At 41.6% G+C, this 57,671-nt stretch carries 38 protein-coding genes and 1 tRNA gene (2 of these 39 cut by a window edge); 33 read left to right on the top strand and 6 right to left on the bottom strand.

Annotated elements, in window-relative coordinates:
* The 12 genes from BGP15_RS09280 to BGP15_RS09225 all read left to right on the top strand — a co-directional run.
* Positions 1–432, top strand: partial view of an alpha-L-fucosidase gene (locus tag BGP15_RS09280; RefSeq protein WP_286769315.1) — the end only. Its footprint begins 1,407 nt before the window's first position; 432 of the gene's 1,839 nt are visible here — the last part of the coding sequence; the start codon falls outside the window, past its left edge; it ends in the stop codon at positions 430–432.
* A 109-nt stretch (positions 433–541) separates the two neighbouring features.
* Entirely contained in the window at positions 542–1,825 is a 1,284-nt protein-coding gene (locus BGP15_RS09275; RefSeq protein WP_112374277.1) for a Gfo/Idh/MocA family protein, read from the top strand.
* A gap of 201 nt (positions 1,826–2,026) precedes the next feature.
* Positions 2,027–3,037 carry a LacI family DNA-binding transcriptional regulator gene (locus tag BGP15_RS09270; protein ID WP_286769314.1) on the top strand — a complete coding sequence of 337 codons (1,011 nt, stop codon included), beginning with the start codon at positions 2,027–2,029 and terminating at the stop codon, positions 3,035–3,037.
* Positions 3,038–3,232: 195 nt separating this feature from the next.
* Positions 3,233–5,818 (top strand): alpha-amylase family glycosyl hydrolase, encoded by a 2,586-nt coding sequence (locus BGP15_RS09265; RefSeq protein WP_286769313.1) that lies wholly within the window; start codon positions 3,233–3,235, stop codon positions 5,816–5,818.
* Between the two features lie 11 nt (positions 5,819–5,829).
* Entirely contained in the window at positions 5,830–6,378 is a 549-nt protein-coding gene (locus BGP15_RS09260; RefSeq protein WP_286769312.1) for a carboxypeptidase-like regulatory domain-containing protein, read from the top strand.
* Positions 6,311–8,800 carry a SusC/RagA family TonB-linked outer membrane protein gene (locus tag BGP15_RS09255; RefSeq protein WP_286769311.1) on the top strand — a complete coding sequence of 830 codons (2,490 nt, stop codon included), beginning with the start codon at positions 6,311–6,313 and terminating at the stop codon, positions 8,798–8,800. The genes BGP15_RS09260 and BGP15_RS09255 overlap by 68 nt, the downstream gene beginning before the upstream one ends.
* A gap of 11 nt (positions 8,801–8,811) precedes the next feature.
* Entirely contained in the window at positions 8,812–10,407 is a 1,596-nt protein-coding gene (locus tag BGP15_RS09250; RefSeq protein ID WP_046674246.1) for a RagB/SusD family nutrient uptake outer membrane protein, read from the top strand.
* 212 nt (positions 10,408–10,619) lie between these two features.
* On the top strand, positions 10,620–11,639 hold the full coding sequence (locus BGP15_RS09245) for a SusE domain-containing protein (RefSeq protein WP_286769310.1): 1,020 nt from the start codon (positions 10,620–10,622) through the stop codon (positions 11,637–11,639).
* Positions 11,640–11,642: 3 nt separating this feature from the next.
* On the top strand, positions 11,643–13,505 hold the full coding sequence (locus tag BGP15_RS09240) for a glycoside hydrolase family 13 protein (protein WP_286769309.1): 1,863 nt from the start codon (positions 11,643–11,645) through the stop codon (positions 13,503–13,505).
* A gap of 33 nt (positions 13,506–13,538) precedes the next feature.
* Positions 13,539–14,186 (top strand): beta-phosphoglucomutase, encoded by a 648-nt coding sequence (gene pgmB, locus BGP15_RS09235; protein WP_286769308.1) that lies wholly within the window; start codon positions 13,539–13,541, stop codon positions 14,184–14,186.
* Between the two features lie 107 nt (positions 14,187–14,293).
* A complete protein-coding gene (locus BGP15_RS09230) occupies positions 14,294–16,603 on the top strand; it encodes a family 65 glycosyl hydrolase domain-containing protein (protein WP_286769307.1) in 2,310 nt (769 codons plus the stop codon).
* Positions 16,604–16,703: 100 nt separating this feature from the next.
* Complete coding sequence (locus BGP15_RS09225) at positions 16,704–18,029, top strand: MFS transporter (RefSeq protein ID WP_286769306.1); 1,326 nt, start codon at positions 16,704–16,706, stop codon at positions 18,027–18,029.
* Between the two features lie 223 nt (positions 18,030–18,252).
* On the opposite strand, the gene BGP15_RS09220 is transcribed toward BGP15_RS09225, so the two are convergent.
* The gene (locus tag BGP15_RS09220) at positions 18,253–22,209 is read right to left on the bottom strand and encodes a hybrid sensor histidine kinase/response regulator transcription factor (protein ID WP_286769305.1); all 3,957 of its coding nucleotides are present in this window, start codon (positions 22,207–22,209) and stop codon (positions 18,253–18,255) included.
* A 433-nt stretch (positions 22,210–22,642) separates the two neighbouring features.
* Here BGP15_RS09220 and BGP15_RS09215 point away from each other — a divergent pair, with 433 nt between their 5' ends.
* The 10 genes from BGP15_RS09215 (at position 22,643) to BGP15_RS09170 (ending at position 42,258) form a co-directional block, all read left to right on the top strand.
* A complete protein-coding gene (locus tag BGP15_RS09215) occupies positions 22,643–25,627 on the top strand; it encodes a SusC/RagA family TonB-linked outer membrane protein (RefSeq protein WP_286769304.1) in 2,985 nt (994 codons plus the stop codon).
* A 180-nt stretch (positions 25,628–25,807) separates the two neighbouring features.
* Positions 25,808–27,379: a RagB/SusD family nutrient uptake outer membrane protein gene (locus tag BGP15_RS09210; RefSeq protein WP_286769303.1), complete on the top strand. Its 1,572-nt coding sequence runs from the start codon at positions 25,808–25,810 to the stop codon at positions 27,377–27,379.
* A gap of 566 nt (positions 27,380–27,945) precedes the next feature.
* The gene (locus BGP15_RS09205; RefSeq protein ID WP_286769302.1) at positions 27,946–28,473 is read left to right on the top strand and encodes an RNA polymerase sigma factor; all 528 of its coding nucleotides are present in this window, start codon (positions 27,946–27,948) and stop codon (positions 28,471–28,473) included.
* Positions 28,474–28,539: 66 nt separating this feature from the next.
* Complete coding sequence (locus BGP15_RS09200; protein WP_286769301.1) at positions 28,540–29,577, top strand: FecR family protein; 1,038 nt, start codon at positions 28,540–28,542, stop codon at positions 29,575–29,577.
* 4 nt (positions 29,578–29,581) lie between these two features.
* The gene (locus BGP15_RS09195; RefSeq protein ID WP_286769300.1) at positions 29,582–32,680 is read left to right on the top strand and encodes a SusC/RagA family TonB-linked outer membrane protein; all 3,099 of its coding nucleotides are present in this window, start codon (positions 29,582–29,584) and stop codon (positions 32,678–32,680) included.
* 25 nt (positions 32,681–32,705) lie between these two features.
* On the top strand, positions 32,706–34,274 hold the full coding sequence (locus tag BGP15_RS09190; protein ID WP_286769299.1) for a RagB/SusD family nutrient uptake outer membrane protein: 1,569 nt from the start codon (positions 32,706–32,708) through the stop codon (positions 34,272–34,274).
* Between the two features lie 85 nt (positions 34,275–34,359).
* Entirely contained in the window at positions 34,360–35,868 is a 1,509-nt protein-coding gene (locus tag BGP15_RS09185; protein WP_286769298.1) for an aryl-sulfate sulfotransferase, read from the top strand.
* A 136-nt stretch (positions 35,869–36,004) separates the two neighbouring features.
* Positions 36,005–39,010 (top strand): glycoside hydrolase domain-containing protein, encoded by a 3,006-nt coding sequence (locus BGP15_RS09180; protein ID WP_286769297.1) that lies wholly within the window; start codon positions 36,005–36,007, stop codon positions 39,008–39,010.
* Positions 39,011–39,203: 193 nt separating this feature from the next.
* Complete coding sequence (locus tag BGP15_RS09175; RefSeq protein ID WP_286769296.1) at positions 39,204–41,753, top strand: DUF5107 domain-containing protein; 2,550 nt, start codon at positions 39,204–39,206, stop codon at positions 41,751–41,753.
* Positions 41,743–42,258 (top strand): hypothetical protein, encoded by a 516-nt coding sequence (locus BGP15_RS09170; RefSeq protein ID WP_286769295.1) that lies wholly within the window; start codon positions 41,743–41,745, stop codon positions 42,256–42,258. The genes BGP15_RS09175 and BGP15_RS09170 overlap by 11 nt, the downstream gene beginning before the upstream one ends.
* Positions 42,259–42,305: 47 nt before the next feature.
* On the opposite strand, the gene BGP15_RS09165 is transcribed toward BGP15_RS09170, so the two are convergent.
* Together BGP15_RS09165 and BGP15_RS09160 are read right to left on the bottom strand one after the other, a co-directional pair.
* Positions 42,306–42,379: transfer RNA gene (locus BGP15_RS09165), tRNA-Pro, on the bottom strand.
* 155 nt (positions 42,380–42,534) lie between these two features.
* Positions 42,535–43,098: a porin family protein gene (locus tag BGP15_RS09160; RefSeq protein ID WP_046674238.1), complete on the bottom strand. Its 564-nt coding sequence runs from the start codon at positions 43,096–43,098 to the stop codon at positions 42,535–42,537.
* Positions 43,099–43,447: 349 nt separating this feature from the next.
* On the opposite strand from BGP15_RS09160, the gene BGP15_RS09155 reads away from it, so the two are divergent.
* From BGP15_RS09155 to BGP15_RS09145, 3 genes are read left to right on the top strand one after another with little or no spacing between them, the layout of a single operon-like run.
* Positions 43,448–43,981, top strand: coding sequence for an RNA polymerase sigma-70 factor (locus BGP15_RS09155; protein ID WP_115047582.1), 534 nt, complete (start codon positions 43,448–43,450; stop codon positions 43,979–43,981).
* A complete protein-coding gene (locus BGP15_RS09150; RefSeq protein WP_286769294.1) occupies positions 43,978–44,946 on the top strand; it encodes a FecR family protein in 969 nt (322 codons plus the stop codon). Before BGP15_RS09155 ends, BGP15_RS09150 begins: the two co-directional genes overlap by 4 nt.
* A gap of 48 nt (positions 44,947–44,994) precedes the next feature.
* Positions 44,995–46,785, top strand: coding sequence for a peptidase associated/transthyretin-like domain-containing protein (locus BGP15_RS09145; protein ID WP_286769293.1), 1,791 nt, complete (start codon positions 44,995–44,997; stop codon positions 46,783–46,785).
* A gap of 128 nt (positions 46,786–46,913) precedes the next feature.
* Here the strand turns inward: BGP15_RS09145 and BGP15_RS09140 are convergent, their stop codons facing one another.
* From BGP15_RS09140 to BGP15_RS09130, 3 genes are all read right to left on the bottom strand, one after another.
* Positions 46,914–47,363 (bottom strand): KTSC domain-containing protein, encoded by a 450-nt coding sequence (locus BGP15_RS09140; protein WP_070567345.1) that lies wholly within the window; start codon positions 47,361–47,363, stop codon positions 46,914–46,916.
* A gap of 55 nt (positions 47,364–47,418) precedes the next feature.
* Positions 47,419–47,640: a VF530 family protein gene (locus tag BGP15_RS09135; protein WP_046674232.1), complete on the bottom strand. Its 222-nt coding sequence runs from the start codon at positions 47,638–47,640 to the stop codon at positions 47,419–47,421.
* An 82-nt stretch (positions 47,641–47,722) separates the two neighbouring features.
* Complete coding sequence (locus BGP15_RS09130; RefSeq protein WP_070567343.1) at positions 47,723–48,241, bottom strand: NADPH-dependent FMN reductase; 519 nt, start codon at positions 48,239–48,241, stop codon at positions 47,723–47,725.
* A 215-nt stretch (positions 48,242–48,456) separates the two neighbouring features.
* On the opposite strand from BGP15_RS09130, the gene BGP15_RS09125 reads away from it, so the two are divergent.
* The 8 genes from BGP15_RS09125 to BGP15_RS09090 all read left to right on the top strand — a co-directional run.
* A complete protein-coding gene (locus BGP15_RS09125) occupies positions 48,457–49,014 on the top strand; it encodes an RNA polymerase sigma factor (RefSeq protein WP_286769292.1) in 558 nt (185 codons plus the stop codon).
* A gap of 189 nt (positions 49,015–49,203) precedes the next feature.
* Entirely contained in the window at positions 49,204–50,304 is a 1,101-nt protein-coding gene (locus BGP15_RS09120; protein ID WP_115047588.1) for a FecR family protein, read from the top strand.
* Positions 50,305–50,407: 103 nt separating this feature from the next.
* Positions 50,408–53,749 carry a SusC/RagA family TonB-linked outer membrane protein gene (locus BGP15_RS09115; RefSeq protein ID WP_286769291.1) on the top strand — a complete coding sequence of 1,114 codons (3,342 nt, stop codon included), beginning with the start codon at positions 50,408–50,410 and terminating at the stop codon, positions 53,747–53,749.
* Between the two features lie 12 nt (positions 53,750–53,761).
* Complete coding sequence (locus tag BGP15_RS09110) at positions 53,762–55,357, top strand: SusD/RagB family nutrient-binding outer membrane lipoprotein (protein WP_159332819.1); 1,596 nt, start codon at positions 53,762–53,764, stop codon at positions 55,355–55,357.
* A gap of 68 nt (positions 55,358–55,425) precedes the next feature.
* Positions 55,426–55,908: a hypothetical protein gene (locus BGP15_RS09105; RefSeq protein WP_286752911.1), complete on the top strand. Its 483-nt coding sequence runs from the start codon at positions 55,426–55,428 to the stop codon at positions 55,906–55,908.
* A gap of 228 nt (positions 55,909–56,136) precedes the next feature.
* On the top strand, positions 56,137–56,694 hold the full coding sequence (locus tag BGP15_RS09100; RefSeq protein ID WP_046674226.1) for an RNA polymerase sigma factor: 558 nt from the start codon (positions 56,137–56,139) through the stop codon (positions 56,692–56,694).
* A complete protein-coding gene (locus BGP15_RS09095) occupies positions 56,684–57,505 on the top strand; it encodes a hypothetical protein (RefSeq protein WP_286769290.1) in 822 nt (273 codons plus the stop codon). Before BGP15_RS09100 ends, BGP15_RS09095 begins: the two co-directional genes overlap by 11 nt.
* Before the next feature lie 97 nt (positions 57,506–57,602).
* Positions 57,603–57,671: the beginning of a DUF4097 family beta strand repeat-containing protein gene (locus tag BGP15_RS09090; RefSeq protein WP_070567332.1), read on the top strand. It continues 864 nt past the right edge of the window; 69 of the gene's 933 nt are visible here — the first part of the coding sequence; the start codon lies at positions 57,603–57,605; its stop codon lies off the right edge, out of view.

Raw genomic sequence — 57,671 nt, 5'->3', positions numbered from 1 at the left:
CAGGCGGATGGTCGCATCGTGATGAACGCAAATAATGCAAAACTGCAGGAAGGAAAGGGACTGAAAATTATTGGCGCACATACCCATGATCCAAATCGCCCGAATGCCATAGGTCAATGGAAGGATCTTGCCGATCAAGTAATTTGGGATATTAAAATTCAGAAACCGGGTAAATACCGAGTACTCATCAATTATCTACCTAATCCTAAACATCAGGGCAAAATTTTGCTAACCGCTCTTGGACAAAAGATTCCTTTCGCCTTTATAAATGAAAATGGAACTGCATTTAAGGAAGCGGTCATGGGAACAATAGAAGTATCACAGCAAGTGATCGGAGAGCCAAGTACAAAAGTGCTGCTGCAGGCTACGGCAATTGATGGCGATGCATTACCTGAGATTGCGTCAATTACACTGGTTCCGGTTCAAGAATAAACTATTTTTGAGAAAACCTAGACAAATCATCCATACATAAACCATTTTGCCGCCGAGGACCGAATAAGTGTCTATAAAGACGAGCAGAAAAATAAACTATCAGTAAAAAATGAAAAGAAGAGAATTTATAGCCAAGGGGATTGTATCCTCTTTGGCTTTCACAATTGTCCCGCGCGTTGTGTTAGGCGGAAATGGATTTCTTGCACCAAGTGATCGTATCAATCTTGGATTTATCGGTGTCGGAAAACAATCCTATACTTTGATGAACGGTCTAAATCGCTGCAAGGAAATCGCAAGTCTGGCGGCCTGCGATGTGGACCGTAAGAAGTTGGCCGCATTTATTGCTGCGACAGGGAAAAAGCAAACGGAATTGTCAAAAGCACAGACTGAGATCAAGGCCTACCACCATTATCGCGAACTATTGGATCGGAAAGATATTGATGCTGTTGTTATTGCAACACCAGATCACTGGCATGCGCAGGTTGCTGTTGATGCAGCTAAAGCCGGCAAAGATATTTATTGTGAGAAACCCCTGGCGCTTACCATTGCCGAGGGGAGAGCAATGGTTGATGCAACCCGCAAATATAAGCGTGTCTTTCAGACGGGTAGCATGCAGCGTTCTTCCTATAATTTTAGACAAGCCGCAGAACTGGTTCTCAATGGCTATATCGGCAAAATAAAAGAAATTAATGTATCTGTGGGCGAACCGGTCAAACAATGCGACCTACCAGCTATGCCAGCACCGGATTATCTGGATTGGGATATGTGGGTAGGACCTTCACCTTACCGCGGTTATAACCCGATTTTAAGCCCACCGCTTGAGGATGATAAATGGGCTTGGTGGCGTGGTTACCGTGATTTCGGCGGTGGTTATATTACCGATTGGGGAGCACATATGTTTGATATTGTGCAATGGGCATTGGGCATGGACGAATCTGGCCCGGTGCAATTCAATCCACCTAAAGCAGCAAATAGCAATAGCGGGCTTTCCTTTAACTATGCCAATGGAGTTCGGGTAAACCATGTGCAATGGGGCGTACATAATGCGATTCAATTTATTGGTGAAAAAGGTAAGATTGAGGTAAGCCGCGAATTTATCCGTTCGAATCCCGAGAATTTGGCCAATCTTAAATTGAGCTCCACAGATCGTCGCCTGTATTACAGTGATAACCACTATCAGGATTGGGTAGACGCGATCAAAAAAAGAAGTAAGCCGATCTGTGATGTTGAAATAGGGCATCGGACGAGCTCTGTTTGCAATGCCATCAACATAGCGTATGAACTTCAAAAGGATTTAAAATGGAATCCACAAAAGGAACAGTTCGACAATGATTATGCTAACCTCATGCGTAGCCGCCCTTATCGCGGAGAATGGGATTTTAGAAAGTTCTAATCAAGAAAATGGTCGACTAATGATAAAAACAGGCTTAGCATATTTGCTAAGCCTGTTTTGTTTATAGATCAATATTTCTACAACAATGTAGACTTGTATTTAAAATAAAGAGGACAAAAAGAAAATTTGCTATTCTGGATAGATAATTGCTTTATTTGTATCCAACAATTATTACATTCGAACAGCGAAGGGAATCTTGATATGTCGCAATTAACAATAGTAGATCTGGCCAAAAAACTCGGCTTGTCAAAATCGACCGTTTCCCGTGCATTTCGGGATAACGAGGATATTAATCCGGCGACAAAAGCCCGTATTTTGGCCATGGCCGAAGAAATCGGTTTTTCGCCGAATGTCTATGCGAGTAGTCTGAAAGCGAATAAAAGTCTGACGATTGCGATTATTATTCCCGAATTTGGTAATAAATTTTTCTCGCAGGCCATCAAAGGAATCGAGGCAGTGGCACGCTCTAAGGGCTATCATACCTTGATTTACGTGACGGATCATCAGGTACAAAATGAAGCTTCCATCGTGCGCTCGCTGGCTAATGGACGAGTGGATGGCGTGATCATTTCGGCTTCGGGTGAGGGAAAAGACCATTCGCATTTGCAGCTGTTGGCGGAAAGGGGAATACCGGTCATGTTCTTTGACCGTGCATACGACGATTGGAAGGGGGGATATATTACGGGGAATGACTTTGATTCGGCTTACCAGGCTACGAAGCACTTGATTGATAATGCCTGTCAACGGATTGCTTATCTCGCCATCAATCCTCATGTTTCGATTGGTAAGGTGCGTAAAGACGGGTATGAAAAAGCTTTGCGGGAGGCGGGAATACCGATTAGGCCCGAGCTTATTTTGGATACCGTCAATGATGCCGATCAGAATATGAAAGATATCGCCAGCTTGATCGAAAAGGAAAAACCCGATGCCATTTTTGCTTCAGTAGAACGTCTCGCTATTTCGAGTATACGGGTCGCCAAGCAGCTCGCAATTCGTATTCCTGAAGACCTCAAAATCATTTGTTTTTCTTGTTTGGATATCGCCGATCTGATCGACCCAGCACTGAGCGTAGTGAAACAACCTGCCTACGAAATGGGCCAATTGGTAACAAAATACCTGTTAGATAAAATGGATGATCCAACAAATGATAAGTTTGCTAATTCGGTTTACCTTGATTCCCAGCTTATTTTTCAAAAATCTAGCCTCAAATAAGAAAAAAAATATTTGTTTTTTGTAATCCCATTATTTAGCTTTGATTACTTTCGGGAACATTCCCGAAAATATTTAAATAATCAATTTGTATAAAATATTGGATAGGGAAATCCAGCAAATCGCAACAGGCGATTTCTTTTTACCTTGATTTCGGGAACGTTCCCAATATCAGATTCCAAGTAAAGCTAATTATCGATGGAGAAGCATATCTCTCGTTTAATAGGGTATCTCTGGGTGATTGTCCTATTATCATCATGTGCAAATAAGAAAGATATCGTGGATGTCGAGCAACCACCTGTTATTGAACAGCAGGGGACTGGTTTGGTGAATCTTTCTGCTCCATTTATCTTTTGGGATAAGGAAATCACGTTGCAATTTGATCTTTCGAAAGGAAATGCAGCGTTAAAAGGTAGCACCGCCGACCTGTATCTACACGCGGGGTTGATCCCTGTCCATGGGGGGAGCTGGCAGCATGTAGCGACAGACTGGTCAAAGAATGACAACGCTTATAAACTTAAATTTGTTTCTGCTGGTTTATATACATTTACATTTACGCCTTCCACATTCTTTAATCTGTCAAATGCTTTGGAATTTGGTCAGTTGGCACTTTTAGTGCGCAATGGTGATGGATCGCTCGTCCAACGAAATAAAAATAATTCAGATTTATTTTTGCCTTTCGTGGCGAGTAACATGCAAGCGATTCGTTTTGTGTCGCCTACGCTGCAACCTACAGATCCAATGACCACTGAGCAAATGTACACCGTTGGCGATAACCTGAAGCTAAAATTACAGGCAACGCAGTCCGGAAAAATCAGTGTCTGGGACAATGGTATATTGCTGGCTGAATCTTCTGCTGCACTGTCTTTAGAAAAATCTGTTAGTCTACAAAGCAATGGCCTGCATGAGCTCGAAGCCCGCTTGGAAGCTGATGGCAAGGTATATTCCAGTAAAGTGGAGCTATTTGTAGAATCAAAACCTACCATTGCTGCCCTCCCGATAGGTATCAATCCAAACGGAACAACCATAAACAGGGAAAAAGGGGAGGTCAGTTTTGCGCTCACAGCACCACTGAAAAAAAGTGTATATCTGTTAGGTGGTTTTAACAACTATAAAGCATTACCAGCCTATGCGATGAGCCAGACTCCAGATGGCAAAACCTGGTGGGTAACGGTGTCGAATCTGGATTTCTCCAAAAAACAGACTTATCAGTTTTTGGTGGATGGCCAATTGGCTATCGCTGATCCCTATGCTGAGCTGATTCTTGATCCGCAGAATGATGCTGCACTTGGGCTTACAGCAGCGGCTGTACCCGCTTATCCCGCAGCTGCGCATGGTATTGTCGGCGTATTGGATCTTTCCACAAAGGCTTATACCTGGAAAACAACTGCTTTTAATAGACCTGCTCAAGGTGATTTGGTGATCTATGAACTGTTGGTTCGCGATTTTGTCAGACAGCATCAATATACTACACTCAAGGATTCTTTGTCTTATTTAAAAAGGCTGGGTGTAAATGCCGTTGAGCTAATGCCTGTACAGGAATCGGAAGGGAATTCGACTTGGGGATACAATCCTTCATTCCACCGGGCATTGGATAAATATTACGGCTTGAAAAATGACCTGAAAGCCTATGTCGATGCCTGTCACGAAAATGGTATTGCCGTGATTTTGGACGTTGTTTTTAATCACGCATTTGGTCAGTCGCCGCTTGTACAGCTTTATATGGAGCAGGGCAACGTCGCTGGCAATAGTCCTTGGTTCAATACGGTTGCCAAGCATCCGTTTAATGTTGGATTCGACTTTAACCACGAAAGTAGTTATACGCAGACTTTCGTTAAAGATGTCTTGACCTATTGGATGCAAGAATACAAGATCGATGGCTTCCGCTTTGACTTGTCTAAAGGTTTTACCCAGAAAAATTCAGGCACTTCAGAAAGTGATTTAAGCGCTTGGAATCCCTATGATGCTTCCCGTGTGGCGATCTTAAAGCAATACCAGCAGCATATTCGGAGTATAGATCCTTCTTGTTATATCATTCTCGAGCATCTTGGCGGTGATCAGGAAGAAATGGAGCTGGCGCAATCGGGTATGTTGCTCTGGAATAATATGAATCATGTCTTCAACGAAGCGGCGATGGGATGGAATGCCAATAATGGCTCGGATCTCGGTCGTTTGTTTGCCTCAAATCATGGGATGGTGCAACCTTCTTTTGTGTCCTATATGGAAAGTCACGACGAACAGAGACTCTTGTTCAAATGCCTCAATTATGGAAATTCATCCGGTAACTATAATATCAAGAATCTCGGTACAGCATTAAAACGCTTGGAACAAGCGGCGGTATTTTTATTGGCTTCGCCTGGACCTAAGATGATCTGGCAGTTTGGTGAATATGGCTATGATGTGTCTATCGATGAAAATGGACGGACAGGTGAAAAACCATTATTATGGAGTTATCTGCAGCAAGATGATCGCAAAAAACTTTTTGAGACCTATGCGAAACTCACCCGTTTCAAAACCAAAAATAGCATTTTCCAAAACGGGACGATTGTTACATCGGCTATGAAAGATGCCGTTAAATATTTCGTGCTGGAAAAGGATGGACAACAAGTAGGGGTACTTGGCAATTTTGGAGTAGAAAGTGTGGAATTTACATTGCCACAAGCACTGCAGGGACAGTGGGTGGACAATTTTACGGGAAAAGAGCTCAACTGGCTCAGTCAGTCAAAATTGAGCCTTTTGCCTGGACAATACCAATTGATAAGCAAAACAAAACTAAATAAATAAACAGTTATTTTATGAACAAACAGCTATCACGTCCATTTTGGGCTCTGAGCATGCTACTCGGCGTAAGTGCTTCGGCATTTGCCCAACAGGCAACGCTAAAGGGGCGAGTAATGGACCAGAAGGGGAGTTCCTTGGTCGGTGCTACACTGCGCTTCGAGGATATTCAAAAATCACTGTCTACCAATGCGAATGGGGATTTTAGCTTGGATAGACTACAAACGGGGAAATTACGCCTGCGAGTCAGCATGGTCGGATACGCGAGCCTGGACACCTTAATCCAAATCAGTGATGGGCAGAATCCGTTAAACCTCTACCTTAAATCCAATACGAGCGCGCTGGATGAGGTTGTTGTGATTGGTTATGGTACACAAAAGAAAAGTGACCTGACGGGGTCAATCAGCACGGTGAGTTCTAAGGATTTTCAAAAAGGACAGATCTCCTCTCCCGAGCAACTCATTATGGGGAAAGTTCCGGGCGTACAGATTACAACAAGTGGGGGGGCAGCCAGGCGCAGGAAGTACAATCCGGATCCGTTCCGGCGCTTCACTGAATGCCAGTAACGATCCATTGATCGTCGTGGATGGGATTCCTTTGGCTGGTGGCTCGGTATCCGGCGTAGCGAATCCATTAAGTTTGATTAACCCAAATGATATCGAGACATTTACCATCTTGAAAGATGCCAATGCAACGGCAATTTATGGATCGCGTGCATCGAATGGTGTCATCTTAATCACCACCAAAAAAGGCAGCCGCTCAGGAACACAGATCAACTTCTCTACACAGAACTCCTTGGCGACTGTGGCCAATAAAGTAAAACTGCTTAACGCGGATCAAATCCGCGATTATGTCAATGCCAATGGCAGTGATGCCATGAAAAAATTGTTGGGAACAGCAAATACCGATTGGCAGGATGTGATTTATGGCAATGCCTTTACTACGGACAATAATGTTAACATTGCTTCCAGAGCTGGCAATATGCCTTACCGTATTTCTGCTGGTTATATGAATCAGGACGGTGTGCTGAAAAATGATAACTTAAAACGGACCACCGCGGCATTGGCCTTGACACCGAAATTTCTGGACAATCACCTTTCGCTGGATGTGAATGTACGTGGTACCTGGTCGAAATCGAAATTTGCTACGCAAGATGCGATCGGGTCAGCGATTCAGTTCGATCCCACCCAACCTGTTTATGTCGATGATAAGGATAGTTTTGGCGGATATTATGAGTGGGTTCAGGGCGGGAAACCCAATCCAAATGCACCTCGAAATCCTTTGGCCTTATTGGATCTGCGCAAAGATAATGGCGATGTTTTCAGAAGCATTGGAAATGCAAAAGTGGATTATAGTTTCCATTTCCTTCCCGAGTTACACGCCAACTTAAACGTCGGCTACGATCTGGCGCGTTCAAAAGGGAATACATTTACGCCGGCTATTGCTGCACGTAATTTCAATGAAGGTGGTGAAAGAACGCAATATAAAACCGATATCAACAATAAAACACTCGAGTTTTATCTAAAGTATGATAAAGAATTACCTACGATCAAAAGTACGATAGACGCGACACTAGGCTATGGTTACTATAAAAATAGTAGTAAAGTATACAATTTTAACCGTACAAATGCCGAAGGTGATAAGATCTTAAATGAACCAACGCGACCTTTTGATAAACCCGAAAACCTGTTGATTTCCTATTACGGACGTTTGATCTATACCTACGACAACCGTTATGTCCTTTCTGGAACCTTGCGGACAGATGGTTCTTCCCGTTTTAGCCCGGATAACCGCTGGGGATATTTCCCTTCTGTCGGTTTTACCTGGCGCGCGAAAAATGAAGGCTTTTTAAAAGAAATAGCTGCGGTTTCGGAGTTGAAACTTCGTTTAAGTTATGGAAAGACCGGTCAGCAAGACGGTATTGCCAACTATTCTTATTTGCCTAATTACACCATCAGTGGTAATGAATCCATGTATCGATTTGGTAATGAGTATTATTACCTGAATTCGCCGGTCGCCTACGATCAAGATATCCGCTGGGAGAGTACAACGACCTACAATGCTGGAGTTGATTTTGGTTTCGCTAACAATCTATTCTATGGTAGCATAGACTACTATTCGAAGAAGACCAAGGACCTGCTCAGTACCATTCCAGTTCCTGTAGGATCAAACTTTAGCAACTTTTTGTTGACGAATGTCGGTAATATGGAGAATCAGGGTCTGGAGTTTAACCTGCATTACGTTCCGGTAAAAACAGAAAATTCGTCGTTGGATCTTGGTTTCAATGTGACTTATAATAGAAGCAAAGTGACCAACCTGACGCAGAGCGATGATCCAAACTTTATCGTGGAGACCGGTAGTATTCGTGGTGGAACAGGGGGGAATATCCAGGCACATAAGGTGAATTTCATGCCCAATAGTTTCAATGTGTTCCAGCAGGTATATGATGAACAGGGGCATCCTGTAGAAGGGGTCTATGTTGACCGCAATGGCGACGGCGTGATCAGCGATAACGACCGTTACCTATACAAATCACCTTTACCGAAATACCTTTTGGGTTTTACGGCGGCATACAGTTACAAAAAATGGTCGGCAAGCACCGTATTGCGCGCAAGTTTGGATAATTATGTGTACGACAATGTTTCATCCAACCTAGGCAGTGGCGCGAACATCAACGATCAGGCGGTTTTGGTGATCAACAATGCCCCGGTGGATTTTTTGAATACCAATTTTCTACTCAAGCAGTTACGAAGTGATTATTACATCAAAAATGCGTCATTCTTGAAAATGGATAATGTTAATCTGAGTTATAACCTCGGAAAATTTATTCGGAACAGCAAAGCTTCGATGTCTATTTCTGCCACTGTACAAAATGTATTTACCATCACCAAGTACAAAGGAGTTGATCCAGAAATATCCAATGGTATAGACGACCGTTTCTATCCAAGACCAAGAACTTATGTATTGGGTGTAAATGTGAGTTTTTAAATGATATAACAATGAAAAAATTAAATAAATATATAGGCGCTTGCCTGCTCGCCATCGCATTGAGCAGCTGCCACAAGGATTTGGATTTAAAGCCGACTAATGATGTCACCGCAGATATTGCTTATAAAGATTTTAAAGGTTATACCTCATCATTTGCAAGGTTGTATGGATCATTGACTTTAACGAGCACATCGGGGCCGAATAATACAGACTTAGGTGGTTTAGATGCCGGAACATCGGATTTTTTACGTCTTTTTTGGAATGCGCAAGAACTTACTACCGATGAAGCTGCTTGCGCCTGGCTTAATGACCCGGGAATTAGTGGTTTGGATTACCTCAATTTTGACGATAGCAATCCCATGCTCCGCGGTCTTTACACGCGTTGTGTCTACAGTGCTACCCTTGTCAATGAATTTTTAAGAGAGAGCACGGATGCTAAATTGGCCGAACGCGGTATTTCAGATGCCGACAAAAAAGAGATCGCTTATTATCGTGCCGAAGCAAGATTCTTACGTGCTTACAACTATTGGGTTCTACTTGATCTATTCGGAAATCCACCTTTTGTAACCGAAGAAACTTCAGTAGGCAAAGTATCACCGCCACAGATCAAACGACCTGAGCTTTTCGCGTATGTGGAGAAAGAACTGCTGGAGGTTGCTGGTCAGCTCAAAGGTGCCAAACAGAATGTTTATGGTCGTGTGGACCAAGTAGCGGCATGGGGGCTATTGGCTCGTTTATACCTCAACGCTGAAGTCTACCTGGGGGCCGGTAATAAGAAATATACCGAAGCCATCACGTATTCAGAAAAGGTATTGAACTCGGGCTATAGCTTGGGGACAAATTACCGGGAGCTCTTCTATGCAGATAATGATGTGAACAACCCCGAATTTATTTTTTATCTGCCTTACGATGGAACCAAAACACAGAGCAAGGGGGGAACGACTTATCTGATCAATGCAGCTATCGACGCGACCATGAATCCCACTTCTTTTGGTGTGCCTGGCGGCGGTTGGGCCGGAAATCGGACGCGTGACAATATCGCAACCATTTTCGGTGACTACTCCGGAGCAACGGACAAAAGGGCAATGTTTCACTTAAATACAAGCGTAAAAATAGAAGATATCGCTGTCTATAAGCAGGGCTTGGCAGTTACTAAATTCCGGAATGTGAACAAAGACGGAAAAACTGCTCCTCCAGCAGCTGAAGGTTTTGTAGCATCGGTGGACTTTCCATTAATTCGATTGGCAGAGATGAACCTGATTTACGCCGAAGCAACTTTACGAGGTGGCTCCGGTGGTAACGTGGCTAAAGCATTGGATTACGTCAACAAGTTGCGTGTGCGTGCCTATGGCAACAACAGTGGGAATTTGGCAAACCTCTCGCTGGACGATGTACTCAACGAGCGTGTGAAAGAGCTGTATTGGGAAGGGTTTAGACGTTCAGATTTAATTCGTTATGGCAAATTTACGGGCGATAATTACCTCTGGCCTTTTAAAGGAGGTGTGCTAGCCGGTCAAGCTGTGCCAGCCTATAGAACACTGTTCCCGCTTCCGGCTTCAGATATAATCGCGAACTCCAATCTTGTACAGAATCCCGGCTATAATTAATCAGCATCGGAAAAGGAGAATTTATTCCAATGAAAGACGAATCTACAACTCCTGATTGAGTTTGGATGCGGTAAGCTTCTTCTGATCGATGTGGCATACCTGTACTAAGAAAATTGTTGACAGATGAAACCGAGCAATGCATATTGGTCGGCGCACAGGACGGTGAATATTTGCCTGAGCTTTCATCAGCTATTGAAAACAAAATTAAACAGATGAAAACTAGACACTATATCGGAATCATGCTGCTGTTTATAGCGCTATTCCAAAGTTGTAAAAAAGACGAAACGCGGGCCATATTGGCTAGTGATGAAGGTATAAAGCCAGCGACTTTAAGCCTTGATAAAAATAATGTAACTCTGTCTAAAGATAATGCAAAGGACACGGTACTGCACTTAACTATGATTCAGCCTGACTTTGGTTTTCAGGCGGCAGTAACCAACGTACTCCAGTTTGGACTTAAGGGAGACAATTTTAAAACAGTAAAAGAAGTTGTTATTCCGAGTGGTAGGACAACAGTTGGTTTTACAGGTTATGAATTGAATAGCTACTTACTTTCTCTTGGTGTTCCGACAGGAACGGCTTCTGACTTTGATATACGTCTGAAGTCAAGTATCAATGCTAAAATTACGGTCGTGTTTTCGGCTTTGGCAAGCCTGAAAGCAGTTCCCTTTGCTTCAACCAGCTATCTGTATGTTCCAGGCGCTTATCAGGGATGGGATCCAGCCACAGCTGAGTCGTTAGTTTCCCCAACAAGTAACGGTATCTATACAGGCATTATCTTATTTCCGGAAGTGAATTCAGAATTTAAGATTACAACTGAACGCAATTGGGCGAATTCTTATGGACAAACTGCAGATGGTAAAATCGCATTTAATGGCGGTGGAAATATAAAAGCACCGCGTGCAGGTAATCTGGAAATCGAGGTCAACACAACTGCCAATACCATTTCATTTAAAGATCACAACTGGGGCATTATTGGTAGTGCCACGCCGAAGGGTTGGGATGCCGATACAGATATGAAGTTTGACAATGCCAACCAGGTATGGAAGCTCACAGTGAGCTTGACGGCAGGAGAGATCAAATTCCGTAAAAATCACGATTGGGGAACCAATTTTGGCGGGGCAAATGGAACTTTAGCGGCTGGCGGTGCCAATATCGCGGTCGCCAGTGCCGGTACCTATGCTATTGTCGTGGATTTCAATGCAAATACCTATACGCTGACAAAGAAATAGCAAATGATGTTTAAAATAAATAAAAATATTACCACAGTAATCGTGGCGCTAACAGTGCTTGGATGGAGCCCCTTATTGGGGCAATCCATTCAACGTGTAGAACCTTTAAACTGGTGGGTAGGAATGGAAAATCCAACCTTGCAGCTCGTTGTCTATGGACCCCAGATCGGGAAAAGTGAGGTGCAAGTGGAGGATAAAGGAATAGAATTGGTAAAAATCAATCGGGTGGAAAATCCCAATTACCTGTTTTTGGATGTCAAGGTGGCTGCTTCGGCCCAACCGGGATGGTCAACTTTTACCTTTCGTCAAGGAAAGAAAAAACTGACTTATCGTTATGAGTTGAAGCAAAGAGATCAAAAAGTAAAAGCGCAAGGAGTAAACAGTGCCGATTTGATCTATCTGATTATGCCTGATCGTTTTGCCAATGGAAATAAGGCAAATGATCAAGTGAAAGGTATGTTGGATATGAGCTTGAACCGGGATTCAATGTACTTGCGTCATGGTGGTGATTTGGAAGGTATTATCGGGAAACTGGATTACCTGCAAGATCTTGGTGTTACATCCTTGTGGCTGACTCCCGTGTTGACCAATGACATGCCACAGGCCTCGTACCATGGTTATGCCAATACCGAAACATATCATATAGACCCTCGCTTTGGTAGCAATGACACTTATGTGCAATTAGGCGAACAGCTCCACCGGCGTCAGATGAAATTGATTTTTGATGTGGTGCCCAACCATATTGGAAGTTATCATTGGACGGTGAAAGACAAACCGATGGCAGACTGGCTCAATGAATGGCCTTCCTATACGCAGACATCCTATAAAGATCAGGCTGTTTTTGATCCTTATGCCTCGGCAGATGACAAAAAGAAAATGGTCAAAGGTTGGTTTGTTCCCACCATGCCCGATATGAACCAACAGAATCCATACGTTCAAAATTACCTGACCCAAAGCCATATCTGGTGGATAGAGACCGCAGCAATAGACGGATTCCGAATAGATACCTATCCGTACAATGATCTGGATTTTATGGCTAAATGGACCGATCGCATTTTGCAGGAGTATCCAAAGTTTACCTTTTTTGGGGAGACATGGGTACACGGGGTTGCCAATCAGGCTTATTTTCTGGGCGGAAAACGAGTTGGTCAGGACGTGGATTCCAAGCTGATGGGCGTAACCGATTTTCAGCTTAATTATGCCATAGGTGATGCGCTCAACCAAAAGACAGAATGGACTGCCGGAGCCAATAAATTATATTCGACCCTGGCCTCAGATTTTCTATATCCACATCCAGCGCAAAATGTGCTTTTTTTGGATAACCACGATAAGGATCGTTTTTTCTCCGTTGTAGGCGAAAACGTGCAGAAATATAAATCAGCAATGGCTTGGCTTATGACAACAAGGGGTATCCCACAGTTGTACTATGGAGCTGAAATTCTGATGAAGAATTTCTCTAATCCCGACGGCTTGCTAAGGGAAGACTTTCAGGGTGGTTTTATAGGTGACAAATCGAATAAATTTACAGCTGACGGAAGAACGAAAGCCGAGCAGGATATGTGGAACTATGTGCAGACCTTAGCCAATTATCGAAAACAACATACCGTTCTGCAAACAGGTAAAACGATGCAATATGTGCCCGAAGATGGCGTATATGTTTATTTCCGTTACAACGAAAAGCAAACTGTTATGGTCGTGATGAATTGCAATGATGTCGCGAAGGAACTTAAACTCGATCGCTTTAGGGAACGAAATAACCAGGTGAAGTCCTATTTCGATATTATTCAAAAGCAAGAGACCAATCCAGTTGACCATAGCTTGAAGTTGGACGCTTACGAGACTAAAGTGTTCGAGCTTAAGTTTTAACACAATTTAAAATTCTATAGAATTCATTTTTCGATGATTAATTATAAAACTGTAAAAGCCGTAATATTTGATTTGGACGGTGTGTTGGTGGATACGGCGGTCTACCATTTTCAAGCCTGGCATAGATTGGCAGAAGGCTTGGGTTATTCGTTTTCTCTTGTTGATAACGAACAGCTGAAAGGGGTCAGTCGCATTGAATCCCTCGAGCTTATTTTAAAATGGGCGGGGACGAAAATATCCGATGCTGAAAAAGCGGATTTGCTGTCACTTAAAAACAAATGGTACTTGGAGCTGATTGAACAACTCAGCCCTGACCACTTGCTTTCAGGTAGTTTAGATCTATTAGAAAAACTCCGGAAAAAGGGGATTAAGATTGCATTGGGGTCAGCCAGCAAGAACGCGATGGGTATCCTTGAAAAAACGGGGATTATCAGCTATTTCGACGCATTGATTGATGGAAATGTGGTTCAACTGTCTAAACCTAATCCAGCAGTTTTCCTGAAGGGAGCTGAGGCTTTGGGAATTGAACCGGCATGCTGTCTCGTGCTGGAAGATGCCCAAGCCGGAATAGATGCGGCAAGGGCAGCCGGCATGCAGGTGATAGGGATTGGGCGGGCTGAACATCTTAACGGAGCAGATTTAGTGGTAGCCGATTTAAGAGCCTTAGTCGATAAATTTTAAATTTTAGGAGCAATTCAAGTGATGGAGGCAAGGCGTAGATCATATTGGCAAAGAAGACCAGAATGATTGAGGCAGAGTATCCGTCGCGCATTGAAAAAAATATAAAGATGAAAACATATATCAAACATAACCCTTGGCAAATTATCGAAGACACCTTTCGTCCCGAACATAATGAATTTTCGGAAAGTATCTTCGCTATTGGTAATGGTCGGATGGGGCAGAGGGCTAATTTTGAAGAAGAATTCAGCGGGAAATCGTTACAGGGATCGTACCTAGCGGGTATTTATTATCCTGACAAAACACGCGTGGGCTGGTGGAAAAATGGGTATCCCGAATATTTTGCCAAGGTCATCAATTCCATCGATTGGATAGGCCTGCATATTCTAGTGAATGGGCAGGTTCTCGACCTAAACAAAGTTGCGGTCAAATCTTTTGAACGTCGCCTGGATATGCAAAATGGGGTTTTATACCGCAGTTTTATCGTGGAAATGCTTGATGGGGCACAGTTGAAGGTTGAAGCAAGCCGGATGTATCATCTGTTTGCTTCGGAAACAGCTTCATTACAGTACAACATACAGGCACTTTCCGGTCCGATTGCTTTGGAGGTCCGTTCGCATTTAAATGCTGAAGTTGTCAATCGAGACAGTAACTACGACGAGCAATTTTGGGAAAGCACAGCGCAGGGAAGAGATGGTGAAAATACCTTTGTGGCGGCGCGTACCAAGAAAACTGGCTTTGAGGTGTACGCGCTGCTTACAACTACCGTGACAGGACCTACAGCCGTTGTCGAAGTGCAAGACACGGTGACAAGTCGAGGCTGTATGGCAGAAATTTATAAGACCGAGCTAAGCGAATCTCAAATTTGTCGCGTTGAAAAGCGAGTTTCCATTGTTACATCACAGAACCATGTGTCGGCAGAGCTAGAAGTGGCTGCTTCGGTCAATTTACATAAGCTAGATGCACTGAGCTATGAGCAACTAAAGGAGAAACAAGCAGCAGCTTGGCAAGCGATCTGGGCAGAAAGTGACATTGAAATCAGTGGTGATGTTGCTGCGCAGCAGGCTATACGCTATAATATATTTCAGCTCAACCAGACCTATACCGGCGAAGATGAGCGACTCAATATTGGTCCGAAAGGTTTTACCGGAGAAAAATATGGCGGTGTCACCTATTGGGATACTGAAGCTTATTGTATTCCTTTTTACCTCGCAACACAATCTCCAAATATTGCGCGTAACTTGTTGATTTATCGTCATCAGCAATTGGATAAAGCCATTGAAAATGCCGCTAAGCTTGGCTTTACCAATGGAGCTGCACTTTATCCCATGGTGACGATTAATGGTGAGGAATGCCATAATGAATGGGAAATTACGTTTGAGGAAATTCATCGCAATGGAGCTATTGCATTCGCGATTTATAACTATGTCCGTTACACCGGTGATCAGGACTACATCTGGTCACACGGCTTGGAAGTCTTGATTGCGATAAGCCGATTCTGGGCACAGCGCGTTAATTGGAGCGCTGAGCGCCAGCAATATGTCATGTTGGGGGTGACGGGACCAAACGAGTATGAAAACAACGTGAACAACAACTGGTATACCAATCGGATTGCTTCCTGGTGCCTAGAATATACACTGGACTGTTTAAACAAGCTGGCGCAGCTGAACTCCGACATTGCTGACGCATTAAAAACGAAGTTAGCCATAGGAGCGGAGGAACAGGAAAAATGGCAGCATATTATCGATAACATGTATTATCCTTTTGATGCGCAGCGCGGGGTGTTTCTGCAACAGGATGGTTTCCTCGACAAAGAGTTAATTCCTGTGGCCGAACTTGATCCGGCTCAACGACCGATCAACCAGCGTTGGAGCTGGGATAGGATTCTACGTTCCTGTTACATCAAACAGGCCGATGTGCTGCAGGGCTTTTACTTTCTCGAAGACCAGTTTGATCTTGAAGCCTTAAGGCGACATTATGAATTCTATGAGCCGTTTACGGTACATGAAAGCTCGCTTTCTCCTTGTGTCCATGCGATATTGGCTGCTAAGTTGAATAAACCAGAAAAAGCCTATGAATTCTATCTGCGGACCTCTCGTTTGGATCTGGATGATTATAATAACGATACCGAAGACGGTTTACATATCACTTCCATGGCGGGTACCTGGATGACAATCGTAGAGGGCTTTGCAGGAATGCGGATTAAGGACGGAAAACTGTATTTAAATCCAATGTTGCCTAAAGAGTGGGAAGGGTATAAATTCCGTGTCTTATTTCGCGGTGCGACCTTGTTGATTGCGGTACGGTCGGATGGATTTACGATCGAAAATGACAGTGACACTGCGGCCCATATCCAGACGGAGGCAGAAGCTTTCATTCTGGCTGCACAAAGCAAAAAGCAGGTGTTTCAGGTTCGGTAAGCCCCTGTTTTCAGCAGCGTAAGAACCAATCTTATGCTGCTGAAAATAGGGATTAAGTGATAATTAAATTGTATTTTGTCTTAAATTTTGATAGCCTATTATGGGAAATAAACCTGAATTAAGCATTAGCCAGGTCATCAATATGAGTTTTGGGTTTTTGGGCATACAAATGGGGTTTGCCTTACAAAACGGCAATGCTTCCCGTATTCTACAGACATTTGGTGCTGATGTAGAACACCTGTCGCTGTTTTGGCTTGCGGCTCCGATTACGGGGATGATTGTGCAGCCAATTATCGGGCATTATAGCGATCGAACCTGGAATAAATTGGGGCGTCGTCGGCCTTATATTTTGGTGGGTGCACTGTTGACCACCATAACCCTGTTTTTGATGCCGAATGCAGCGGTATTTACCACATTGCTAGCACCACTTTGGGTAGGAGCAGGACTATTAATGTTTATGGATGCTTCTATCAATGTGACAATGGAGCCCTTTAGAGCCTTAATTGGCGATAATCTACCGAGCAACCAACGTAGTCTTGGATTCTCTGTACAAACCTTTCTGATCGGTATTGGAGCCGTATTGGGATCGTTACTTCCCTTTATACTGACAAAATATTTTCATGTACAGGGAACTTCCGAAGCCGGTCAGGTGCCAAACAATGTGATATATTCTTTTTACTTTGGTGGTTTTGTACTGCTTCTAACGGTGTTGTGGTCGGTGTTTAAAACGAAGGAATATACGCCACAGGAATTACGGTCATTTTCCGATACCCTGGTGGTTGAACAGGAGACAGCGCCAAAATTTGGTTTGCGCGCTATCGTCAGCGATATTGGTAAGATGCCATTGATCATGCGCAAACTCGGTTGGGTTCAATTCTTTTCCTGGTTTGCCCTTTTTATGATGTGGGTATATACAACTCCTGCGATTGCAGATTCGGTTTTTTACCTGCGGGAAGGAAATCGGCAGGATCTTTATATGGAGGCGGCCAATTGGGTGGGCGTGCTTTTTGGTATTTACAATGGGGTATCGGCTCTATATGCTTTGTTTATTCCGCGGATAGCCAAACAGCTCGGGCGTGGAAAAACGCATGCGCTTGGGCTTTCCATTGGAGGACTCTCGTTGATTTCACTGTTTCTGATTAAAGATGCTAATCTGCTGATTCTTCCCATGATCGGTATTGGTATTGCTTGGGGAAGTATTTTAGCGATGCCTTATGCCATTTTGAGCGATCACCTGCCTGCAGGGAAAATGGGGGTTTATATGGGTCTTTTCAATTTCTTCATTACCTTACCACAGATTGTATGTGGATTTTTTGGAGGAATGATTATCAAATATTTTTTTCATAGCCAATCCATTTATGGCTTGTTGTTGGCCGGTGTATTTATGCTGCTGGCTGCATTCTTTGTTCCCAAGAGTAAACGCTAAGATCATTATCGTAGACGTAGTAAATAGAGGAGCTTACGTCTACGATTTTCTGCTCACTTGGCCAAGCTCCTGCAATTGGATTTTCATCATCCCCTTAAGTATACTAATTTGCTTTAGTTAGCACGGCTCGCTTTTACACAGCGGGATAATTTCGTTCGATTTACTAAAACTTGTGCGTATCATCTGCTGAAAAATGCGCCATCATTGGCTGAACACGTACATGTTATTTACTGTTTTCAAGAATATAGTTGCTCGGCGACATACCATAATGTTTATGGAAGTCCCTGGAAAAATTGGATTGCACGGTGTAACCGACCATCGTTGATACTTGGGTAATGTTGTATTCTTTCTTGGTAAGCAGTTCTGCCGCTTTTTTTAATCGTGAAATATTGATCAATTCATTGGGTGTTAGGTCGGAGAGTCCTTTGATTTTACGGTAAAGGGTCGGACGACTCATATGCATCAGTTTGGCCAGTTCATCCACATTAAGGTCTATCGCTGAAATATTCTCATAAATAACCGTATTGAGCTGACTGATGAAATCTTTGTCAGGACCCGAAACGTTGATATCTATTAAGTTGGAGCTGGGTGCGTTAGTGAAGTAATTCTTGATAATTTTTCGGTTCTTGAGAATATTGCGTATTTGTACCATGAGGAATTCAAGCGAAAAAGGTTTTTCGATATAAGCATCGGCACCATTTTTTAATCCCTGAATTTTGGAATCCAATGCATTTTTTGCGGTCAGAAAGATCACAGGAATATGACTATAGAGAATATCTGTTTTGATACGTCTGCATAAAGCCAGGCCATCCATAATAGGCATCATGATGTCTGTCAGTACCAGTTGTACATTTTCTTGGTCTAATATTTCGAGCGCTTCGGCACCATTGCCGGCTCGTAGGATTATATAGCTGGTTTTTAATTCTTTATTGAGGTAGGCAAGAATTTCTTTATTGTCTTCGACGAGTAGAATCACCGGTTTTTCTTCCTCCTGATCGTCTGGTTTATCATTTAATACATGATCGTCATTATCTTCCTGAAAAGATTTGATGTCCAGTGATTGTTCTTGAAAAATCGGTACAGACAGCAGGAATATATTGCGGTTTTCTTCCAGATAGACAAGTGACAAGGTTCCTTGGTGCAATTCGACCAAGGAGCGGGATAGGGGAAGGCCAATACCTGTCCCCGTATCTTTATCGGATTCGTTCAATCGATAAAATGGTTCAAATATTTTTTCTCTTTTTTCATAAGGAATAAGCTCACCATCATTCTTAAATTCGATATTGAACATAATATCATCGCTATTAAAAGGGAGGAGCCGGACATAGACTTCTTCATCTGCATATTTGATGGCGTTGTGAATAAGATTAGTAAAGATTTTTCGGAGAGCTTCCTCATCCACATAAGCAGCGAGACTGATACGTGGCAGGCTAAGCTCATAATGCAACTGTTTATCTTTTGCAAGATAATTTAGGTCGTGGAATACTTCGGATAGGAGTGTGTTGATGTCCGTTTTAGTAAAAATAAGGCTCATATTGTTGGTTTCTGCTTTTCTAAAATCCAGTAGTTGGTTGGTCAGGCGAATTAAACGCGCTGTATTCTTTTCAATTAATGCGAGATCCTTGGCTGTGTCGCTATCGGTAAATTTTTGTTGGTTTATTATTTTCTCAAGGGGCATTTTGATCAGGGTGAGTGGCGTACGAATTTCGTGGGCCAGATTGGTAAAGAACTCCAGTTTGAGGTTATAAATTTCCTGTTCTTTTTTTCGTTCATAGCTATCCATCTTTTGAGCATTATTGGCCTTTATAAGTAGAAAATAATACCGTAATACGAGCAGTATAATCGTACCAAGGCTCACAAAATAAAGTAAGTACGCCCAGCTTGATTGCCACCAGGGGGGCGAAACAATGATGAGCAGTTTTTTTTCTGTCGGATTCCAGACGCTGTTGTTATTTGCACCCCTGAACTTAAACGTATACGTACCTGGTGGAAGTTTATTGTAATATATTTTTTGATTTCCCGTAATATCGGTCCAGCCTTTATCATAACCTTCCATGATATAACGATAGGGATTGCTCTTTGGGGAAACAAAGCTCAAGGCTGCTATATGGAAGCTGATATTGGAATTGTCGTAGGTTAAGTGTATCTCTTTTGATAGGGAGATGGATTCTTTGAGTATGCCATTTTCACGAACCGGCACACTGACATTGTTGATCTGAATGCCGCTGATGAATATGGGTGGAATAAAACTGTTCTTAATGGATTTTGTGGGGTTGAAGCTTACCATTCCTTTGATAGTCCCGAAATATAAAGTTCCGTCGCTATCTTTAAAAGCCGAATTATAATTAAACTGATCTGCGGGAAGCCCATCTCTGGAGGTATAGATGACCCTTCGAGGGACACCCTCGTCCAGCCGGACCAGTCCACCGCCGGTCGATATCCAGATGCTGTTGTTGTCGTCTTCCAAGACCTTGAATACTTGATTAGAAGGTAAACCGGATTCGGTGAGGTAGTTGGTGAAACGTCCATCACGGCGGTATTTCGAAAGGCCGCTTTCGGTGCAAAACCATAAATTCTTTTTGCTGTCTTCAAATAGGCCGTTGACGTAATTATTGACGAGTGTATTTTGTTTACCTTGTTCGGACAGCAAATGCTGTATTTCTCCCGAGCTGCGGTTATACTGGAAGATCCCACTGCCATAGGTATTGATCCAGAGTATACCATATTCATCTTCATAAATGCCTTGTATCCATGCTTGAATAGGAAGGAGATCAAAACTGTCCTTATTTTTGTTGTAGGCGTATAAAGCGCGGTCTGTGCCAACAAACATCGTATTGTCTTTGGACTTATAAATGCATACGGCGAAGCTACTTTGTAAGGGACCTTGGCCGATGCGGTCATAGTGCTTTTTTAATTTTCCAGTCTTTACGTCGAGAATGTCAAGTCCATGTGTGGTGGATCCTACCCAAAGATCGTCGCCGATTGTTGCCAAGCCATGGACATTGTTATGCGCAATACTGCCTTTTTTTCCGTTGGCAAGGAAATGCTGGATTTGTTGTGTTTGGGCATCTATTTTGTTCAATCCGCCATCTTCTGTTCCGATCCAGAAATTTCCATAGCGATCTTTTTTGATATCGTGTACAATATTACCTGATAGGGCTGATTTTCCAAATCCGGACAAATACTTCTTGAAATTGTCGAATTGGTTGCTGTATTGGTTAAAGCCACCGAAAAATGTTCCAAACCAGATATTGTCTTCACGGTCCCGATAGAAATTCAGGACAGCATTGTCAGAAATGGCAAATGGATTGAGCAGGTCTTTTTTGATGTGTTGGCTCTGGCCTGTGTGAATATCATAGGTGTATATTCCGGTTTCAGTTCCAATCCAGTATGTCGACTCTGTTTGTTGAATAATACAGTTTGCCTGAATGACTTTGTTGGGGTAATGACTTGCAAATAGATTTTTTAATGTGCCATTTTTGAAATCAAACAAATAAGCCGAATTGATTGTTCCGACCATTAGCAATGAATCGTTGATCGCATATACGGTTTTGGTATTCGCTAGTGTTTGTCGATCGATCTTTTTAAGATCAACAGGGAAAAATTTACCCGTATTAACCTGATACCGTAGTATTGTACTGTTATTGTCTGTTACCCACAACCCACCTTTCTTACTGCTGGTGATCGCTACTAGGGTATTTTTGTTGAGATCAAATGGGAATATTTCTCCTGTATAAGAATTGTAACGGTACAGTTTTCCATTGGAAAGCAACCATATAAAGCCTGCGTATTCGTGTATGGCATTTACTTCACCGATGGGTATGAGCTTGAATGGTTTGAAATCTTCTTTTATGGGATCGTAACGATAGGCACCCCGTGTGGTACCCACCCATAGGACACCTTTGCTATCTGTGAGGAGGCTTAAAATAGATGAACTTCCGATACTTGTCGAATCTGAAGCATTGTGTCGAAATATTTTAAATTGATTACCGTCAAAACGATTAAGGCCATTCCTCGTTCCTAGCCACAGAAAACCCTGAATATCTTGTGTAATACATTTGACCGTACTATTGGAAAGGCCATCGTGGGTCTGATAGTTTTTAAAATAGATCGATTGTGCCTGCAGGTTGATAACTGCCAGCAAGATATACAAAAGGAGTATGGTGGTTATTCTTTTCAAAACTGATTACGTTGAACTAAAAATAGTCAATTAAAAGATAAAAAAGAGTTTTACTGATACGCTTTGATATAAAATTGAGACGCTCTGATTGGACGAGATACAAGGATTTGCGCATTTTTATAAAACAATAATAACCAAATATAAACGTATGTTTCGCCCTAGAATTATGACAGGTATATCCTGTGTCTTTGTTTTTCAGTTTGTTAGGTTTTTGTTTTTACAGGTGCGGCAATATCTTCACGATGATTTGGTATTCCATTTGGGCGTTAACGATTTTCATACTGATCGTTACGTATTTGCAATAATTGGGAAAGACCATACTCATTTCAAATGAGTTTTAGGACTAAAAATAAACCATTAAAAATCACTTATTATCAGCTGTGTATCTATTGCACACGATAAAAAATCAATTAAACCACCAATCAAAAAGCGTATGAAAAATAAACTACTTGCACAATGCGTAATGACGCTCACATTTCTGCTTGTATCTTTTATTGTAGTTGCCCAGACGAAAGTCTTGAAGGGGAAGGTTGTAGATGAGACTCAAAGTCCATTGGCAGGAGCTACAATCAAAGTAAAAGGGGGTACCGCGGCTACCACAACAGACACGGAAGGTTCCTTTACATTGACTATTCCCAGTGAAGCTAAAACGCTGGAAGTATCCTTTATCGGATATACTTTAAAAGAAGTACCTATTGTGGGGAGCGATATCACGGTAGCGCTTGAACCTAGTGCCGGTCAGGGCTTAGATGAAGTCGTTGTGATCGGTTATGGTACGGCCCGTAAAAAAGATCTAACGGGGTCTATGGTCACTATTGGAGCGAAAAACTTTAATAAGGGGATCATGACCAGTCCCGACCAACTCATACAAGGAAAGACACCAGGGGTGATGGTGATTAACAATACGGGGCAACCTGGAGGGGCAACGACCGTACGTATTCGTGGGAATTCATCGATCCGCGCCAGTAACAACCCGTTATTTGTGCTGGATGGCGTGCCTATGTCGGGTAATTCGCCTCTGCCCGAAGGAAGAGGAGGTTTTTCTTCCGACAGAGGAAATCCTTTAACTTACTTAAATCCGGGTGACATTGCTAGTATGGACATCCTTAAAGATGCTTCGGCTACGGCAATTTATGGATCACGTGGGGCAAATGGTGTAGTCATTATTTCCACGAAAAGAGGTAAAGTAGGACAGCCCGAGGTTTCTGTGGGAGCCTCTGCAGGTGTTTCTACCATGCGGGAATATCCTGATGTATTGGATGCAGCGCGATTCAGAGAGGCGTTGAAATATTATACACCATCTGAAGTGGCAAATGCTGATTTTGGTGGTAATGAGGATGCTTTTAAAGCAATCACAAGAAAAGCCATCACGCAAAATTACTATGCTGACGTGGCGGGTGGAACCGAACATGGTAAATACCGTCTTTCGGGTGGGTATTTAAACCAAAATGGTATTATTCGTGGCTCACAACTGAAGAAATATACAGCCAATTTTAACGGGAATTTCCGTTTTTTGGAAAACAAACGATTGGGATTGGATTTTGCAGTCTTTTTGACGCAAATGGATAATAAATACGCGCCGATCAATGCGATGGTAGGTTCTGAAGGAAATGTGATTTCCCAAGCACTGCAATGGAATCCAACGCGACCATTACGCGATGAGCAAGGTAATTTGACCTTTGTGAGTTCAACCACACGAAATCCATTGACAAGCATTGAAGCCTTTAAGGACTTGGCGACAACCAATACAATGGTGGTCAATTTGGCGCCATATTATAAAATTACAGATGATTTAGAGTATCGCTTTATTTATAGTGCGATGCGACAAACAGGAAACCGCGAGGGTATGTACCGCGCCGGGCTTATTGATCCTTCTGCTGTGAACAATGAGCAGGCTTTTATCTCCAATAACGGGGAAACCAACTTGCAAATGACGCATATGCTCTCTTACAATAAACAAATCAATTCAGATTGGAGTGTCAATGCAGTAGCAGGCTACGAGTATTTGGATTATAATTATAATAATAACATTTCCTTTGGCGGTGGATTTCGCTACCTGGGGTTAGATTATTTTGACTATCTACAATATACGCCTGTTTCCACGCGTGAAATATCGTCGTATAGAAGTCCAACAAACCAATTGCAATCGCTTTTTTTACGGGGCGGCTTCAATTACTTAGACCGTTATTTATTCACTGCAACAGTGCGAAGGGATGGTTCAACGAAATTTGGTTCAAACAACAAATACGCCATGTTCCCTTCGTTGGCCGTAGCCTGGAATGTTAATCAGGAAGAGTTTTTAAAGTCTTCCGGTATCTTTGACCAATTGAAAGTGCGATTGGGTTGGGGAAAAACAGGTAACCAAGAATTCCCTTCTGGTGCCTCATTGAATAGATTGGTCTTCGGTAATCAGAGTGTAAGCCAGGCTAACTATGGAAATCCTGACTTGAAATGGGAAACTTCGACGACGATCAATGCGGGTATAGATTTCGGAATCTGGGGCAACCGTCTATATGGATCCATTGATTATTTTAATAAAAAGACCACAGATGCGCTATTTGAGCAAACGCTTGCACAGCCAGCTCCTGCGGGACGTATTTGGGTAAATTTGGACGGTGAGATTGTCAATAAAGGGGTAGAGGTCGCGTTGACAGGTACAATTATTAAAAATGACAATTGGACTTGGGATTTGACAGGTAATGCAACATTTCTTAAGAATAGTGTAAGTGGCCTTGTTGGTTATTATGAGACAGGAGCACTCCGCGGCCAAGGTTTTTCTGGTGTATTGGGACAACGAATGGTCAATGGCCAGCCATTGAATGTATGGTATTTGGCCGATTACCAAGGTATCGACCCGCAAACCGGAATGAGCATGTACCGTGGACAGGATGGTAGTATCAGTACGGCCAACGATCCTGCAATTAATAAGTTTTATATGAACAGTCCAAATCCAACCACATTATTGGGTATCTCCACCAATGTAAATTATAAACAGTTTTCTTTGGCTGCCAATATGAATGGCGCTTTTGGACATTATCTATTCAATAATACGGCAGCGACGACTTTGGGATTGAGCAATTTGTCATCACGGAATATCGGTTCAGCATTCTTTAATACAGCTGTAAAAGAGTCTACTTCCAATTCGGCTGCGCCTTCGACGCGATTCCTTGAAAAAGGTGATTATCTAAAAATGGCTAATCTTACTTTAAGCTATCGTGTTGGAAATGTAGGCAGAACACTGAAGAATTTAAATGTATCCCTTACTGGACAGAATCTTTTCATCATCACGAAGTATACAGGGTTTGATCCTGAGGTGAATACAGATGGTGCAACAAATGGTATTCCTTCGTTGGGTATCGAATATTTACCATATCCACCGGCAAGAAATATCCTATTGGGGGTTAACTTCTCACTTTAAGCGTATACTGTAGATCATTAGATAATAAAAAGAGGAGAGTATCAAGATTGATTTAAACATATTCATATTAGTGAATGAATAAATCTGATCGCCTCATTACGAATGAAACACTAAAGGCAGTATAAATGCCTTACAGTCAAAATGGATGAATAAATAATCAAATTTAGACGGATGAAAAAGATGAAATTAAGAACTTTATTATATATCGGAATAATTGGCTCCATTGTAACAAGTACATTTTCTTGTACTAAACTAAAGGAGGAATTTAAAGGAGAATTGGAAGAGGGGACATCCAATGTGGATCCTGGAAGCTTGTTGATCACAGCTTATAATTCATTGAATACCCCTTATCAGCAGGAACAGCGCTGGGTGATGCAGGAAATATCCACAGATGCTGCTATGGCTCCTACACGGGGAGGTGACTGGGATGATAATGGGATGCATCGTGCGATCCATTTACATACCTGGAATGCTGATAATGGTTATATGAACAATACATTTGTAAGTCTTGGTACAGCCATCTATAATGCGGGTAATGTGTTGCGGTATAATCCGAGTGCACAGCAAGGTGCTGAGGCGAAGTTTATTCGTGCGTTGGTCATGTTTGATATGTTGGATCTCTATGGCGTAGTACCCGTCCGGGAAGGAGCCTCTTTTGAAGATTTTAGAATCGCACCAGAGGTGTTACAGCCACAGGCGGCTATTGATTATATCGTGAAGGATCTCAACGAAATTATAGCGAGTTTGCCTGCAAACGGTCCGAAAGCAGCCTATGTAGCCAATAAAAATGCGGCAAAAGCATTGCTGATGAAGATTTATTTGAATAAAGGAACATTTTTAAACAGACAAGCTCCTTCTTTTGCTGCCGAAGATATGAATAAGGTGGTGACCTTAGCCAAGGAAATTACGGCTTCGGGATCCTATACTGTTTCTGCAAAGGGCAAGTACTTTGATAATTTTGCGCCCGATAACGACGAAAAGTCTACCGAAAATATTTTCACTTTATATAATAAAAATGGCGATAGAGGTGGAAATGTGGATCGCACCTGGAATACTATTGCGCACTATAATATGAGACCTGGGGGCTGGAACGGTTGGTGTACTTTATCAGATTATTACGATAAATTTTCGGATGCCGATGAAAGAAGAGGAATTTACTATAATTATCCGGCTGATACGACTTCTAACAGAACAAAAGAATTCAAACGTCAAAATGTAGGTTTTTTTGCAGGACAGCAATACAATTGGAGTACAAACAAACCATTGATGGCGCGAAATCCAGCGAATGCACCTTTGGTCTTCACGCGTGAAGTGACCATCCGGACCTCTGGAGCTACATTGGAAACAGCGGGTATCCGTCCAATGAAGTATGCCTTTGATTATGCTGTCACTGGTCAACGAAATAACGACTGGGTAGTCTTCCGTTATGCCGATGTATTGTTGATGCAAGCAGAGGCTATATTAAGAGGCGGAACCGGAACTGCAACAGAGGCACTTGGATTAGTTAACACTATTCGGACAAACCGTGGTGTGAATAACTTGACAGCGTTGACGCTTGATAATATATTAGACGAGCGTGCGCGTGAGTTGTATTGGGAAGGTTGGAGAAGACAGGATTTGATCCGTTTTGGTAAGTTTTTATTAGCCTGGCAGGAAAAAGCTGCGGATTCCAGCCCGAAAACATTGGTTTATCCAATTCCGAGTCAACAGCTTGCTGTCAATCCAAATTTAAAACAAAATCCAGGATACTAGATTTTATTGATATCCATAAAACAAGCAGTTTCACGGTGTTTGTTTTAGTGCGAAGGTATTTAGATGACAAGTGATTTTTCTTATCATCTAAATACCTTCTTTTTTCTATATAGTGATTAAAACTAATCTATCTTAATACCAACTTATACCTCTTCACAATTTTTAATCAATTTTTAGACAGTAATCAGTCATTGTTTATTCAGTTTACACTGAGCAATCACTGAACAATCACTGAACGAGCACTGTTAAAAGGGATAATTTGGTCACGAGTTGAAACGAACTTGCTGCGCCTAAAAAATACAAGAGAAGAAAACAGGACCCATAAGTTGCCTATCGGCAAAGTAGCTTTTATGAAAGAAAGCGCTTAAAATGGAGATTGAGGCGATGGCCTTATCGAAAATATTATCTTGTTTTTTTGATAAAAAATAATCACTTTAGAGGTGGATAACTAGCCAAAAAGCATGGGTCATTTTGATGGATCAAATTGAAATTCTGTCAGATACCAATTTCGATATTCTTTGGAAAGAGGATAACAGCATTGAAACAAGACTATCTAAATGTAGATTATGATGGATAAAATCCTACAGCGGGCACCGACTAACGAAAAGGAGTTTTTTTTAGCTTATCGTTATTGGTATAGGAAATTGTACTATTTTCTGTATCAGAAGACCCAATGTTCGAATCTGGCCGAAGATGTCGTCCAGCAGACTTTTCTAATTGTTTGGGAACGCAAGAATCATGCGAATCAGCAAATCCAATTCAGTACCCAGCTCTTTCAGATTGCACGAACAAAATTAATTGATGAGTTGCGGCGGCGTGCTTTGAATAGAAATTATGTAGAGTTTGAGAAACCTTTTGTACTGACCCAATATGAAGATCTTGAACGACAAATTGCCTATAAAGGAGAGTTAGAATACGTAAAAGAGCTGATTACACAAATGCCTTTTATGCGGCAACAGGTCTTTTATCTCCATAAAATTGAGGAATTGAGTTATAAAGAAATTGCCGTCAAATTGTCTATCTCCCCGAAGACGGTAGAAAACCACGTTAGCATTGGTCTGAAATTTATTAAAAAGTTTTTTAAGTTGTCTTAGGGGACAAGCCCATCACTATTCGTATAACAGTTATATACCTATCCCGCTAAAAGGATAGAAACTGTTATGAATCGCAAATCCTTATTAAATAAATTCCTGGCGAATGAATGTTCTGCTGAGGAAGCGAAACTTGTCTTCAAATGGCTGAATGATGATCCGACCTTATTGGATGATCTCATTTCAGAAGATGACTGGGTTTCCTATATCAATCAGGAAAATAAGTCAAAACGTGGTGGTGATAGCCTGTTGAGAATCATTACTGTATTCATCCTGTTTGGTTTCCTGTTCATCTTAACCAATCTTTTGAGCACATCAACTGATGAACCTTTACAAACAGCGAGTTTCATTCATGAAATTTACTACAACCCTTCTGCTCAGCCTAAAGAAATTGTTGCAGCGGACCATTCGATTTTAACCTTGGAACCCGGGGCACTGATTCAGCTGGGCATAAAACCGGATCTTGATTTTAGACGGGTTAAATTATTCAGTGGAAGGGTCAGTTTTAAAGTAGCGAAAGATCCTTCAAAACCTTTCATCGTCGAAAGCGGTACGTTGATGACCACTGCGCTGGGAACAGAATTCATCGTGGATTATAATGCGGCAGTTGAACATGTTCTGATCCGATTATTTGAGGGGAAAGTTCGCGTTGAATCTATAGATCCGTCCGTAGCCGAGACAAAGATTCTTAAGCCTGGCCAACAGATTTATTTTGGCGGGGTGAACACGATGTTTGTTTCAAATTTCAAAGGTACACCAAAAATGAGCGCGGGGGAAAATCTACCGGCCCAGCTTATGCTTTCTTCCACGGAAAAGCCGTACCGCAATCCGGCAACAATTCACCAGAGCGCCAATTGGCTCCAATTGGAAGAAACCGCTGTATCCGATATTATTCAATATATCAATCATGAGCTTGATGTTCCTATATCCTATGATTCATTAATCGTTAAAAACTATCGGATAAAGGGGCGGTTTAGCAAGAATCCGACCATGGACCTGAAGGACAAAACGGATCTTGCGGCGTCTATTTTGCAGTTGATTGTTGAGGTGAATCCGTTTATTCTTGAAAAACAACATAATACATATATACTCAAAACTAAAAAATAGAATCATGGTAAATTTCAACTTAACCAAGAAACCATTTTTTGTTTTTATTGCCTTGACACTGTTATCTTTTCAATGTCTAGCGGGAACAATAAATGGCGTAATCAAAAACTCGTCGGGGCAACGGCTGGCAGGGGTAAGTATAATTTTGAAAAATCCCGGCAGCAGTTTTTCGACAGCAGCTTCCAGTGCGAGTGATGGTAGCTTTCGTTTTGCTGATGTACCGAATGGCAAAGGTTATGAACTGACTTTTTCATACATCGGGTATCAAAGCTATGTAGAACGAAATGTGCAGGTTTCAGCTGATGGAGCCACCACTCTTTCCATTATTTTGGAGGACCAGGTAAATCAGCTGGAAGATGTTGTCGTGATCGGATACGGCAAACAAAAGAAAAGCGATTTGACAGGCGCCATTGCATCGCTTTCCAGCAACGAACTAACGAAAGGAGGGGCTGTGAGCAATGTTGGTCAGGCCCTACAAGGTAAAGCTTCCGGTGTCGTTGTAACCCAGAATTCAAAGGCGCCGGGTGGAAGTACATCGATTCGGATTCGCGGAACCAATTCCATTAGTGGAAGTAATGATCCACTCTACGTGATCGATGGATTTCCAACAAATAATGGCATTAACATCAATCCCGATGATATTGCTTCCATGGATATCTTAAAGGATGCTTCGGCAACTGCGATCTACGGCTCCAGAGGTGCGAATGGTGTCATCATCATCACCACAAAACGTGGGCTTACGGATAAGAACAATATTACCTATAGTGGCTATGTGGGAACACAGAAGCCGATTGTACCATTTACCTTCCTCGATGGTAAACAGTATATGAATCTCGCTAATGCGCTTTATAAAGAAATTCAAGGTCAAGAAAATCAGGAGTATGCCGTTTACACCAAGTCACAGCTTGAATCTGATGTCAATACGGATTGGGTGAAGGAAACCATGCGGAACGGTATTTTGCAGAACCATAATTTACAATTTTCTGGTGGTGGTGAGAAAACAAAAGTGTTGACGAGCATAGGCTATTTTGATCAAAAAGGTGTTTTAAAAACAACAGACTTTAATCGAATTTCGGGACGGATCAACGTGGATCAAAAGGTAAATGATTATATCCGCACTGGAGCGAGTCTATCCGCGCAACGGGAAAAATCGAATATGCAGGTGTATGATGGAAATATCCTCAATTCAAATGTATTATACAGCATATTGACCTATGACCCAACAGTACCTGTTTATAATGCAGATGGTAGTTTTGGAAGACCTCCGGGAGGGCAGGGGGATAACCCTTTGGCCAACCTGATGTCGCGGATCAATGATGTGCAAAGGGACAAGTTGAATGGAAATATTTTTCTTGAGGTCAATCCGATCAAGGAACTGACGTTGCGCATAGATGCTGGAACTGAAATTACACATGATCAATTGGGCAGTTATCTGACCAGAGATTCTTATCAGGGTGGGATAGATGATGGTGTCGCAAGTCAGGCCGATTACAATGAAACACATAACCTGATTGATTTTTATGCTACTTACGCGAAAGTCTTTAATGAGAAACACAATTTGAGTGTGATGGGGGGCTATTCGTATGAGAAATATGTGCGCAATAATAAGGGAATCAATGTGAAAGGTTTTTCAACAGATCTGCTGGAATATAATAACCTGGGCATGGCCTCAAGCATTACAGGAGTAAACTCTGCTAAAGCTGAGAATCTGGTTATTTCGTTTTTCGGACGGGTAAATTATTCCTACGCTGATAAATATCTGTTGACGGCGACTTTACGTCGTGATGGATCATCGCGTTTTAGTCCGAACCATCGTTGGGGAACTTTTCCTTCAGCAGCTTTTGCATGGAAAGTCAACAATGAAGATTTCATGAAAGAGCAGCAGCTATTTTCGGACCTAAAATTTAGGTTGGGTTATGGCCAGACCGGTAATGATCGTGTAGCGGATTATGCCTCTTATGGATTGATGGACAATGGACATTATACGTTTGATGGCGTGACCAATTCGGGTGGGGTTAAACAAAACCCAACTTATCCCGAGAACGATAAACTTAAATGGGAATCCACAACGCAATATAACGTCGGTCTTGATTTTTCATTTTTTAAAAACCGGTTAGCCTTTACTTTGGATGCCTATTATAAGAAAACAAATGATCTTCTGATCAAGAGTATACTGCCTTATTACACGGGATATACCTCCGGACAGCGAAACCTAGGTACGATGAATAATAAGGGACTGGAGTTTTCTGTAACAAGTAAGAATATGACCGGAGCGTTTACCTGGGAAACAAAATTGAATTTAACGATGAACCGAAATAAGGTCTCAAGTCTCGGTGGAGAGCCCGAGCAATTGTTGACTTCGTCTAAACCAATGGGGAATGTTTCTGAAGAAGCTTATTCGGTCATTCGGGTTGGGGAGTCGCTGGGCTCGTTATTCGGTTATAGATACCTGGGTGTTATCCAACAAGGAGAAAACTATGCGCCACAGCCAAATTCTAAACCCGGCGATCCTAAATTTGCCGATGTAAATGGCGACGGAACGATAAATTCGGCAGATCGTACGATAATCGGCCGTGGTTATCCGAAGTTTAACTTTGGTATGACCAATACATTTGCCTATAAAAACTTTGATTTGACTGCATTCATCTATGGCAATGTTGGAAACGATCTACTCAATATGACACGTATGAATCTGGAGTGGAAACGTACCACAGAAGCTTTAAATCGATGGACACCGACCAATACCAATACGGAAATTCCGAGAAATGGATTTTATTACATGAACTATGGTGGTTATATCAATGACCATTTCATTGAGAATGCTTCCTTTTTGCGTTTGCGTAATTTGACGCTGGGATATACCATCCCGTTGAAAACCAAAGCTGTTCAGTCGATAAGAGTATACGGTATGGCGGAAAACTTATTTACCATCAGCAATTATTCTGGATGGGATCCTGAGGTGGATACCAAGGGATATGAAAATGATGCGCTGGTAAAAAATAGAGCCGGAAATAATCAGAGCGCTAATGCGGGGGTAGGTCTCGATTTTAATTCATATCCTTCGATGCGCTCCTTTACCTTTGGTGTAAGTGCAACATTCTAATCGCTAATACTAAATCAGAAATGACATGAAGACGTTTAAAAATAACATTAAATATATTTTAGGGATAGCGGGTTTATCGGCCGTGTTGAGCTTAAGCTTAAATAGCTGTACCAAGCTGGATCCAAAATTATACAGCGATCTGACAACCAAAAATGCTTATTCAACAGAAAGCGACATCAACGCCGCTTTAACGGGAGTCTATACAAGTTTATCGCCTTATCCCGGAGATGCATATCTGTATTACGCGGGATATCTGGTAATGATAACGGACTATGCCACGGATATGGGCTTTTCTACCGCCGCAGGGGATCCTACACGAATGAGCAACTTTACATACGATGATAATAATCGATATTTTAAATTCAATTATCAGAATATGTATCAGGTCATCAGCAATGCCAATATGCTGATTGACCGTATCGAGCGTGTCACTATTCCCGACGATCGCAAGAAGAAAATTATCGCACAGGCCAGGTTCTTACGGTCACTATCGTATATGGATCTTACCGATGCCTGGGGACCGGTGCCATTGATAACAACGGTCAAGAATCCAACGGAAAGCTACCACGAGCCCTTGGCTGCTGTCGACAAGATCGATGCCCAAATTGCTGAAGATTGTCAGTATGCAATCGATAATTTACCGGAGAAATGGTCGGACGAACTGGGTATTGGCCGGGCCACGAAAGGTGCCGCGCTGACCCTAATGGGAAAGATGTATATGCGTTCGCACAATTATGAAAAGGCAAAAACTTACATTGATCAGGTTCTCGCCCTACGTGATAAAGGTGTGTATACGTTGAATCCGGATTTTAAGAAAGAATGGTCCGACAATAATAAAATGGATATGGGACTAATCTTTGGCATCTTGCATGAACCAACATTAAACGGGGGCGAGATCACCAATCACTTTGGACCGACGGACAATCCGGAAGTACCGGATAGATGGCAGTATTATGGTGTTTCCCTTGATTTCTGGCGAAAATATAGTGATCTGGATCCGCGTAAGAAGTTTTTCTATTATAATTACACCGGAAAGGCGGTACGGGATAAAAACACAAAATATGGGTTCTTTTATATGTTACCAGCCAAAGGACAGACTACTCCGCCAAGTGATACGGTAAAATTCCTGCAAAATGTAGCGACGAAAAAGTATTCGTATGATATGGTCAATAATTCCTATCTGGATGGCCGGACGATTCAGGTCTTTCGATTGGCGGATGTTATCTTGTGCAAGGCTGAAATTGAAAATGCATTGAACGGGCCTGCAGCAGCATTACCTTTCATCAATGAAGTCCGGAAAAGAGCTGGAGCACCAGAATATGGTAAGCATCCAGATTTTCCAAGTCCCGCAAGTAAGGAAAGTATGATCGATGCGCTTGTTGATGAACGTGGTTTTGAACTTGTATTTGAATACAAAAGGCGTCAGGACCTGATCCGCTTGGGACGTTATGAAAAAGTAAGTAATGCTTATTTGAAGGGCCGGGGACTGAAAGAAAATGTGACCGAAGCAATGCGCTATTTCCCTTATCCATTGGAAGAAGCTCGCTTGCATCAAGAAATGACAACGGCCAATCCAGCACGATTGCCTAAATAAACGTGATAAAGCAAATCCTATCAAGCGCATTATTTCTTGTAGTGCGCTTCATTTTAAAGACCAATGGCATTGAAATTATTTACAGATGAAACCAATTAAAGTAATTATTGCACTGATTGTGGTGGCAATAGTGGCGTTTGCCGCTTACTATTTTTATGCGCATCAAGTTGATATTGAGGATATTGAAGTGAGTTCGCCTAATAATCTGCCGCTCAATGCTGCTATTCAGGTGAAACTAAATAAAGCAGAAGCCCTGTATGTAGAGTATTGGAAGGAGGGAGAACGCCAGTCTTATAAGACGACAGTTTCAAGTGCGGCTGCTCAGCATAACATACAGTTAATGACGCTTGAACCTAATACAAGTTATAAGTTTCGGGTTATTATAGATCGGATTATTCCCATAAAATCAAGTGAACAATCCTTTAAAACAAGACCACAATCACCATGGATGGTACACGACTGGATCAAGGCGGATCATCCACACGATGAAAAAGCCCTAGGTAACGGCATGGTGTTATTATGCTATCGTGGATTCCCGGGGTATATGGCCATGGTTGATGGTAAAGGAACCATCCGATGGTATTGGCAGGACGAAAAGTTAGGGGTACGCCTTGCTTCACTGACTCCAAGGGGTACGATCCTAGCCTTATTGGCTCCGGCGAGTAAAGATGAATTCAACAAGCCCAATCAGCCCAGCAAGAAATCAACCAATGCAAGTTATTATTTGAGAAGCGGCCGTATCGGATTTGTCGGTGGAACAGTACTTGTTGAAATTGATCTAACAGGAAAGGAAATTGCTCGTATAGATCTCGATAAAAAAGGGATTATCATGCACCATGATGTGCAGATGGATGGCAACAATAATATTGTAGGCATTGTGCGGGATTTCAGAATTGACGACCGTCCCAACCATCCAAAAGATACGCTTTGGGGGGATGCTATCCTGACGATGGATACACAAGGCAATATCTTAAAGAAATGGTCACCTTGGGAAAAATGGGATATTCAAAAAGATAAAAAATTGGATAGCCTTAAGCATGACCGATTCCATTTGAATACCATTTCCTTCGATCGTGACAATAATTATCTAACTTCTTCGCCCATTGAAAATCAGGTTTGGAAGATTGATGCCAAAACCGGTGATATTCTTTGGAAATTGGGTAAAGGTGGCGATTACAAATTAAAAGATGAGGAACTGTTTTATTTCCAGCATGCGCCGCATATTACAAAAACAGGTGAGCTGTTACTTTTTGACAACGGCGATTTTTCTCCGCGCGATAGTACGACAGCCAATAAACAATCACGAGCAATTGCTTTTAATCTTGATCAAAAGAATAAAACGGCAACGCTTGCGTATGCGGCTCCAATTCCGAAAAAGCAGTTTACAGCAAGAATGGGGAGTGCCTATGAATTGGATAATGGTAATTTGCTGCAGACAAGCTCGAAAACAGGCAGTGTACTGGTGACGGAAGACAGGGAAGGTGCTTTGGGAATTAAACGCTTATTTTATTCCTTATCGCGCTATTTATGTACCCGAGGAAACCTGGCGCAAATACAGACAAAACTAGGTGAAGATGTTAGGAATAAAACTTAATTTTAAACCTCTTATTGACCAATAAAAGTAGCTGCACTACGGACCCATTTTGGGGAAGCGGTACCGCTTATAAATCGTATCAGGCTTATCGGAAAACCTGGTAAAAGACAAAATATATTGAATAAATACTATTCACATGAAAAAAAGAACAGCCTCTTATAAGCTGGCAATTATCCTTGCCGTATCCTTATGTGCAAATTCGGCCCGAGCGCAATTGACCTATCCTCCGGAAACACAAAAGTGGGATGCAGACCAGCTGGGTAACCATCGTGCAGTGCTTCAGGTAAACACCGATCAGAAAGAGGTGCAAGTGACTATTCCCTGGCGAAATCGCTGGGTTGAAGCGAACCAGCAAATTATTATCGTCGACAGTGCCAGTAATAAGCAGATTGCCCCCAGTTCTTATCTTTGGATGAACACGGAATCTGGTGGATTACGGTTTAAGCCAGTTTCAGGAAAGGGCGTTTACTATGTCTATTATTTACCCTATCAGATGGGGGGGCGCAGCCGCAATTATCCGGATGCAATTTATCTTAAAAATGCCGTTTCGGCTCCAGCGAAAGTTGTGCAGCAGGAGGCTGGAAACTCCAAAGGAGTTACTGTTGCACGTTTTGATGCCGTCGATAAATACAATAGCAATGATCCGATGGAAATGATCGGTACAGTGGCAGAAGTCAATAGCTTTGTGCGCAGAAATGGAAATACGGATTATTATCTTTTTCCAGAATTAAGAGAATTTCCGATTAAAATGGAAAGCAACCTTCCACAACGCTGGCTTATGAAAGGTAAATCCACGAGTAAGTTGGAAGGAAAGGGCCAGAAAGGTGAATTTTATGCCTTTCAACTTGGCTTATGGTCTCCAAAACAGGAACTCCATGACATCCAAATTTCTTTCTCGGATTTTAAAACAAATGATGGGGCGATGATTTCGGCGAATAACCTGAATTGTATCAATACCCAAGGTACTGACTATACTGGAAAGTCAATGACATTACAGGTTGACGTACCGAAGGATAAGGTTCAGGCATTGTGGTGTGGTATTCAGATACCGGAGAACATAGCAGCAGGAACTTACCATGGTGTAGTCACGGTGAAACCTAAAAATGCAGCAGCGAAACAGGTTAATGTGGAAATACAGGTTTCAAATGCTTCAGGAGAGGTATCCAGTGTTGATCAACCTTGGAAAATGACGCGGCTACCCTGGCTCAACTCAACATTAGCGCAAAAAAATACGGTAGTTGCACCTTATACAGCGATTGAATTAAAAGCGGATTCCACCTTACACATTTTAGGGCGCGAAGTGAAACTTCATGCGAGTGGTTTTCCAAAACAGATCAGCACGTTCTTTACGCCCGAATTGACCGAAATATCGTCCAAGGCGAATAAGCTCTTATTTGAACCACTCCATTTTCATTTCTATAACGCTTCAGATGGCAAGGAAATTCAACTTAAAGCAAGTGGGATCCAATTTCAGACGAAAAGCGAAGGTGAATATCGCTGGACGGCCAAAAACGAATCTTCCGATCTAACGATGGAAGTCGAGGGTACATTGGAATTTGATGGTTACATGCATTATGTGGTCAAGCTGACGGCGCTGAAGGATCTGTCTTTAAAAGATGCCACGATGCATATTCCCATGATGCCCGATAGGACGGATTATTTTATGGGACTAGGGCAAAAAGGAGGAAAGAGACCTGATCAGCTTTCCTGGAAATGGGATGTAGCACATAAAAATCAAGATGGAGGTTGGATAGGTGCTGTGGATGCAGGGCTACAGTTTTCACTGCGCGATGAGCATTATTCGCGGCCGCTCAATACGAATTTTTATCTTCAAAAGCCTCTTGTGCTGCCGCAGTCCTGGGGTAATGAAAATAAAGGGGGGATCGATATCGGTCTGAAAGGAAAATCCGTTTTGGTCAATAGTTATAGTGGAGCCCGTGAACTGAAAAAAGGCGATGTGCTCTATTACAATTTTAATTTATTGATTACGCCTTTTCATCCGATCAATACGGAAGCACAGTGGAATGAACGGTATTATCATGCCTACAAGCCCGTTGATTCTGTTGTTGCGAGTGGTTCCAATGTGATCAATATTCACCATGGAAATGAAATAAATCCTTACATCAATTATCCATTTATTGCGACAAAAGAAATGAAGCAATATATCGACCAGGCGCATGATAAGGGGTTAAAAGTGAAGATCTATAATACAGTGCGTGAGGTATCAAATCGGGTTTATGAGCTCTATCCATTGCGTAGTCTGGGCACTGAAGTGTTTTCACCTGGAAAAGGAGGCGGATATTCCTGGTTACAAGAGCATGTGGGTAAAAATTATATCGCAGCATGGTATGTTCCCCAATTTAAAGACGCGGCGATTATCAATAGTGGAATGAATAGGTGGCACAACTATTACGTCGAAGGCATGAATTGGTTGGTAGACCATATTGGTATTGACGGGATTTATCTGGATGATGTTGCCTTCGATCGAGTCACCATGAAAAGAATAAAGCGTGTGCTGACAAAAAATGGAAAACCAGGGCTGATCGATTTGCATTCGGCAAATCAATATAATAAAAGCGATGGGTTCAATAATAGTGCAAATTTGTATCTGGAGCATTTTCCGTATATCAATAGGCTGTGGTTTGGTGAATACTTTGACTACGAGAATAACAAACCTGATTTTTTCCTTACCGAAGTGAGTGGCATTCCGTTTGGTTTAATGGGCGAAATGTTACAGGATGGAGGAAATCCGTGGCGGGGTATGCTTTATGGAATGACCAATAGGATGCCTTATCAGAAATTGACGCCCGCTGACTTATGGAAGGCCTGGGACCAATTTGGCATCAAAGGAAGTAAAATGATCGGGTATTGGTCGCCAAATATTCCGGTTAAAACCGATAATGATAAGGTTCTGACAACCGTCTATAGCCGTGCCGGTAAAGCTATGGTAGCTATTGCCAGCTGGGCAGAGCGTGATGTTGCGGTAAAATTGGCTATAGATTGGGAAAAATTGGGCATTGACCCCGGAAAAGCGAAACTATCTGCACCACTCATTCCTAATTTTCAAAATGGAGCACAGTATAAACCAGGGGATACAATTGCGGTAGAAAAAAATAAGGGTATTTTGTTAATTATTGAATAGCAGCAATGTACTCCGATAGTGAAAATTCTATCATAGGGTCTTTGTCAATGCAAACAAATAGCCTATGGTAGATTCATTCACGTTGATTTGAAAGGACCTGACGCAATGTCTGTATTGCGGATTGCATTCGTTGGCAGATGGATATTGTATCAGGGATACTTTTGAAATTATGAAATTTTTAATTAAAACACGAATGAAAAAGTGGATTATGCTCTGGGCCATGGGCAATTGCGTGCTTGGTGTTTTTGCGCAGCATCCGGCAAGGGTGTCAGAAGTTAAGAAGCGTTATACAACCTATCCATTTACGGATCCGGATCCAATAGCCTCAGCCCAAAAATTGTACCCTTATTTCCGTTTCGACGGTTTTACGAATACCGCGGTTGAAAAGGATTGGAATACCGTGATTTTGGAAAACGATTACATTCGGGTACAGGTGATGCCCGAGATCGGTGGGAAGATTTGGTCAGCTTATGATAAAGTGAATAAACGGGACTATATTTACAACAATGGCGTTGTAAAATTTCGGGATATTGCGATGCGGGGTCCGTGGACAAGCGGTGGTATCGAAGCTAATTATGGGATTATAGGACATACGCCCAACACCTCTACACCGGTCGATTATCTTACACGGGAGAACGGGGATGGAAGCGTAAGTTGCTTTATCCACGCTTATGATATGTTGAGCCGCAGTAACTGGACTTTAGAAATTAGACTGGAAAAGGACAAAGGTTATTTTTCAACACGTTCTTTCTGGTCTAACGCCAATGCAGTCGAACAACCTTATTATACCTGGATGAATCTGGGCGTCGCAGCAGGACAAGATCTGAAGTTTTTGTATCCTGGAAACCACTATATAGGGCATGACGGTGATGCACATGCCTGGCCTATTGATAACCAGGGCAGAGACCTATCTAATTATAAGGAAAATGCTTTCGGTAGTTCTAAATCGTACCATGTATTGGGTGCACACAGTAATGCTTTTGGGGTTTACTATAATGATCATAACTATGGCATGGCCCGTTATGCGCTCCGTGAAGATAAATTAGGGAAGAAGATATTTCTTTGGTCTCAGGCTGGAGATGGGAAGATTTGGGAGAATTTATTGACCGATGAGAGTGGGCAATATGTGGAAATCCAAAGTGGGCGCCTGTTCAATCAAAATGTTCCTTCGAGTAGCTCGACTCCGTTCAAGCAACTTGGTTTTGCTCCCTACCAAAGTGACAGCTGGACGGAATACTGGATGCCATTTTCAGGAATAGGCAAACCGAACGATATTCAACTATCGGCAGCGATCCGGATGAAACAGGAAAACGATCAGATTCTATTGGATATTGATCCGAAGCGACCTTTGAACGATAGTATCTATGTGCTTGATAGCGTAGGTGTCGTATTAAATAGAAGTTTTATTGTGGCTAAATTGGGTGAACCTACAAAATTCTCTTTGCAGGTAGCTGCTGTATCAAAACCGAGTTATCTTAAATTGGGACAGGATTATTTTAATCTCAGAACGGATGAATCTTGGTCAAAATTGAATAGACCCACTGTCATTTCAGCGGAAGTAAGCTCAGATACCAGTCAGACCAAATTATTGGAGATACGTGACCTTATTCGCTTTAGGCAATATACACTAGCGGAAGTCAAATTACAAGAATTGGCTCAGCAAGCGCCTAGTTCGCAGGCCTATCTTGAAATGGCCAAGCTGGCCTGGTTTAAAATGAATTATCAGCAATGCTATACCTATGCCCGGCAGGCATTGGCTATGGATGCTTATGATGCTCAGGCAAATTATTACTATGGTCTAGCTGCGATCAAACTAAAAAAAGAGAATGATGCCTTAGATGGTTTTGAAGTCGCTTCATTAACCCCGGCTTGGCGAAGTGCTTCGTATGTACAAATGGCCAAATACTATTATCGGATCAAGCAATATGATCGTACGGAGAATTATAGCGCAAAAGCTTTGATTGCCAATCCGCTCAACATCGACGCTTTGCAGATGAGCTTGTTGGTACAACGCAAAAAAGGGGGCATCATAGATACTCTTTCCCGTCGGACCATTCTCCAATATGATCCGTTTAATGCCTTTCTCCAATTTGAAGAAAAGAAGGCCGTTTCGTCCAGGCAGGAGTTTGCGTCCGAAAAACGGATGGAGCTGGCGATATGGTATGCGGACCTTGGCGAGTTTGAGTCTGCGGCCGATCTGCTCAGTTCGGGGCAGAAGAATACGGAAGCCTTACTTTGGCTAGCTTGGCTGACACGATCGAACAAGTCGATCAGTCAGGGCTGGTTGACGCAGGCAGAACAAAGTAAACCCAATTTTGTCTTTCCTTTTCGAGAAGAAAGTAATGGTGTATTTGAATGGGCAAAGGATAACAGCAAAAGCTGGACTATCGATTACCTGTCGGCATTATTGTACCGTTTCAGAAATCAAGCCCAAAAAGCAGAAGAACTCCTGTCAAGCGTGGAGCAGGAGCCAACAGATTTCGCGGCCTATTATGCATTGAAATCAAGCTTGCAAGATACAAGCCGTAATGACCTGGCTGTACAAATGATGGAGCAGGCAACACGAGTAGATCCACAAGAATGGCGATATGGACTACATTTGGTGGAGCTCCTAAATAATAGTAAGTCTTATGAAGAGGCACTTCGGGTAAGTGCGGCATATCATCGCAAATTTCCAAAAAATTATATACTAACACTGGCACATGTACGTACTTTATTGTTAGCTAAAGCTTATGCGCGCTGAGGAAGAATTAGGGGATGTGACCATACTTCCCTTTGAAGGAGCGACAGAAGGCCATCGGTATTATGTGCAGACCAAATTAATGTTGGCTTACCAATTTATCTTGGAGAAGAACTATAAAAAGGCAAAGTTGAAGATTGCGGAATCGAGGTTATGGCCGATAAATTTGGGCGTTGGTGAGCCTTATGCCGAGGAAAAAAATGAACTATTGGCTGACTGGCTTGAGCAGCAGGTGCAGCAAAAAGATAAGCAAGGGAATAGTGATCTTCTGAAAAAAATTGTCCACAGTAAACCATCAAAAAACAGGTATGAGCTGATGCTTCGTCAACGTGCAGAAGAGCAGTTAAAGCTGTCGAACGGGGAGGAAGCTGTGAAGCGGGATGATTTAAAAGGAATGAGTCTGTCGGATCATGACCTTGTAAGTCAGATTAAGGCGGGGGACCTTGCAGGCTATTGGCCTATATTGATCCGAAAAATATATTTTGAACAAGATCAACGGTTGTTCTGATGACTGTAAGGGGAATGAGATGGATGAGTTGTCATAAAAGTAAAAAGTCGGGATGGCCGGATTTGAACCGACGACCTCCAGCACCCCATGCTGGCGCGATACCGGGCTACGCTACATCCCGTTTATTCTGATCGAACGGCCGCTATGAATAGGACCATGATTAAGAATAATTTTTGGTAGCGCTAAAATAATAATTATTGACAAAAAATAAAATATAATTACGAAAAAGCGCCATTCGATTTTTAGAATGGCGCTTTGTGTACTACGAGATGCTGCTTAGAACTTATAACCGACCATAATGCCGATTGTTTTATTTTTTGCATCTAAGGTTTTGTCTACACTCGTAAAACCGTGGCTATAATAAGCATCTAAGGTGAGGTGACTGATGTCTACACCAATACCCACACGACCATCAAATGAAAATTTCTTATAATCGGTATTTGCACTCGACTTGACTGTTTTAACATCATAGTTTAACTGAGGGCCCAATAGTCCCCGGAGGTTGAAGTCGCCATTTTCCAAAAATTTATACCCTACTTGAAGGGGAAGATTGATCTGATAAAATTTAGGCGTTTTCTGTCCGTTTTCGAAGTTATATGCTTTGCGTAAAAGACTGGCACCGATTCCAGGCTGAAAGAATACACGATCTCCAATACGTGCAAATCCTGCAACTGATACGCCAACTTTGCCGTTATTATCTTTGACAGACTTATTGCCAAAGGAACTCATATGATAATTGCTTCCGACTTGCAGCCCATAAGTGATGTCCTGTGCCTGTGTAGTACCTGTTAATCCCAATAATGTCAATCCCAGCAGGGCTACTTTGAATGTTGTTTTCATTGTCAAATTATTTTTGTTATCAATTGTATATTGTTCTTTCCTTTATGACAACGGAAAAACTGTATACCCTTAGAAAAAAAATATTTTATAAAATAGATGACTTACCTTTAGTGATAAAAATAGCTTTTCTATACTTCTTCTCGGGTGAATCCCATTTTTCAGATGGGAAATGGACTGTCCTTGTTGTCGTATTGATATGAAAAGATTTCAGAATAGGTTCGACTTAGGGATTTGCGATCACCTGATTCAGGTCATTGAAGCTGATAAAAAAATGAAAAATTTGTAAGGGTAACAATCTATTAGGATGTCTTACTAATAGAGCGGATTATTTAAACAATAGAATTGATCAATGTCGGAAAATAAAGAAAAGAATTTTGAGCAGCTTTTTCGCACACATTACAAGGAGTTACATCGTTATGCCTATCGATATCTAGGTGATAGTGATGTGGCGGAAGAGGTTGTGCAACAGGTGTTTTTGCGGCTTTGGGAACGCGATTGGGAGGAGCAGATACATACTTCATTAAAAGCTTATTTATATCGGGCTATTTATAATGAAAGTATGAATGTGTTAAAAAAGGAGCAACGAAAGCTAAAATATCAATCACATGAGCAGCATAGACAGGATTTTGCGCCTGCAGTTGATGAAAGTACACGGGATTTGGACGAAAGGCTCCAGATTGCCTTGGCGGAATTACCCGAAAAAAGTCGGACGGTTTTTGAGTTAAGCCGTTTTCAGGAAATGAAGTATAAGGATATCGCAGTAACCTTGGATCTGTCGATAAAGACTGTTGAGGGACATATGAGTAAGGCGCTGCGACATTTGCGTATTGAACTTGTGGATTATTTAACATTGATTATTTGCTTTCTTATCTATAGGCTATGAATAAGGAACTGTTAGAAAAATATATCGTTGGTGAGACCAACGAGGTAGAGAATACCATGATAAAAAATTGGTTGGAAGAAGATGCCAACAATAAGGAGGAATACATAAAAATGAAAAAAATGTGGGATAGTTTGCCGAAACCCCTAGATGTTCCTGATGTGGATGTGGATAAGGCTTGGGCTGACTTCAAAGTGGTACGAGATAAAAGAGCGTCAGAAGCTGCGTCGTTACCCCAAAAAATGACTCCTGTGAAGCAATGGAGCTGGTGGCTCGCCGCGAGTATCTTGATACTCTGTGCAGTAGGATTCTATGTATTTGATCAGTCGCATCGTGAAGAAATGTTTCTTTCGAGCAGGGATCAAGTGCGCCAAGATTCCCTTCCTGATGGCTCGGTTGTTACACTAAATAAAAATACATCGCTGGCTTATTCAAGTCGTTGGACCAATAAAAATAGAAACGTGACCCTGGAAAGAGGGGAAGTGTTTTTCCAGGTTCACAAGGATAAAAAGCACCCCTTTGTCATTGAAACAGGTAAAACCAAAATCACGGTATTGGGCACAAGTTTTAATGTGCGACGGATACCCGATGCGACGGAAGTTATTGTTGCTACAGGATTGGTCAAAGTGGGGTATGCAAATAAGGAAGTCTTTTTGCGGCCACAACAAATGATTACGATCCGGGACAGGGATACGATAAAAGTAGGAAAGGAACCTGTCAAAGATCAGTTTTATAAATACTATGTGGATCGTGTGTTTGATTTTCAGAATACCCCATTGAAACGTGTTGTCGAGGTGCTCAATCAAGCTTATGATTATACGATTATTGTAGATCATTCTCCTGATCAGAAATTGTTATTGACAGCAAAATTCGAACAAAATAGTTTAACTGAAATTTTGAAAGTCATTTCTAGCACATTTGGATTAAAAGTCCATGTGAAAGATAGGGAGATTCATCTGACGAGATGAGCCAACAAATAGATATATTTTCGGAACAAAATTGTATATAAAAACAACATGATACTATTTTTTATAAAAAGGATAGAGCTTTACCTCTTCATTTTAATGCTGTGTTCGTTCCATTCGGGACGAGCACAGCAAAAGCTTGCTGTAGAGATTCAGATGCCTGCTTTTGCGGAGACCACAGTAGGTGAAATCTTTCAGCTTTTGAAAGAGAAGGAAGATGTATTGTTCTCTTTCAATGGAAATATTTTACAGACAGACAGTGTTATTCATACCAAGCCTTTTAAAGGAAATTTGTACGATTATCTAGATGGGATTTTGGGAAAGGAATATTCTTTTAAAGAACTGGGCAGACATATTATCATTCAATATACACCACAACGGATGTCGGTAGATTTTGAAGTACAAACACCCACTAAGAATAAAGTGGTTATAACAGGTTATATCAAGAATATTCGAACCAACCGCCCGATTTCCAATGCGAGTATCTTTGATCGAAATGCTTTACTGTCTACATTGACGGATCAAAATGGCTACTTTGAACTAGATGTAAAGAAAAGAAGTAATCTCATTGCTGTGAATGTGAGTAAGGAAGCTTTTCGGGATACCAGTGTTATGGTGATTTTTCCGATAGAAGCGAAAATTGGAGATAAGAAGACGCGTGATTATGGCTATTTTGAGGGTTATGAAGAAGATCATGGTCTTTATCGATCGTTTTGGGGGCGGGTGTTTCTCTCGCCTGCCCAGAAGATCCAAAGTATGAATTTAGGAGGAATGTTTTTGTATAGTCCATACCAAATTTCGATGACACCGGGATTAAGTACGCATGGTTTTATACGCTCGCAAATTGTGAATAAATTTTCCATCAATATCATTGGTGGATCTACGGCGGGCGTAAAAGGTATGGAACTCGGTGGCGTATTTAATATCAATCAATACGATATGCAGGGTATGCAGATGGCTGGGGTGTTCAATGCGGTGGGCGGAAATGTGCGTGGAGTGCAGCTCGCTGGTGTAGGGAACCGTGATTTCGGAGGAATGACGGGGCTACAAATGGCAGGCGTTTTCAATGGCGTAGGTGGAAATGCAAGTGGGGTACAGATCGCTGGCGTGGGAAACCATGTTGTCGGGCATGTAAAAGGTCTGCAAATCGCGGGTGTTTTCAACAAAGCAGATACGGTGAGAGGAGTTCAGATTGCCGGAGTTGTAAATTTGACGAAAGAAGCGTCGGGAACGACACAGCTTGCCAGTATACTTAATCATAGCGAATCGACTGTTGGAAATCAAATTGCAGGCCTCGCCAATAAAGCAAAAAAAGTAAAAGGAATTCAATTGGCCGGTATCGTCAATATCGCGGATAGCAGCGATTATCCCATTGGTCTGCTCAATTTTATTAAAAATGGCGAGAAAAGTCTTTCAGTAGCAATTAATGAAGATAGCTACCTCGGACTGCAATTTCGTTCAGGTGGTCGTGTACTTTATAGCCTATTATCGATCAATGTGGCACCTGAAGGTAATCGACCTGATAAATATGCCTTTGAAGCTGGGTTAGGAGCTGTAGTGCTCAATGGGGCTAAATTCAGTCTCCGCACTGAAATAACAGCGCGTAATCTTCTGACCGAGAAATTTAAAATGCTGGATAACCATCAGTCCTCGCTGCGGGTAATTCCGGCCTTTAAACTAAGTGAGCGCATGTCTATATTTGTCGCTCCCAGCCTTAACTATGCAGAAAGAGATGAGAATTCAATTTATGGTGGCAGTACGGTGTGGAAAGCTTGGCGAAGAGACCGTACACGAAATACATTTTATGGCGGTGGAATGGCAGGTCTGATGTTAAAATTATAAAACTGAAAACTATTTGTTAATAGTGTTGTTCTATAGATAGCTTTTAAACATTTAACATTTTACGTAAACGCCCAATATCAATTTGATAGCGGGCGTTTATCTTTGTATAGCTGATTGGAGAACATTGTTTAAGCGACTGTCGCAGTCTTTAATACATTACGGTAAGGATAAGAATGGAAGATGTGTCTGCGGGCAAATCGACCTAAAGAATCTGCGTTGACAAATTTAATATAGTCATTCCGCTGAACACCAAAATATTCATATTGACTACCATCGTGAAAAGTGACTGTCAATATTTGTCCTTTCCAGTCAATATCCTGAATACCCGAATTGGTAATTGTCTCCGTGTAGATTGGTAACTGTTGCTCTAATGTTTCCGGACAAATGCTTACCAGAAAATGGTATGCTTCTATCATTTCAACACTTTTTTGCTCTGCAGCCAAACGACCTTCTTCATCATTGACAAATTTATCGGGATGACATTCTTTCATGATTGTCCGGTAAGTAGATTTTAGGGTTTTAAGATCCACAGATTTATCTACATTAAGTAACTTCCGGTAGTCGGCAATTTTTTTCATGGCGGCAAAGATATGCTTAATAATCAGATTATTCGCTATGAAATAAGAAATTTTCTTATTTCTTCAACAAGGTTTTTACATAGAGTTGCTCGACCTTCTCTCTTGCCCAAGGTGTTTTCCTTAAGAAAGTTAGGGATGATTTGACGCTCGGATTTTCATTGAAGCAACGGATGGATATGCGTTGTCCCAACTCTTCCCAGCCATAATACTCCACTAAATATTCAATAATGGTGTCGAGTCTTTTTCCGTGTAATGGATTATTAATTTGTTCTTGCATGTCGTAAAGATAATAATCTTCAAATTATGGATTATGCTAATTTCTATGGTTTGAATGAAAATGGAACAGAACTTAGTGTGTATTAATATTCATTAAGTTGTGTGGCCAGCTTTTCTAGATCTAAATTGAGCTGTTCGTCCCAAATTGCTCCCGTAGCATCCAGCTTTCCTTTGACTCCTTGTATGAGTAGATTTCTTTTTTCGTCAATTTGAGCTCCTAATCCCTGCAGGATACGCTGTAGTTCGACATGCGCTGTTTCGCCTTGCGCAGCAGCAGTAATGATACTAACGGGCTTATCGGTGAAAACCGTCGTTGCGGCGCACCATTCAAGTAGATTTTTTAATCCACTGGGTACACTGAAAATATATTCAGGGCTGCTGATCAATACTAAATCGGCGTCATTGATTACCTGGCGAAGTGCAATAATTTCAATAGGTGGATGAGATTGGCTCTCCTCTGGATCAAAATGAGGCAGTTCTTTAAGACGATCAAATAGGGTGAAATGGATATCGGCATTGATCTCCTGTTGGAGGTGATTTACAATATGATGATTGGATGAATGTGCACTGGCGCTACCAACAATGGCAAAAATAGTTTTCATGTGAGTTTAAATCTAATCAACGGCTGTATACTGCTGCTGAGTTTTTACTTTTTATATTCTTAATTTAGGAACTAAATTACACTATTCAATTCAAACGATTGACTTTGTTCTTCGCTTCAATGTAATTTTTCGTTTCTTTCTCCTTTTACCGATTAAGTTTATACTTTTGGAACTGAGGACTTATATTAGCCTTTTTTCGGATTATATGCTTTATTATGAGAAATAAAATGGGGTACCGCTTATTGTGGGAACGTATTCGTACTGGAGACGAAACGGCTTTCTTTGACCTATATGCGGCACTCTATCAAGAGCTTGTCAATTTTGGAATACGTACATGTGGCGATAATGACCTGGCAAGTGAAGCAACCGATCAGGTATTTGTGAAAATTTGGGAAAAACGAGAACAGCTTGACCGGGTCGAAAATGTACAGTCCTATCTCATTACTTTTTTAAAAAGACGTATTCTGCGTTTGCTGGAGAAACAACATAAAATAAATACAGCCCTTCAACATGTAAAAGCTGAAGATGATTGGGTGGAGATGCCCTATGAGGAGTTTGTCATCAAAGTACAGACGAATGAAATCATACAGATCCGTTTGAAAGAAGCACTGGAGAAGTTATCATTTCGTCAAAAACAGCTGGTGAATCTCAAGTTCTTTGAGGGATATTCGTATGAAAAAATCTCAGAAATTACACAAATGTCTGTAAAGACAGCCTATAATACGCTTTACGATGCTTTGAAAATCCTACGGGAAGAGTTAAAAGATATTTAAGTTTAACCTGTTGTGGTTCCTTTGCAGATCCAATAATCGTTTAGCATGCGCTGAAAACTATTACAGAATGCTATTCTTGTATTCTTTATTTAAAATAAAAATCTGAATTTCAGTGTTTTATGAAATATTTTAAATTTTCTTTAGGCAAAAGAACGTCTTTTGGGCACTATAGAGTAAATACCCAAAAGAATGAGCCAAAAAGATTATAAACAGTTAGAAGATTTTTTGATTGACGATACTTTTCAAAAGTATTGTTCGGGAGAAGATAAAAACTGTATTCTGTACTGGCAACAATATAGCCTGAACCATCCAGAACAAGCGGAGACGATTCTGAAAGCCAAACGCCTCTATCAACTCTTGGTTGGCAATCGTCGACCTGTGAATGAGCAATTGGAAAAATTGAAGACAGATCTGCAGAATGTTCCAGTGGAGCATCAGGCATCCTTTCGGTTTAACTGGCCCAAATGGGCAGCCATTGCCGCTGTACTTGTTGCATTGGTATCGGGCGGAGTTTGGTATTATGCTCAACCCGGTAAAGTTGATTCCTCATTGCCAATAAGCGCAATCGGCCAAGTGTATCAAACAAAAAATGGGGAGAAAAAGACCTTCGAATTAAGTGATGGAAGTACAGTAACGCTAAATTCTGCGAGTAAATTAGAGTTGTCCGCAGATTTCAATCAGGAATTGCGTGTGGTGCGGCTTGCTGGTGAAGGCTATTTTCAGGTAGCAAAGAATAAGGAGAAACCTTTTGTGGTACAGGCAGCTGATTTTGATATCAAGGTACTGGGGACAACATTCAATGTAAAGAGTTATTCTGATGAACCTACAGCAGAAGCATTGCTAGTGGAAGGCTCTATTGAGATGACGAGCAAAGGGCAGCGTGAAAATTCTGTTGTCATAAAACCGAATCAAAAAATCACGATCTTTAAGAATCAAACTGAAGTAGCAATCGCTCGTAAAACCAATAAACCAAACGCGAGCAAATTACCGATTAAGGAAATTGCCATAGAGAATATCCCTACAATAGAATCCAATACAGCTGAAATACCAGACATTGCGTGGCGTGAAAATAGATTAGAAATCGTGGACCAAGATTTTGAATCACTTCGTAGAACACTGGAACGTTGGTATGATGTGGATATACAAATCCAAAATGATCAATTAAAACAATATCGCTTTACGGCAACCTTCAGCAAGGAAGGTATTGTTCAGGTATTAAGTGCTTTACAGGAAGTTGAACCTTTTAAATTTAATGTATATGGGAAAAAAATAACTATATCAGAAAAGTAAAAAGGATGGTGGACCAACACCATCCTTCATTGAAAAAATGATTAACCAAAAGCAGCAACATTGGGGCGTGCTGCTTAATATTAATTTTAACCAACACTAAAATATGATTAAAAATTGCTTATTGCAAATGCGCAATGGATATATTGTGCATTTTAGATTCATTATCCGGATGAAACTAGCCTTAATTATGACTACGTGTGCTGTTATGAATGTTTCGGCAAATGTATTTTCCCAACAAAAAGTCTCCTTGGATGTCCAAAAAACAAAACTGAGCAAGGTACTTAAAATGATCGAAGAGCAAAGTGATTATTACTTTGTCTATAATTCGACGAACGAAAATTTAAATAAAGAAGTGTCAGTCAATGCGAATAATACCAAGGTATTGGATGTATTGGCTAAGCTTTTCAATAAAAGTGGATTGGTTTACTCCGTTTCTAAGGAAGGTCTTGTGGTTGTCAGTCAACAACAGCAGGTAGCTGTCGCAGGTGTCGTCACGGACGATAAGGGCAATCCCTTAGCTGGTGCCACGGTACGTGTTAAGGGAACCGCGGTGGGGCGGGCAACAGATATCAATGGACGTTTTACGATCGATGCGGCAACTGGAAACACCTTGATTATTTCTTTCGCAGGTTATACTTCGCAAGAAGTCGCCGTCACCAAAGAGGGGGATCTGAAAATTGTTTTATTGGAAGACAATCGGATGCTCAATGAGGTTGTTGTGACGGCATTGGGTATGAAGAAAGAGAAACGCTCGTTGGGGTACTCTGTTACGCAGGTTGCCGGTGAATCACTAACCACAGCCCGTGAAAATAATGTGATGAATTCACTTGTCGGAAAGGTGGCCGGATTGGATATCAGTTCTACATCTGGTGGGGCTGGAGCTGCGTCCAATGTGACCATCCGTGGGGTATCAAGTTTGAACCAGACAAATCAGCCATTATACGTAATCAATGGTATCCCCATGGAAAGTAAACCAGTAGGAATTGGAAATGCTAATTCCAAGGGAAACTCAGGAAGCCAATGGGATAATGCACCCGATCTTGGTGATGCGATCGGCAATATCAACCCAGACGATATTGAAAGTATTTCGGTTCTAAAAGGTGCGGCAGCATCAGCATTATATGGCTCAAGAGCGAAAGCTGGTGTTATCCTCATTACGACAAAATCAGGTAAAGGTAATTCGATCGATTTCAATAGTAACCTTGTTGCCGAGCAGATCATTGACAACACCAATTGGCAAACAGTGTATGGTCAGGGGGCGAACGGTGAGAAGCCAACAACCCAAGCAGGAGCGGCCCAAGTGGGCGGATCGAGCTGGGGAGCTAAATTGGACGGTTCTCCCGTAGTCCAATTTGACGGTGTATCAAGACCATATTCATTACAAAAAGGGAATTTAGATAGGTTTTATCGTACGGGTTCAACATGGACAAATACGCTGGCATTAAATAAATCATTTGATGGCGGCTCTATCCGTCTGTCGGGAACAGATGTCAATAACAGATCTGTTGTTCCAAATTCGGGACTGAAAAGACAGTCGTTTAATTTGGTCGGACTTTTTGAACCACTCAAAGGTTTGACGATTGATGCGCGTTACAACATGATTTTGGAGCAGGTCAAAAATCGTCCAATGGTTTCTGACGGTGCAGGAAACGCCAATTACAACGTTATGTTTTTGCCAACGAGCATTAATGTCAATGATTTGAAGCCATGGAAGGATGGCAATGGAAAAGAGATACTCTATAATTCAGGCAATGTGTATGCGACCAACCCTTGGTTTGCTGCAAATGAGTTTATCAATAACACCAATCGTGACCGCTCCATAGCCTCTGTTACGGCTAAATATACGATGGGCAACGGTTTGTTTGTTCAAGGAAGAGCGGGACGGGATGGCTATACTGATCATTATAAAAATGTATTGCCTTCTGGTACGGGTTATTATGAAAATGGTAAAATCGCTGAACAAGAAACCAAATTTGCGGATATTAATGCGGATGTTTTGGTTGGTAAGTCATTCACTTTCGGTGATTACACCCTGACGCCTAATCTCGGAGCGAGTTACAGAAATACTAAAATCAGACAAACGACAAATTTGGGTACCGACTTCGCGATATTCGGTGTTTACAATATTTTGAATGCAAAAAATAAATCGGTAGCGTATCTCGAAAGCGAATCGGAGACACAGTCTACTTACGGTACCTTAGAATTTGCTTATAAAGATGTCGCCTATCTGACAGGTAGTTTGCGCTCTGACTGGTTTTCTACGCTAGCAACTCCGGGCGTGGATAATAAATTGAACTCGGTTTATCCAGCAGTTTCGGGATCATTTATCTTTTCAGAATATCTAAAGCCATCGTGGTTGAGTTTTGGAAAGTTGAGGGCAGGTTTTGCTCAGGTAGGGCAGGCAACAGATCCTTATCAAACCTTGCTAACCTATAATTTTAGAAGCGAGGTACTCAACGGTCAACCGTTAGGGGTTATTAACAATGTGAATATCCCGAACTCTTCCTTGAAAGCTTCTACAGCAACAGAGTTGGAAATTGGAACGGAGTTGCGTCTTTTTAATGATCGTGTAAACTTGGATCTAACCTGGTATAACAAGAAGTCGAAAGATGAGATTTCTTTTATCACAACCCCTTCAGCAAGCGGGTACGCCGGTGCCGTACTCAATGCCGGAAAGATGCAAAATAAGGGATTTGAAGCGTTGATTTCTGCTACTGTTGTTAAAACCGAAGATTTTAAATGGGTGTCTTCATTGAATGGTTCTTACAACGACAATAAAGTGATTTCATTGGCTGAAGGAATGGACGAACAGACGGTAGCAACGTCCCGTTCGGGTGTAGGTTACTTAATGAATAAAGTTGGTATGCCTGCTTTTCAGATCATGGCTTTCGATTATAAGTATGATAGCAATGGCGAGATCGTAAAATTGGCTGACGGTTCTCCTGACCGGGGTGAGTTAAAGTCTTATGGTTCAGCTATGAATAAATGGTTTGCAGGTTGGAACAATGAATTTAACTACAAAAGGTTTAATTTCTCTTTCTTGATTGATGGAAAGTGGGGTGGAAAGCTTTTCTCAGGAACAGACTACTACGGTTACATTTTTGGATTGCATCAGGAAACTGTGGCAGATCGTGAAAGCTTGGGTAGAACAGCCTCTACTTATTATACCAATACAGCGAATAATGTATCCAAGATATTTGTAAACAGCGCTGATTTTGTAAAGTTGAGACAGGTCGTTATGGGGTATACTTTCCCTTCCAACTTATTCAATAACAAAGTTAAGTCAATTACGGTAAGTGCTGTAGCGCGCAATCTCTGGACGATCATGAAGAAAACAAATAACATTGATCCAGAATCGAGCTATAATGCAACTTTCCCGGGTTTAGAACTCGGCGGTGTTCCAGCAGTGCGTACTTACGGTGTTAATTTAAGTGTTAAATTCTAATTGCAAACAATCATGAAAAGATATATTAAACCGGTATTTGTTAGTTTAATGGCGGCTACATTATTTATGGAAAGTAGCTGTACCAAAGATTTTGATAAGATAAATACAGATCCAGTTGCTTACGGAAAAGAAAATTGGGATCCAAATTATACATTGAGCTCAGCACAGTTGTTTTACACCGGAAGTTTTGATTTTGCATACGATACATGGCGTGGAAATCTGATTTATTCTTCCACAATGATGCAAGGTTTATCGACCGTAGTGAGTTATTGGGCTGGGGACAAATATATGCTGAATGAAAGTTATACCGCGGCTTATTGGGGGACGGGTACAGTAGGGGCCTATATTGAGCAGGTTCGTAATATTGTGGATGTGGTTGAGTTTACAAAAGACAAACCAAAATATGCAAATCTCCACAATGTCGCCCGTATTTGGAAAGCTTTAATTTTCGCACGCTTAACTGATTTGTATGGCGATGTTCCCTATTCGGAGGCGGGACTGGGTTTTTATACCAAAGTTTATAAACCGAAGTATGACAAGCAGCAGGATATCTATACTGATTTGCTGAAGGAACTGGAAGCGGCTACTGCAGCGTTAAAGGATGATGGTGATAAAGTCACTGGGGATGTTATTTATAAAGGTGATATTGCCAAATGGCGTAAATTTGGTAATTCTCTACTGCTTCGCACAGCGATGCGTTTGGTTAAAGTAGACGAAGCTAAAGCGAAAGAGTATGTGCAGAAGGCTGCGGGCAAGACAATGGACAGTAATGCTGACAATGCATTTATTTTACATGATGAGTCTGGATCTCGGGTAACGCAAAATAGAAATAGCCAAGTTTTATTGGGTGATGGTGGTCAAGAGAATTATTATGTCAAATGGTCTAAAACATTTATTGACTATCTAAAAAGCAATAATGATCCGAGGTTACAAAAGGTAGCTGTCACAAAACTGTATTTATCGGAAAAGGATAAAGGACAGAACGGGAGTTTTATCACAGACCCAACCAAGCAAAAGGGGATGCCTAACGGTAAGGATTTGGGCTCAAATGCGCAGTATAACATCAGTAGCGATCCAAGTTACACGACCTTTGCGGAATATTCTTCGCCCAATCCTAATATGATCAAGCGGACTGGCGCGACATTTATTTTGACCTACGGTGAATCCGAATTGCTTTTAGCAGAGGCTGCCCAACGTTGGGGCATCGGTGGTAGTGCGAGCGACCATTATAAAAAAGGGGTGAAGGCAAGCATTACGTATCTGAATCAATATGATGGTTCCTTGGCAATAAGTGATGCAGATGCCGAGACTTACTTGGCAGCAAATCCATTTAATGCTGCTGATGCCTTAAAGCAGATTAATACTCAATACTGGGCACATACCATAACGATGATGGACTTTTATGAAACTTGGAGCAACTGGCGTAGAAGTGGCTATCCAGCGTTAACTCCTGTGAATTATCCAGGCAATGCAACGTCGGGGACTATTCCAAGAAGATTCCCTTATCCTTCTACTGAAGCGGCTATCAATGGCGAAAACTACAGAGCAGCTTCGGCCGCAGTACCTGGCGGAGACAAGTTGTCTGGTCGAGTTTGGTGGGATAAATAATTACAATGGTTTGTTTTTGATTGAGGCTGAACTTTCGTAGTTTGGCCTCTTTAAACCTTTTATAAAATATGATAAACCTAAAAAATCAATTGCTGTTTGCGATCGCGACTTCCTGTCTTGTTTTTTCATGTAAAAATAATACTGAAAAAAAAGAAGTTGATGCGGTAAAATCAACTTCTTTGTCCGGTACCTATAAGCTTATTGAAAGCAAGACAATTAAAGGGAAGGATACGGTGACCGCTTTTACGGATACCAGTAAAACAGAGATGTTTAAAATGTTCAATGATGACCATTTTTCTTTCTTTAACCACGATAAGGAAAAAGGTAAAGGGAAAGAACCGCTATTTGTAGCCGGTGGCGGTACCTATTCTTTTGATGGTGTCAACTATCAAGAAAGACTACAATATTGTTCAATGCGGGATTGGGAAAGCAATAAGTTTGATTTTAAACTTACTTTAAAAGGAGATACCTTGATTCAAACCGGTGAGGAAAATTTACCTGAATTGGGGGTTAAACATACCATTGTGGAAACCTATTTAAAAGTCAAATAATCAATATTCTTATACCTGGAATTTTAACATCCCTCTTAAGTTTATTTTATTAATGCAGGCACTCAAGATTTCTTGAGTGTTTTTTTTGTTTGCTGGGAGGCCCTTTAAAAGGCTTTTATGCGATAATAGCATTATTTTAGAAAAAAAATAAAATTATATTGCAACATTTTCAACAGGGGCCCGACTACATAGTAGAAACATAAGAATTAACAGTATTAATTTTAGAACGTGCAAAATCAGCTTAGCGATAAGGAATTATTAGCGATGTGCCAAACGGGCAACGAGTCTGGCTTTGCGCAGCTCTATCATCGGTATGCAAAAAAGATTTTTAATTCTATTTATCGGGTTTTGTCGAATCAGGAAGAAAGTGAAGATATTTTACAGGAAACCTTTGTTGATTTTTTTGCAAGATCAGATAAATGGCATTTAGTGCTCAGTGTGGAGGCCTGGTTGAGAAGAATGGGGGTGAATAAGGCAATCTCATTATTACGGAAGAATAAGCAATATTTTACGCCGGTGGATGATCTGGAAATTCAGGATGATGGCGAAGACGAATTGCTGGAAAAAGAGTGGCGTGAATGTCGTTTGACAGATTTGGAAAATGTGATCGATCAACTGACCGGTGTACCTAAGATGGTGGTCAATCTTTATCTGTTTGAAAATATGAGCCATGATGAAGTTGCGGAAACATTGGGGATGACAGCAGTTGCTGTACGTAGCCAATACCACCGTGCTAAAAAGAAAATTTACGAACAATTGAAGGAAAGGTATAATTATGCGGGATAATTTAAAAGATTTTGTGAACGCTAATCGGGAGGCATTTGATCAGAGAGAACCTTCGGCTGACTTATGGAATAAAATTAGGCCACAAGTAGTCCCCACTGTTCAGGAAAGAAAGATTAAGCCTTTATGGAAATGGGCAAGTATTGCGGCAGCAGCATTGTTAGTTGGGACAGCAACCTTTATTGCTTTTGACCAACATCATGAATTAGCGGTAGAAAAACCTGTGGCTGCAGTACATCCGGTTACTGTTCAGAAAAGTACTGGAGATACAAATGTGGATCATGCTGGCCTGATGGATATTGTTTCTGATAGCCAAAAGAATTCAGCTCGGGTTAACGCAATAGCGGGTATCGAAGGCAAAAGAAAACAATTGGCAAAAGTAAGCGTATCCGAAGCTGCTCATCGCGAAAAGGAAGAGAAGATGGATTATGTTCAGATGCTTCAAGATTCCAGTTCTGCGAGTACACGGTTAAGTGCTGTCTTGGCGATGAAAGATGGGGGAAGCTTAGATGGGAATAGTAGGGGAGCTTTAGAAAAGACTGCTGTATCAGATCAAAGCAGTAATGTACGCATGGCTGCAATTGAAACGATATTAAATGGACTTAGTCCGGAAGAACGTCAACAAAAGGTTCAGGACTTTTTTGTGGAGCAAAATGATCCCACTTTACAAATGGAACTGATGCAAATGATGGCCCAACAGGCGGATCCGACGATGAAGGCGACGACAAAGGAAAAGTTAAATGAAATTGTCGAAGATCCCTTTACCCTGAAATTTGTGAAGGAGCAGGCTTATGCGGTATTATTAAATCAATAACGGAATATATTAAGGTGGAAGTCGGATTGTGTATGTTAATCAATGAAAAAGCTTAAAATGCATTATTTGACACATAATAAAGTAAAACTAAAACGAAATGAAAAAGATAAGGATAATGATGATTGGGGTCGCACTGATCTTTGCAAGTGCATTGCAGGCCCAGGTA

Origin of the sequence: Sphingobacterium sp. 40-24 (assembly GCF_001899705.1) — a bacterium.
In the GTDB taxonomy this organism is placed as follows: domain Bacteria; phylum Bacteroidota; class Bacteroidia; order Sphingobacteriales; family Sphingobacteriaceae; genus Sphingobacterium; species Sphingobacterium multivorum.
Note: the sequence above shows the minus strand (reverse complement) of the source record. Positions and strands in the feature narration are given on the sequence as shown.

Excerpts from the sequence above, each read along its gene's own strand:
- BGP15_RS09105 (WP_286752911.1), top strand. The coding sequence starts at position 55,426 with ATGATAAACCTAAAAAATCAATTGCTGTTTGCGATCGCGACTTCCTGT.
- BGP15_RS09205 (WP_286769302.1), top strand. The coding sequence starts at position 27,946 with ATGATGGATAAAATCCTACAGCGGGCACCGACTAACGAAAAGGAGTTT.
- BGP15_RS09270 (WP_286769314.1), top strand. The coding sequence starts at position 2,027 with ATGTCGCAATTAACAATAGTAGATCTGGCCAAAAAACTCGGCTTGTCA.
- BGP15_RS09125 (WP_286769292.1), top strand. The coding sequence starts at position 48,457 with ATGAGAAATAAAATGGGGTACCGCTTATTGTGGGAACGTATTCGTACT.
- BGP15_RS09275 (WP_112374277.1), top strand. The coding sequence starts at position 542 with ATGAAAAGAAGAGAATTTATAGCCAAGGGGATTGTATCCTCTTTGGCT.
- pgmB (WP_286769308.1), top strand. The coding sequence starts at position 13,539 with ATGATTAATTATAAAACTGTAAAAGCCGTAATATTTGATTTGGACGGT.
- BGP15_RS09145 (WP_286769293.1), top strand. The coding sequence starts at position 44,995 with ATGATACTATTTTTTATAAAAAGGATAGAGCTTTACCTCTTCATTTTA.
- BGP15_RS09160 (WP_046674238.1), bottom strand. The coding sequence starts at position 43,098 with ATGAAAACAACATTCAAAGTAGCCCTGCTGGGATTGACATTATTGGGA.
- BGP15_RS09265 (WP_286769313.1), top strand. The coding sequence starts at position 3,233 with ATGGAGAAGCATATCTCTCGTTTAATAGGGTATCTCTGGGTGATTGTC.
- BGP15_RS09245 (WP_286769310.1), top strand. The coding sequence starts at position 10,620 with ATGAAAACTAGACACTATATCGGAATCATGCTGCTGTTTATAGCGCTA.
- BGP15_RS09225 (WP_286769306.1), top strand. The coding sequence starts at position 16,704 with ATGGGAAATAAACCTGAATTAAGCATTAGCCAGGTCATCAATATGAGT.
- BGP15_RS09195 (WP_286769300.1), top strand. The coding sequence starts at position 29,582 with ATGGTAAATTTCAACTTAACCAAGAAACCATTTTTTGTTTTTATTGCC.
- BGP15_RS09095 (WP_286769290.1), top strand. The coding sequence starts at position 56,684 with ATGCGGGATAATTTAAAAGATTTTGTGAACGCTAATCGGGAGGCATTT.
- BGP15_RS09215 (WP_286769304.1), top strand. The coding sequence starts at position 22,643 with ATGAAAAATAAACTACTTGCACAATGCGTAATGACGCTCACATTTCTG.
- BGP15_RS09170 (WP_286769295.1), top strand. The coding sequence starts at position 41,743 with ATGCGCGCTGAGGAAGAATTAGGGGATGTGACCATACTTCCCTTTGAA.
- BGP15_RS09190 (WP_286769299.1), top strand. The coding sequence starts at position 32,706 with ATGAAGACGTTTAAAAATAACATTAAATATATTTTAGGGATAGCGGGT.
- BGP15_RS09135 (WP_046674232.1), bottom strand. The coding sequence starts at position 47,640 with ATGCAAGAACAAATTAATAATCCATTACACGGAAAAAGACTCGACACC.
- BGP15_RS09230 (WP_286769307.1), top strand. The coding sequence starts at position 14,294 with ATGAAAACATATATCAAACATAACCCTTGGCAAATTATCGAAGACACC.
- BGP15_RS09120 (WP_115047588.1), top strand. The coding sequence starts at position 49,204 with ATGAGCCAAAAAGATTATAAACAGTTAGAAGATTTTTTGATTGACGAT.
- BGP15_RS09185 (WP_286769298.1), top strand. The coding sequence starts at position 34,360 with ATGAAACCAATTAAAGTAATTATTGCACTGATTGTGGTGGCAATAGTG.
- BGP15_RS09260 (WP_286769312.1), top strand. The coding sequence starts at position 5,830 with ATGAACAAACAGCTATCACGTCCATTTTGGGCTCTGAGCATGCTACTC.
- BGP15_RS09130 (WP_070567343.1), bottom strand. The coding sequence starts at position 48,241 with ATGAAAACTATTTTTGCCATTGTTGGTAGCGCCAGTGCACATTCATCC.
- BGP15_RS09180 (WP_286769297.1), top strand. The coding sequence starts at position 36,005 with ATGAAAAAAAGAACAGCCTCTTATAAGCTGGCAATTATCCTTGCCGTA.
- BGP15_RS09155 (WP_115047582.1), top strand. The coding sequence starts at position 43,448 with ATGTCGGAAAATAAAGAAAAGAATTTTGAGCAGCTTTTTCGCACACAT.
- BGP15_RS09110 (WP_159332819.1), top strand. The coding sequence starts at position 53,762 with ATGAAAAGATATATTAAACCGGTATTTGTTAGTTTAATGGCGGCTACA.
- BGP15_RS09250 (WP_046674246.1), top strand. The coding sequence starts at position 8,812 with ATGAAAAAATTAAATAAATATATAGGCGCTTGCCTGCTCGCCATCGCA.
- BGP15_RS09175 (WP_286769296.1), top strand. The coding sequence starts at position 39,204 with ATGAAAAAGTGGATTATGCTCTGGGCCATGGGCAATTGCGTGCTTGGT.
- BGP15_RS09210 (WP_286769303.1), top strand. The coding sequence starts at position 25,808 with ATGAAATTAAGAACTTTATTATATATCGGAATAATTGGCTCCATTGTA.
- BGP15_RS09240 (WP_286769309.1), top strand. The coding sequence starts at position 11,643 with ATGATGTTTAAAATAAATAAAAATATTACCACAGTAATCGTGGCGCTA.
- BGP15_RS09140 (WP_070567345.1), bottom strand. The coding sequence starts at position 47,363 with ATGAAAAAAATTGCCGACTACCGGAAGTTACTTAATGTAGATAAATCT.
- BGP15_RS09150 (WP_286769294.1), top strand. The coding sequence starts at position 43,978 with ATGAATAAGGAACTGTTAGAAAAATATATCGTTGGTGAGACCAACGAG.
- BGP15_RS09200 (WP_286769301.1), top strand. The coding sequence starts at position 28,540 with ATGAATCGCAAATCCTTATTAAATAAATTCCTGGCGAATGAATGTTCT.
- BGP15_RS09115 (WP_286769291.1), top strand. The coding sequence starts at position 50,408 with ATGATTAAAAATTGCTTATTGCAAATGCGCAATGGATATATTGTGCAT.